Origin of the sequence: Mycobacterium sp. E2497, from assembly GCF_001668695.1 — a bacterium.
Classification (GTDB): domain Bacteria; phylum Actinomycetota; class Actinomycetes; order Mycobacteriales; family Mycobacteriaceae; genus Mycobacterium.
This window is the reverse complement of record NZ_LZKD01000232.1, coordinates 1-44,519: the sequence shown is the minus strand read 5'-3', so window position 1 is coordinate 44,519 and position 44,519 is coordinate 1. Positions and strand designations below refer to the sequence as shown.

Here is a 44,519-nt window from a genome sequence, read left to right as displayed (position 1 = left end):
TGACCAGCGTTTCGCGAGTGCTTGCCGAAAACCGCCGGGAAGTGCCGACCTTCAATTGTTTGATGTGTGATCCCCAGAACGGCTGGTCTCCCGCGGTCCACAGGATCAACGTCGGTATTCCGGCACGCAGACCCGCGGCCGTGGTGCCCGAGCCGCCGTGGTGAACCACCGCCCGGCAGGCGGGGAAGATCTTCGTGTAATTCACCACGCCCACCACCTTGACGTGGTCGGGCTGCGGCACCCCACTGAAGTCACTCCAGCCGGAGCACACCAGCGCCCGCTCGCCCAACTCCGCGCACGCCTCGCCGATCATGGTGATCGTCTCGGCCGGCGAATCGACCGTTGTGCTGCCAAAGCCGAAGCAGATCGGCGGTGTTCCCGCAGCAATCCACGATGCGACCTCGTCGTCGGCGTCCGTGGTCAGCTCCATGGTCAGCGTCCCGACGAAGGGGCGCTGGCCGTTCCAGATCGCCCATTCGTCGGCCAGCCCGGGAAAGCACACTTCGTCATAGGCCTGAATCTCCAACGCGCCGCGCGCGGCCATCCGCTGCGGCGCGGGACCCTTCGCCTTCGGCAGACCGAATGCCTGGCGCTGCGCGTCCTCGGCCTTCTTGGTCACCCGCCACTGGACCCAGTCGAGCGCGGCCATCCCCGAGCGGACCAGCGGCGCCGGCAGGTTCGGCGCGAGCTGGCCGTTGGGCCGCATCGGGAAGTAATGCATGGTGGCCAACGGAAGGCCGAGGTGCTCGGCCACGTCCGCCGCGATCCCCGGGAAGCCCGGGCCGGTGAACACCAGATCGGCGCCCTCGGACAGCGATGTCAGCGTCACGCTCATGTCCGCCCAGGACCGGATAAGCATGTCCTGGGCTTCCCGCCATCGCCGTCTAACCTCGGGGAAGTTCCAGAACTTGGCGAGGAAATCCGTGTCCCAGAACCCGTCCTGCTGATCCGGTCCGTAGGCGGCGGCCGTCAATCCGGCCGATTCGACGAGGGCGACCAGGTTGGGCGGGACGGCCATGCCGATTTCGTGCCCGCGGCGACGCAGTTCCCGGGCGACCGCGGTGCAGGGCTCGACATCGCCGCGAGTTCCGTAGCTTGCCAGGGCAAACTTCACGACGAGTCCTACCTCTCAAGTTGGCGTGTCGGAGGACGATGCCAGAGCTCATTATGGCTAGTTCTTAAGCTGGCGAGGAGGCATTCCTTCGTTTGGCGCCTGCCGGTTTGGGCGCCGAACTCTGACAATGTCGTGGCGATGACGTCGGTCAATCCTTGAGGAAGGGTGGACCGGGCAGGCATCGCGATCAAAGAATCTCGCGGTAGATTCGTGCGGTCTCGGCCGCACACTTGTCCCAGGAAAACTCGGCCAGACGCGCGCGGCCGCGCGCGCTCAGATCCGCCCGCAATTCTTTTGTCGTCGCGACGCGTTCCAGCGCGGTACGCATCTCCTCGGGGCTGTTGGGATCGAAGTAGACACCGGCGTCTCCGACTACTTCCGGAATAGAACCAGCATTGCTGCACACGACCGGGCAGCCATGGCTCATGGCTTCGAGCGGGGGTAGCCCGAAGCCCTCGTACTTGGAGGGGCAGACGAACGCAGTGGCCGCCCGGTATCGTGCCGCGAGCTCTTGATCCGAACCCGACTCGAAGTGCACCCGGTCAGTAATCCCCAACCGCTGGATCTGGTGCTGCTCGTCGGGCAGGAACGGCCCGCCGCCAAACGCTATGAGCTCGAACTCCCGCAATACAGGCGAGCTGCTGTAGGCCTCCAGCAGCGTTCCGAAGTTCTTGTAGCCGTTACGGTTTCCCACATACAGGAGCGATGGCTTGCATTCACCTGCGCCTTCGTCCATGGGGGCCATCTCTGTAGTCAGCGAATGCCCCAGGTGGACAACACTCGTTCGTGCCTGGTCGATGCCGTATATCCGTACGAGGTCTCGCTGTGTGTTTTCAGAAATGCAGATCACATGGTCGGCACGGGCGACAGCGGCGCGTTTGGCAGCGGTCATCCGCGCGGCGTCAGGAAACTCTTCGGAGAATAGTTCGTGGATCATGTCGTAGACCGTCAGAACGCGGCGCCGCCCCTTACCGACGGGCCTGACGGCAAAGTACGTCTCGTGCACGATGTCCGGATGCAACCCCCGCCATGCCAACGGCGCGGCAAGCCGATTCACGGTCGGGATAACCGAGATGCCCGCAACGGTGTAGGACGGCATATTCACATACCGGCCACGCGTGATGTGGCGGGCAGAATCGGCGGCTAGGTAGTTGTTGATGTACAGCGGAGCGACGACGAATGCCTCCGACACCCCATAGGCAGGCAGGCGGCTCACCAACTCGAAGAAATAGCGTGACACACCGCCGTATCGCTGAAAGGAGAAGATCTGGTGGTCGAAGGCAACTTTCACTGGCGGTCAGTCCGACTCAATTCGGCGTCCACCATCGCCATGACCACATCCCTCATCCGGTAGGTCGCTGACCAGCCGAGAACCTCGCGTGCCCGCGATGCATCACCCAGCCCTTCGGCGAGGTCCGAAGGTCGTCGTAGCGCCTCGGAGAGGTCCGTGTATTGGTGCCAATCCAGCCCCACGTGGCCGAACGCCGTCTCAGCGAACTCTTCGAGCGTGTGGCTCTCACCGGTGGCGATCACGAAGTCGGAGCCGTTGGGCTGCTGCAGCATCCGCCACATAGCCTCGACATACTCTGGCGCCCATCCCCAGTCCCGTTTGATCTGGATATTGCCCAATGTGAGGCGCGACCGGTCACCCCTCGAGATACGGACCGCCGCCGCGACGATCTTCTTGGTGACGAAACGCTCGGGGCGTAAGGGAGATTCATGGTTGAACAATATTCCGGTGCTGGCGTGCAGTCCGTACGCCGCGCGGTAGTTCGCAACGAGCCAGTGCGCAGTGCTTTTCGCCACGGCGTAAGGGCTTCGGGGACGGAAAGGCGTCTGTTCACTTGCCGCGTGGCCTTCGGTGTCTCCAAAGCATTCGCTGGATCCGGCGCTATAAAAACGAATCGGCTTGTCGAGAAAACGTATCGCCTCAAGCAGATTGATCGTACCGATAGCGATGCTCTCGAGTGTCTCCACCGGCTGCTCGAACGACAGACCGACCGAGCTTTGTCCGGCAAGGTTATAGATCTCCTGGGGTTCGGTCCTCCGTAGCACGTTAAGCACGCTGCGAAAGTCGTTGGATGCCATGGACTCCAGACGTACGCGGTCGCGGATTCCGAGCTGCGCCAGATTCGCGAAACCCCCCACCTGAGCGTCACGCGACGTGCCGAACACGTCATAACCCTTATCGAGCAGCAGGCGCGCCAGGTAGGCACCATCCTGGCCGGAAATGCCGCAGATGAGCGCTCTCAATCAAAAGCCTCCCGGGTATCTCCCGCGACATGACGAAGCGCGGAAGGAGGACTATCAAAACGTACGGCACCTTGAGCGTGATGAGCAAGCTAACCCAAACAGGTGCTGGGAAGATAGAATTCTTACCATCGCCTACCCTGCGCGTCACCCCATCGTCGAGGCCGATCTGGACCGGATCCTCGAAGCTCCGCTGCCATGGGAACGGTTTGCAGGCAAGACCGTACTGGTGGCAGGAGCCGCGGGGTTTCTGGGTGCCTACGTAGTGGAGACGCTGCTACGCCTAAATGAGTCGCGAAGCCAGCCTCCGGTGCGGGTGCTGGCACTGGCTCGAAGGGCAGAGGCGCTCCGGGAGCGGTTCCTGGCCCACGGCACACGGCACGACTTGCGCTTTGTCTTACAAGACGCATGTGCACCGGCGCCGCGAGACGAACCAGTGCATTTCGTCGTCCATGCTGCGAGCCCCGGCTCACCGCGGGCCTTCGGCCTGGATCCAGTAGGTACCTTTGCCGCGAACGTGTTTGCGACGCGGGAGTTGCTGGAGCTCAGGCCGACCGACGGCTTTCTGTTCTTCAGCTCCGGCGAGGTTTACGGCCTTGGCAACGATCAGGTCATTCCGACCCACGAGGACGCGTATGGGTTCCTGGACCCTACCAAGGTCCGGTCCTGCTACGGCGAGGGCAAGCGCGCGGGGGAGACGCTGTGCGCCTGTTATGCCGCCCAAGAGGGCATCCCCGCCACCATGGCTCGGATTTTCCATACCTACGGACCCGGCATGCCCCTCGGAGACGGCCGGGTCTTTTCCGACTTTGTGGGTGACGCCCTAGCCGGCCGCGATTTGGTAATGCGCAGTGACGGCCGCGTGAGCCGAGCGTTCTGTTATCTGGCTGATACCGTCGCGGGCTGCTTCACCATATTGCTCAAGGGCGCGATGGGCACGGCCTACAACGTGGGCAACGAAGAGGCGGAGCTGACCGTCCTGGAGCTCGCAAACCTGATCGCTGGCTTGGAGCCGCAGCGAGGGCTTCGCGTGCGTCGCGAGGCCGCTGCTGCAGCCGATCCCTACCTTCCGAGCCCGATCCAGCGTGGCTGTCCCGACGTATCACGACTGCGCGGCCTGGGCTGGACACCCTGGACTGCGCCAAGGGAGGGCTTTCTCCGCACGCTCGAAAGCTTCCGATGAACCTGACGGACACCACCGAGTCGCTGCCGTAAGCCTTAGCAACCTTGTGGCTCGAAAAGGAAATTCCCATTGGGAAGGTGCTGGGGATCAAGATCCAGAAGGTCTCCTCGGTCGCTGATATAGCGGCCCCTGTAGCCCCTTTCCGCGAGATATTGATAAACATCCTGCGGCGCGTGACCGAAGCGCCGACAATGGATATCTACGATCTCGATCAAGATGCTGGGGTGAAAGGTCGTCAGCAGGTTTTCGCCCCCTTGCAGCAAAGCCAGCTCACCGCCTTCGATATCGGCCTTGATGAAATCCACTCGAGTCAAGCCTTTGTCTCTCGCGAAATCGTCCAACGTGGTCATCGGGACTTCAATCTTCTGCCCGATATCCAGGAATTGCGATGCGGCCCCGGCGCCCAATTCGATCTGTGGCACGTAGATCTTGATAGGCTCGCTGCTGTTTCCGATCGCCGTAGGAAAAATGTCCAGGTTCTGGCAACCGTTGAGCGCTACGTTGGCATTTAGCTCGCGAAAGGTGTCTGGGACCGGTTCGAAAGCATGTACTCTTCCGCCGGGACCCACAAGACGGGAAAGATGGATGGCATACCAGCCATAGTTAGCTCCAGCATCAATTACAGTCCAATCAGGTTTGATCATCCGACGAAGTAGGTCTGTTTCGGCTTTTTCGTATTCTGCATTGACCCAGAGTGCATGGCTATGCGAAGCGTCAGAATTGGATACATGGAAAGCGCAGTTATCTTGGTAGAAGAAAGTCGCTTTCCCGGCAGTGATTTCGACCCTTTCAAGCGGCGTCTTTTCCAGTGAAGCAAGGACACGCCTCCAGGCAGCCATCTGCAATTTGGCCTTCAGATCTGCGATGCTGAGAAACCGTTGGAATGCAAACAACCGGATAGTGAAATGCGCACAAAAGGCGACAAACCACTTCCGTGTCAGGGAATTTCGGTTGATCGTGTTTCTGATAACACCTGCGATGCTCACCCTGGATCCTCCGCGTAATAACGATTGCTCTGTTGCTTTTTGGATACAAAACCGGCCTCATTTTCAGAGGCATCTATGAATAATCGCCCCAGTTGCGTGATCAGCCGTATTTGATCAGCCTGTGGCACGGCGGTGCCGTCACTCATACCGGGACCGCGAGAGCCCCGAGTAGTCCCAGGCGGATACCCCCGTAATGGGCTGTTGGGTCCGCTCCGGTATTGAGGACCCGAAATCCACCATCAGTAAGCAAAGTATGGAGAGATTGTGTCGAGAAATAGTTGATGTGCTCACTCTGCTTGATGGCCCCGAACAGTGGCACCGTTCGGCCAAAGTTGCGTGCGACGCCGGCGGCGAAATCAGCGGCGATCCAGGTAACACGAGAAGCTGAAATCCAGTCAAGGAACCGACGGTAACGCGGTCCTGAATGCCATTGGCGCACTTTGGGCCGGTCCAATGGTACCTCAGCGTAAAACATTCCATCCTCGGCGATGGAACCCCGAACATTTTTGACGAGCTCCAATGGGTCGACTAGGTGCTCCAGAACGCCCGCGGCGACCACCAGGTGGGGTTTGTCCGGGATCTCATCTAGTGATGTGGCAGCCTTAACCCCATCAACCAAATCCTTTCCCGAGACGTCAATCACGTACTTGGGCCCCGAGTAGCCTGGCGGAAAAAACTGGCCTTGGTCACCCCCATAGTCGACGATGTTTCGCAAGCTGTTGACCTGAACATAGGGTCCGATGATGCTATTCACGAAGTCGATGCGCTCGGCGACGGATTCGGATCCAGGCTCCATTGCGTTATTGACATTTCGCGAATACCAAGGTTCCCAGTGTCGTCGGATCGATAGGTATCGGTCGTTGTGATAGTCCGAATATATGGCAGCGAGCGTGTCGTCATCGAAGCGATGAGAAAAATAGACCAAATCGCATCTGTCGCAGCGGCACAGTGTGGTACCGCGCGGAGCGTCTTTCGGTTCGCTGTGAAGCTGAGAAATGAACGGTGCGATTCGGCCGTACGCCTGGACCGTCCCGGGACCCCCGCAAATCGGACAGAGCTGAGACATTATGTGCCGAACCTCCTGTTAATAGCGATGCTTCCGCCCAATATGCATGGCTTTCACGCTCCCGGTTTCGAGCCTATTCTTAGGCATGCACCGGATCTGCCCAGGTAAACATCTCCCCGAAGGAATCCGACGAGCACGCCCTATAGCCGATGCTAGAAAAGATGCTTTCCAGGCGCTTGTTTGTCAACTCGCCATTGACGCGATGGCTCTCAATGGAGAAGTGAATGGCATGAGTCTTCAGAAAATCCTTGGCGGATTCGACCAGGTCTAATTCAGCCCCTTCGATATCGATCTTTACGTAATTGGGAACTTCCCCGAGTTCAGCGCAGGCATCCGCGAAGCTAATAGTGGGGACCGTCTGGTACAGGTGCTCGTCGGAGTAGACGAGGTAATCGGTCAATCCCGCGCACATAGTGCCGTCCATGCAGAACCTAGCTGTGCCCGTAGTGCCGGCGAGCGCTTTCTTCACAGGGATGACGTTAGCCAGCCCGTGCATCGCAATGTTCCTGGTGAGGAACTCGTAGTTGTGTTCGTCGGGTTCGAAGGCATAGACCTTGCCGGAAGGACCCACCATTTGGGCTAGGAAATAGGCTGTCGCGCCGGCATGTGCACCGGCGTCCCAGACGATGTCTCCGGGCTGCGGCGTGTAACTGGCGGTATACACGTCCATCACGTCGTCCTCGGGAATCGACGGGAAGTAGAAGGCGACCTGGCTCTTAAGGTAGAGATGCAGTCCGGGCTTCGAGAAGTTCAGCACCGTGCGGCCGCCGATGGGTTTGCCTTCTATGGTGTTGAAGTACAAGTCGTAACAGCCGAGCATCCAGGGCACCTCTACGTACTGCGTCTTGGCGAGAATCATCTCACGATTCCCTTTGCGGAGAACGATGCAATCGTTAGGGAATGTGATTCCGAAGCCCCGCCGTCGAGCATTGAACCACAACGCAGCATGCACCAGAGGATGGTCGGGACCAAGCCGCACCAAGTAATTTTTGAGGAACTGCATGGCTCTCGATACTACGGGTTATAGCCGAGCCAGTCGTGCGTTCACGTATGACGATGACGGCAGGAAAAGCGCAGCTTGCACAGTAGCGTCCTCGCGCGCACAGCGTTTCCCGGCATAGGTCTATCTACCCAATCAGTAGAATTCAAGACGCCTTGTCAGGTTCGGCGACCCGCTTGGCGGTCCCGGGCAATAGCCCTCTTTCGCTTGGCGCCGATCGTTGCCCGCCGCACGATTCGCGCTTGCATCGCGCCCGAGAGCGGCAAAGCTCATCTGGATGGTTGCTCGACTACCGGATGTGTCCGAGAGCGGCGTGGTGGATCTGCCTGCGCGCCAAACGCGCATATGCCGCTATGTTGATCTGGCGCTCAGTCCTGGGCCATCCCGACGACTACTAGGGGTCGCCGACCAGTTCATCCGCACTTTCCTCGTACGGTGTGCGCCAGTCCGCAAACATCGCATCCACCAGGCTAGGCATCGTGTCGAAGCTGTCGAGCCGAGCGTCCGCCCGGATCAAGTGAATGTCGCCATGGGGATAGCCGAAGGTAACGAGCGCGAAGCGGAGTCCCGCTGCAACTGCGGTTTCGGCATCGATTTCGCTGTCGCCGACGAAGATTGCCTTGCGCGCGCTTGCGCCCAGCTGCTCCAGTGCAATGTCAGCGAGCTGCGGATCGGGCTTGAGACGCCGACCGGGGGCCCCACCGACGATGACGTCGAGATGGCTGGCGATGCCGAGTCCCGCGGCGTAGGGAATCGCAATATCCTCCCGCTTGTTCGTGCAGACGGCTATGAGGTAGCCCTGCTGCTTTAGCGCCGCGAGCATGGTGGGCACGCCGGGATAAAGGTCGCCGGGATCGGCAGTCTGGCCGCGCAGGATGTTGCGGAACTCATCGAGATCACGGAGCGGATCGGACGCGCCGCCGAGCGCGCCGCGTAACATTGCTTCGCCGCCGAGGCTTACCCAGCGCCGCACCGACGAAACCTCGACGGGCGGGACGCCGCGGCGGCGTGTCATCTCGTTGAGGCCGCGGGTCAGCGTCGGGGCGCTGTCCACGAGCGTGCCGTCGAGGTCGAACAGAATGGCGCCGGCCGAATTCCGGTTAGGGCTTGGCGGCACTTTTGGACTGCTCGATGACTTGTCCGGGCAAGTGCTCCGAAGCGGGATCCAGCGGCACAATCATGTTGGCGCGGAACTCCGCGCGCGGCAGTAGCGGGGACATGTCTTCTAGCGGCATGGAGCGAATCGTTCCGTCCGGTTGGGGCAGAGCCGCGGATTTCGGCCACAGCGCCTCGTCGGTCTGGACCCGCACGTCGACGATGACCGGTCCGCGCTGCGAAAGTGCCTTGCGGACGCCCGATTCGAGGTCTGCTGCATCGTCGATGCGCATTGAGTCGATGCCGTTTGCCTTTGCGAGCTGCACGAAATCGGGTAGCCCGAGACGTGCTTCTGGCCCAGTTCCGACGTAACGGCCCTCGAAATAGTTGCGTTGGGTGTTGCGGATCGAGGCATAGCCGCCGTTGTCGAAGAGGAACAGCTTTAGCGGCAGGTCGAGGACGCGGATAGTCTGTAGCTCCTGGATGTTCATCATGAGGCTGCCGTCGCCTTCGATTCCGACCAGGGACTTCGCGCCTGAGGCTAACGCCGCCCCAACCATCGCCGGTAAACCATAGCCCATGGCCCCAAGGCCGGAGGTCAGGAAAATGCGCTGTCCGGGCTTGTTGGCGAAGCCCGTGTGGAAGATCTCGACCGCCAGACCTGAGCTGCCGGTGACTATAAGTGTGTTCTCACCAATCTCGTCGGCGAGCACTTTCGTGAGGTGGTAGTGGCTGATGATGCCGGACTTTGGGAAGGGCATGCCGTCGTTGATGGGATAGCGTGCCTTCCAACCGTTGCAGCGGTCAAGCCACGACGAGCGGTCCTTCATGGCGAACTGCGACCTCTGTGCCAGCATCGCGCTTATGAAATCTTGCGCGTCAGCACAAATCGCGCGAGCGATCTTCATGTCAGCGGAAAATTTGTTGAGCTCGGCGGGATCGACGTCGACGATGATCTTAGAGGCATGACGGCCGAATTTTGCTGGGTTGTAGGCAGTCACCACGTTGTCCAGCCGCGCCCCGATCGCAAGAATCAAATCGCTGTTTTGGATTGCAAAATTTGGCGGACGCAAGGCGACCGTGCCAGGTTTTCCGACACAGAGGTGATGGTTCGAGGGAATGAGGTCCGCCGCGTTCCAAGTGGTGGCGACGGGAACGCCAAGCGCCTCATAAAGGTTACGGAAATCTCCTGCCGCCTCGGCAAGTCGAATGCCATGGCCCGCAAGGATGATCGGGCGTTCGGCGGCGTTGATGAGATCAATGACCTCGGCCGCGTCGGCGGCGAGGTTTCTGGTTTCGTTGGTCTCCCGCGTGAACCCTTGGAGCGTAGAAGCATCGATTTGCGCGGCTTGAACGTCTAGAGGGATATCGAGCCAGACAGGCCCTCGGCGGCCGGTGGTGGCCAAATGCACTGCCTTCTCAAAGTGATAGCGGATCTCGGAGGGATCGAGCACCGTCATGGCATATTTGGTGATTGGCTTCACGATCGAGACGATGTCAACTTCTTGCGGACCCTGTTGACGCACGCCGCTCTCGCCCATCAGATCCGCGCGCTTGACCTGACCGGAAATGATAAGCAGCGGTACTGATTCGATCCAGGCGCCGGTGACTCCGGTGATTGCGTTGGTGGCGCCCGGCCCGGTTGTGACAAGCGCACAACCGAGATGGCCATTGATGCGCGAATAGGCCTCAGCCGCAATAGCAGCCGCCTGCTCGTGGTGCGTGGGCACGTAGCGGAGTTCGCTGTTCTGCCCGAGTGCGTCTACAAGGTACATTGCCCCGCCGCCAGGAACGAGGAATACCGCATCCACGCCCTCTTCCCGCACGCGCGCAAACAGATAGTCCGCGAGCCGCACGGTCGTGGACATGGTGAGGTCGGTCTTCTCTGATGCCGCAGAGGCTGTTCTCATCACATCCAATGTGTCAGAAAGGTTTTGCGCTCTTTGTTCTCGCCGATTTTCGGGTCGGTGTAGAACGAGTCGTCTTTGTAATGAGTCGAGGAGATTTCCTCGAAGATCGCGCCGGTCTTGCTGGTGAAGGCGTGCCGCACGGTGCGCTCGACGGTGATGACGTCCCCGGGCCCGCATTGGCGCTCCTCGCCGTCGAGCGCGACGTCGAGATCGCCGTAGAGAACATGGAATGTCTCTTCTTTATAATTGTGGTACTGCTCTGGATGATGCTGCCCGGGCAGCACGGCGATGAGCTTCTTGCAATATTCGCGGTTCACCACGGTGATCATGGTGATCCCGAACTCGTCGAACTTGTCGATGCCGTAGTGGTGCGAGATTTCGAGTTCGGCTTGGCCGGGAATCACCACATTCGCGCGGGCGAGCAGCGACTTAACGCGTTGGACTATGTCGAATACCTTCTCGCGCACTTCCTCGCGGCGGCTGTTGGAGGCCAGGATCGGTTCATGTTTCCTGATGTCCGTCGTCGCATAGAAGTGGGTGTATTTTGACCAGTCGTTGGCGGTGATGTGGCCATCCTGTGTGGGGATCGCCATGAAGACGTCGCCACCGCCGATGTGTTCGCCGGCCTTGATGTCGCGGCTGGCGAACGCGCCGCGGCGCAGCGACAAAAGGCTTTCCAGCTCGTCCTGGGTCGCCTCGGAGCGCTCGCCTGAGATGCCGTTAATCGTACGGGCTGCGTGGGCCACCTCAAGCCATGCGTGCGCCTGATCGGGGCCCGCCGAGTAGCCGTTAATGCCATATTTGTCGGTCGCGAGACCGACATGCTTTTCGAACACGGTGCAGCCCTTGCCGATTGCGATCGCCACCGGGAGCGTCTCGGTCGGGAATTCGTGGGTCGAGTACCCGATGCGGATATCTTCATAGCGCTGGCTCAGGAAATCAATTTGGTTGAGCTGGAGCTTGTCGTTGCTGGTCGGGTACTCGGCCACGCAATGCATGAGCACAAACTCCCTATTGCGGTGCTTGAGAAAAGCAACGACATTGTCGATCTCTGTGACGGTCGCTCCCGCGGTCGAGACGATCATGGGCAGCGTACTGCCGACTGCCTTTTCGAGCAGTGGCCAGTCGGTGAGCGAGCAGCTCGCGATCTTGAGGATGTCGAACCCATCGGCCACGACCCGATCGACGGACTCCTCGTCGAAGGGAGTGCAGACGGGGATGAAGCCGTTTTCGCGGATAGCGTCGACGAGCTTGCGGCTCTGTTCGCGGCTCAAACGGGTTTCCTCAAACCGCTTGATATACTTGATGTCGTTGCGTCCCTGATAGTCGGGATGGATGAATGTATCGAGCGCGCGGTACTGCATCTTGAAGGCGAACTTGAAGTCGAAACCCTCAGCGACGGAACGGAATTCCCTGATGAGACGTACGCCGTGATTGACGTCGCCCATGTGATTGTTGGCCATTTCGAAGATGAAGAGCCAGTCGGGAATGCTTGATTGAACGACGGGCCTAATGGCTTTCTTATCCGGCAACACTACGAGCGACCTCCGTTGTTGTGATACGGGCGGCATCCTGCGGGGAACGAGTCACTTTGCGCGCCCCTCGCGAAGAACACTCCAACGTCCATTTCACGGGCCTACCTTCTATGCCTGAGTGGGTAAAGCGGACCGGAAGCGCTCTTGTCGGCAGCCTCTTCGGCTGCAACCCGGGCCGAATCCTGCGGGCGTCTCGGCCTGACAAACATCCTTCCCTCGGTGCCGCGCAACTCAGTCATAACCCGACCTTCCGCGTGACTACGAAGTTGGGACGCTGCTTGACCTCTTCGTAAATCAGCCCGAGGTATTCGCCGATGACGCCAACGAACAAAGTAATCACCCCGAAACCGATGAGCATGACGCAGATGAGCGATCCGTACCCTGGGAAGGGCAGCATCCCATAAAAGAGGATTCGCGCGGCGAGCACTAAAACCGCGATAGCAGCGATGGAACTGAAGAAGAATCCGGTGAGCGTGATAAGCCGCAACGGCAAGTAGGAATGAGCGAAGATCCCCTTGAATGCCAGGTTGATGACCCCGAAGCTGTACGCCTTGGACTCGCCAGCAAAGCGTGGCGGACGAACCATCGGTAGCCCGATCGATTTGAAACCTACCCAGGAGAAGAGACCGCGCACAAACCTGTTGCGCTCGTCCATCGAACGAACCGTCTCGTAGACTTTTCGATCAACCAAGCGGAAATCGCTGGCGTTTCTTGTGATTCGATCGTGAGTGAGCCGACCCGCCAACCAGTAGAACAATCGAGAGTTCATTGCACGAATTGGGCCGGTACCACGCCGCTCCGTCACCACTCCGTAGATGTTCTCGTAACCCTCTTCCCACTTGCGAATCATTTCCGGGATGAACTCTGGCGGGTCTTGCAGGTCGGCGGTCATGAGCACCACGGCGTCGGCGTCGACCACGTTGAGGCCGGCAGTCAGGCCACCATCCATTCCGAAGTTACGGGCCAACTGCAAGATTCGGAACCTTGGATCTGCTTCATTGATGGCGACCAGCTTGTCCATGGTGTCGTCGGTTGAGCCGTTTTCGACGATGATCGCCTCGAATTCGTACGCCGGCTCAGAGTCGAACATGACCGCCAACCGCTTCGCCAGTTCGTTCACGCATTCGCTCTCGTTGAAGGCGGGGATGATGCAAGCGATCTTTTTCTTCACTTCACTGCCAGACCTTCCAGGGTGGCTTTCCGCTGTTCCAAAGGTTGTTCAACACCTGAGATTCTCGATAGGTGTCCATCGGCTGCCAGAAGCCGTGGTGAGGGAATGCTGCGATCTGGTGGTCTTCGGCCAGCCGCAAGAGCGGCTTCTCCTCTAACACGGTTTCGTCCCCGTCGAGATAGTCGAAGACGCCCGGCTCAAAGATGAAGTAGCCGATGTTGATCCAGTCTTCGGTCTGCGGTTTCTCCCTGAACTTGGCGACAGCACCGTCCTGTTCTAAATCGATGACGCCGAACCGGCTCATCGGCTGGGTGGCGGTCATAGTGGCGAGCTTGCCGTGCGAGCGGTGGAATTCGATGAGGGCAGGGATGTCGACGTCGGCGATGCCGTCGCCATAGGTGCACAGGAACATCTCTTCGCCGATGTACTTCTGGATGCGCTTGATGCGACCACCGGTCATCGTGTCCAAACCGGTATCGGCGACGGTTACCCGCCAGTTAAATTCGTCGTGGGAGCCGTGGTAGCGGATGCTCGATTGGTCACCGAGTGTGATGGTGAAATCCAGATTGGAGACCCCGTAGTTGGAGAAATAACTCTTGATGTACTCACTTTTGTAACCAGCACACACCACGAATTCGGAAATGCCGTGGTGCCCAAGGATTTTCATGATATGCCACAGCACGGGCCGGCCGCCGACCTCGACCATCGGTTTGGGGCGGAACTCGGTTTCCTCGCGCATTCGCGTACCGAGACCCCCCGCCAGGAGTACGGCTTTCATGGCGACTTGTCCAATCTCAAGGCAATCGTCCCTCGGCGCGGCATTGAGTGTCGTACAGCATTGGACGGCGTGGGGTGACGTACGTCACCACAGGTGACACACTAGCAATAGCGCGACGCGCCCGGCGCGTTTTCGAAGCCCGCCTGATAAATCATATGTATTAACAAGAGAAGCCCGAGGAGACCTCATTTCACGACCCGCTACCGAGAGGTCAGGTGACGACGTATTCGAGCAGGACCGTGCGGACATCCTCGCGGCCGTTCGCGGCTACGCACAGCGCAAGCTCGCGAAATCCGAATTCGTCCCCGGTACGACACCGGTCCCCGTCTCGGGCAAGGTTCTCGACCCGGAGGACTTTGCCGCACTGGTCGATGCCTGCCTCGATGGCTGGCTGACGGCCGGCCGATTTCACCCGATTTTCGAACGGGAACTCGCCCGCTATGTGGGGGCCCGCGGCGCCGTCTTCGTCAACAGCGGGTCGAGCGCTAACCTTGTTGCGCTGAGCGCCCTGACGAGCGGGAAGCTAGGCAAGAAACGGTTTGGCAAGCGGCCGCTTGAGCCTGGCGACGAGGTGCTAACCGTCGCCACAGGGTTTCCCACCACCGTCAACCCGATAATCCAGAATCGGCTTCGCCCCGTCGTGGTCGACATCGAACTGGGCACCTACGACGCCATCCCGGAGCGCCTACGCGAGGCCGTGGGCCCCAAGACCAAGGCGATCATGATGGCGCACACCCTGGGTAACCCTTTCGACCTAGGCACCGTGCAGGAGTTGTGCGAAACGCACGGCCTGTGGCTGGTCGAGGACTCGTGTGACGCCCTTGGCTCGACCTACGACGGCAAACGCACCGGCAGTTTCGGCGACACCGCGACCGTGAGCTTCTATCCCGCGCATCACATCACGACGGGCGAGGGTGGCGCCGTCTTCGTGAAATCGGCGCTGGTCCGCAAACAGGTCGAGTCGTTCCGCGATTGGGGACGCGACTGTTACTGCCCGCCGGGCGAGGCCAACACGTGCCAGAAGCGCTTCGACTGGCAATTGGGCGATCTGCCGAAGGGTTACGACCACAAGTACATCTACAGCCACATCGGATACAACCTGAAGGCCACCGACATGCAGGCCGCCATCGGGCTGTCCCAGCTGGCCAAGCTCGACGGCTTCGTCCAGGCGCGCAAGAACAACTTCGACTACCTGATGTCGCGGCTGACGGGTGTCGAGGGGCTACTGCTACCGGTGGCCACGCCCAAATCCGACCCATCGTGGTTTGGGTTCCCGATCACGCTTGATCCCGCCCATCCCGTGGATCGCACCAAATTCATGCAGTTCCTCGACGACCGCAAGATCGGTTTCCGTCAGCTTTTCGCCGGCAACCTGGTCAAGCAGCCGGCCTACCGTAACGTCGATTTCCGGATTGTCGGGGACCTGACCAACACCGACATCGTGATGAATCGGACGTTCTGGGTGGGCACTTATCCGGGCCTCACCCCACCGATGCTTGATTTCCTGGCCGACTCCATCCGGGACTACATGGCCGAAGCTGCGCGGTAAGCGTGCACTACCTCGTCACCGGGCACACCGGCTTCAAAGGGGCTTGGCTGACGCTGCTGCTGCTCAGCCGTGGACACCAGGTGTCTGGCTTGGCGCTCGACCCCGTTGAGGGCAGCCTCTTCAAGCGGGCTCAGCTCGCGGACCGGCTTGTCTCGGATTTCCGCGTGGACATCCGCGACGCCGAGGCGACTATGGCTGCGGTGACGGCCGCGGCTCCGGATGTCGTCGTGCATATGGCCGCCCAGTCGTTGGTCCGCGAGTCATATCGCAACCCGCGCTACACCTATGAGACCAACGTTATGGGTACGCTTAGCGTGCTGGAAGCCGCCGCGGCAACGCCGTCGGTACGGGCGCATCTCGTTGTTACCACCGACAAGGTCTACCGCAACATCAACCAGGAGGCTGGTTACGCTGAGACCGACCCCCTCGGGGGCGACGATCCCTACAGCGCATCGAAGGCGATGGCCGATATGCTCGCCCAATCCTGGATTCGCAGTTTTCCGGGCCCCCCCACCGCCATCGCTCGTGCAGGTAACGTCATCGGTGGTGGCGACGTGAGTAGTGATCGGTTGCTACCTGACTTGATCGCCGCGTATTCGCTCGGCCAGGCGCCCCTACTGCGGTTCCCTCGAGCGGTGCGACCCTGGCAGCACGTTCTCGACTGCCTGAATGGCTACCTCACCTTGGTCGACGCACTGCTTGACGGCTCCGGGCTGGGCGAGTGGAATTTCGGGCCCGGCCGCGAAAGCTTCATCGAGGTGGGACAAGTGGCGACGTTGGCGGCCGAGCTATGGGGCGGCGGGGCGCATTGGGTAGTCGATGGCGGAGACCATCCACACGAGGCGCATCTGCTGGCGTTGGATCCTTCGAAAGCGCGCTGCGAGCTGGGCTGGCGCAACCGGCTCGGATTCCGCGATGCCGTGGCATGGACGATCGACTGGGAGCGGCGCGTGCACGCGGGCGCCGACGCACTCACGACGACCCGGCGGCAGATCGCCGCCTTCGAAGGCCTCGAATGAGTGAATTCGACTTTCCGCCCGAATCGGCTCTCCCCGGGCCGCTGATCCGGCTGGTCCGCGACCAGCGCGTGGCGTTCCTGGCGGTTGGAGCGATCAACACGGTGGTCGGCTTCGGAATCTTCGTCGCCTGTTCTGAGACCGTTGGCCACTTTGTCGACCACCGGTTCGGCGCGGTCGCCGCGGCGCTGGCGACCATCGTTATCACGCACCCGCTGACCGTCTTGTTCGCCTTCGCAATGTATCGGCGGTTCGTGTTCCGCGTCACAGGCCACGTGCTGACTGACCTGATGCGCTTCTGGACCATCTACCTCACCAGATTAGGTATCAACGCGGTCGCCTTGCCGGTGTTGGTCGAGCTAGGCCTGCACCGCATCCCGGCGCAGGCAATCATCTTGGTATGTGGCACGGTGCTGAGCTATTTCGGTCACCGGCACTTCACCTTCCGGCGCGGTGCGGCCGACACTAGGGACGAAACGTCACGCATGTAAGCATGGGGCGGTCAAAGCTGCCGGTGACCAGCGGTGCGGTGGTTGTTCGCCGTCTCATCATTGCTGCGAATCAACATCGTCGGCTTTGCGTCGTGAACTGTAATTCGCCATGGACCTTTGCCCGATCGAATGGAAGGCGTTGACAGATCCGCGTTGGAGCATCTCCCCTGAAGCTTCGCCTGGGGGCGTCGCGTGTCGTGGCGTGCTGCGGTTGCTTACCACCGACGAATCTCATGCGCCAGCTTCGAGACGGAAGGCCGGGCAAGTACGCCTTCCAAGTGAGTCTTCGCGACGACCTCGTTGACCAGCTTCCTGATGGACGGCCGGAAGAGCACACCGTTGTGGTGATCGCGGAAATCCTCGAACGCCACGCGGAAGGCATGTTCGCTCGTCCGATACGCGTCGAAAACGCGATCCAGTGCAGGCTCGTCCAAAGGCTCGTCCCGTGCAGCGGCGCGCAGCGCCTCGTATGTTGCGGGCATCCAGTCTGTGCCAAAGACGTCGGTCACGGGGCCACAGTGTCTCGTATGCCGAAGATCCGGTGCGAGAAAGGCGTCGATTGCGTCCTCGTCCCGCGTGGTCAGATCGATAGCGAGCGCTGCGGAGACCCGCTCTACTTCCCGGCGCCAGTCGTCGAGAAGGTTGGCGTAGTCGACGAACACGCGCGGCAGATCGCGCGTGCGTCTCTCGGCCATCAGAGTGTATTTCAGCCACAACGCACCAGAGAGTTCCGGCGAGGTTTTATTGAGCGCCGCAACCGATGACATGACCTCCTGCGGGTGGCGCACCGTGATCGCGACTGCGATGTTGAATCCGGCCAGACGCGCCGCCTCGAACCACTGGTCGGGCAGCACCGTTATCTTCGGATCCTTGATGACCACGAGCGGCGCGACCGGCAGTGTGGTCAGAAACCCCCGAATCTCGGCGATACAGGCGGCGTTCTCTTCGGCAGTGAATGCATCCTCTTCCTGCAGCCGCAGCGACGGATCGAACACGCTGCTGCCGTGGCGGTGCAGTATTGATTCGTTGAGGTAGTTGGCGGCGCGCGGCTCCCAGTGGCCGAGCGGATTGCCCACCCTGGCACCCACCAGACTGGCCGGGAGCGTACCGCCGCACAGCGAGAGAACACGGGTGAGCGCCGACGTTCCGGACCGGAACATGCCCAATACGAACAGAGCGACCGGCGGGGCCATGGCCCCGGTCTGCCCGGCATCGACGCTCACGACCGCAACTCCGCGCCCGACGCCCCCGTCAGTTCCGCGGTGCGTTCGACGATCAGCTGCAGCGGCCGCACGCCGGGGCACGACTCGGACAGCAGGGCGGTGCTGATCTCGCGGCTGGCGTCGGTCCACCGGGCGCCCGCGCGGACCCGGTCGAACAGGCGGGCGTTGTCGATGGCCACCGATGCCGCGGACGCGAGCGCGCGGACGGTGACCTCGTCGGCCTCGCAGAAGCAGCGCCCGAGCCGGTCGTCCGCGGCGGCCACGATGCGGTGCAGTATCGCGTCCAGCTCGAGATCGGCGCCGATCTCGATCGCCACTTGGAGCAGCTGCGCCATCTGCTGGCCTTCGGCGGCCAATTCGTCGAGCTGCTCATCCATCCGGCTCAGAAAGTCGGGCCAGCGGAGCCCAAAAGCCGATCCACACTCGTCTTCGCGCATCTCCCGACTTTCTTCAGACTGGTGCCCGGTGCCAAGCAGTTGAAGGTAGAGCCCGAGTGCGAAATAAATTTGCTGACGAGTAAATTTCCCGTTGGGGTTTTGCCTTAATCTGCTGGTGGATGCCACCGTACCAGCGAGCCGCGGACATCGCGCAAGTGTTGCTACATGTGACGGATAGCCGTAACGGGGATCGCGGCCGCCGCTCAATATGCAGTGTGGACGGCACGGCTCTACGGCGCCGACCGGTTGCCGCGCCCGTCGCAACCCCGACGCGCAGTCGTGAACCCACGGAGGATCAGGCAGCCCGCATTTTCCGAGCGGCCCAAGAACGCCGCCAACTCTAGCGAGGAACCGATATCACATTCGCATGCGCCCGGTGACGCGTCATGCATTCGTACAGACCGCTCAGCTTCTGCGTCAGGCAATGCCCGGATCGGTCCATTCGGGCGGTTACGTGATCAATTAGCTATTGAGAAGCGCGGAATCGTTGCCCCGTCCATCGCGGTTGGACGGGATACCGCTGCCAGCGCTGCATATCAGGCCGATTCGCGTGGTGACGATTCTGTCGTCACCACGGTTGGTCGTGACTTGGCGCGGGCAGCAGTATCCCGCGGAACGTCCCCGGCTTGATCACTGCCATCACCCCATTTTGCTGGTCTTCGCGCGTAGGAAACGATGATCACCACGCATGCGAGCAGCCAAAGGAGCGGCGCTAACCCCGCTGTAGTCAAGACGGTCTGGGCAGTACCGATGATTCCCTTGGCACCAAGTTGCCCGAAGACCGGTATTGGATTCGCCTGGCCGGGCACGGGAACCTGAGCGATGCTGAGCGCCGTCGCGAAAGACACACACATACCGACGCCACGACGGCGGCCGTCGCGGGACGCAAGGCGTTCGAATATCCCGGCACCCGGGGGCCCGGCGGGGTCTCGGACAACCACCGCCGCGATCGGTAGAGCGAATACCAGATAGTAGAAGATGACCAAACCCGGGGAGAGTGCGGCACCCGCCAGCAGCACAATGCCAACCATGACAGGTGGGATGCGCCGCCCGAGAGCCAGCACGGAGACCACGATAAGCGCCAAGACGCCATACCCGATTAGAGATCGTGGACCCGCCAGGAAGCCGTCCGGTATGCCGCCCGATCGGGCGGCTTTCGCCATGTCCGGCACCACCAGGAGCGCTCTGCCGAAGGAGATATTTCGCAAGCCGACAAGCCCTGGAAAATAATGGCTGTAGTACGACATGTTGTGCATCGACTGTGCGATTGTCGCCGGGAAATTACGCGGCCACAGTAGATACGCGACGAGATTGGACACCGCAACGCCAGCGAGCGCCATGCCGCCCAACCGCCATTGTCGAACAGCCAGCAAGGCCACCGCCAGCACGGCGAACTGTGGTTTTATCAGCGAAGCCAAGACCACCATGACCGCGACGAGGGTCCACCGCCGGCGGCACAACGCCACTAAGAAAATCAGTGCGACCGGTACGGCGAACCCCGCCGAGTTGCCGCGATCGATTACCGCCCAGGCTGGGATAGCGGCAGCGCCCAGCGCCACGAAGACAACCACCCGCTCGAGACCATGTGCCCCCCGGGCCGCCCACACCGCGGGAGAAAGGACCGCAATCGTCAGTGCCAGTAGATAACTGACAAGCCCTAGCTGCGGGACCCCTAGCCACTTGGCGGGAAGTCCGAACAATAAATGGGGCACCATTCCGGCCGCCGGGTACGCCGACCCCATCGGCTGGTAATTATTCCACGGGCCTACCAGCGGGGAAGGCGCCCAGGGATTGGACCGCATACCGGCCTGCACGACCCCGGAATAGTCGCTGAAGCAGTGCCGACCGATATTTATGCCACGATCCTGCCAGCAGTCTTGGGGGATCCACAGAAGCGAGGAGAGGACATCAACAGAGAAGCACTGGACGAGGACGTAGCCTGTGACCGCGGCAAGGGCCGTTGCGAGCAGGATCGTGCCGAGCAGGATCGTGCGTTCGGATTGGGATGCGACTTCATGGAATCGCCTCCCGAGCGCAGTCACCGCACCACGTCGCACATCGAGGGATCGATTCATCTGCGTCCGCCTCGATTCTGCGCGAAAGAGTGGGAGCGAAGGCCGGTCGGCAATCGGCAGTCTAGGGCAATCGCACTGAGTTGTTGCCAGATTGGGATTGTTTTGTCGCTCTCGATCTAGCGCGTCGTGTCAGCCCTCGGCCTCAGGCCTCGCGGGGGCAGTCTTCGACGAACGCATAGTTCCCTGTTGGATCACCCTCTTCCAGGGTGGATCCGATGAGATCCTTCTCGCATCCGATCGGCACTTGTAATCTTGTTGGTGTGCTGCATGTTTCGGTCGCGGCGTAGTGGTGTGTGGGCCATGTCAAGGGTGCGAACCTTGACATCTTTCCGCGCATAGGGTGACCTCGAGCCCAAAGCGGCCGATACCGCCAGCCTCACGGAAAGGTGGTGTGATTTCCGCATTGAAGAACCGCATCCGCGACTTGTCGATCCTCGTCAACCTCGTCCTATTGCCTCGACCGCCGTTCGTGATGCGGCGCTACCCCTACCGCGGCAGGCGCCGCATGCTCAAGGCTCTCGGTCCGGAGCTCAGCGGGCCAGTGAACTGGTCGGTCTCCGAGACGCCTGCCGCTGGTGGTGAGTTGGCGTCGATTTTTGCGACTAGCGAGAACATCTTGAAGTGGCGGCATTATCTGCCGATCTACGAGTCGGCGTTGGCTCCATTCAAGTCGCGGCCCATACGGATGATGGAAATCGGCGTTTTTCGCGGTGGCTCATTGCAGCTGTGGCGGCGTTATTTGCATCCAGAGTCGGTGATAGTCGGCGTCGATATAGATCCCGCCGCCCGGCAGTTCGACGATCCTCCACAACGGATCCATGTCCGGATCGGGGGTCAGCAGGACGAATCTTTTCTACGGAGCGTCGTGAGCGAGTTCGGCCCCTTCGACGTGATTCTGGACGACGGCAGCCATATGGCATCGCACATGGTACAGACGTTTCGCCACCTCTTCGCTGATGGACTCGCGTCGGGCGGCATCTACATAGTCGAGGACATCCATGCGAACTATTGGACGGAGTTCCGCGACGACCGGATGTCTTTCGTCGAGTTCACGAAATGGCTCATCGACGCCATGCACGCGCACTACCAGGTGGCGGACGGCTATCTCAACTTCCACGAGGGTGACCCACACCGGTTGACGGAGATCTCGGTACCGCTTGCGACGACGCTCATCGAGAAGGTTGAGTTCTATGACTCCATAGCCCTGATCCATCGTGCGAAGGGGCGCCGCGTGCTGCCAAGTTCCGTTGGTCGGTAGAGGGGTTGGAGCGGCCCCGTTCAACCGGCTCGGCCATCGCCGTGAGTGGCATCGGCAATCGAGCGCCTCCGATCAATCCTGGATCCGCGGCTCACCGCGACAGTGATGAAATCCGTTGCCGCCGTTAATGCTTCGGCGGCACATGCGGTCAAAGTCGCGATGGGCGGCCCAGCCAGATTTCAGATGCGGCTGACCAGTGACGAATGATGTCGCGCCAGCAAGGTAGGCAACACGCCGCCCCAAGCATATCGATGAGCACGAATCGGTGCCGGTTAGCGGTGAGTGAGCTACCATCTGCGCGGGGGAATCTGGCTAACGCGCGTCGCAGCCGAACGGCAAGGAGTGGGCAGCCATGAGACAAGGACGACAGCGATCATCAACATCGAACGATTGCGTGCTGGATGGATGTTTGAAGGTGTGCTCCATAAGCAAGGAACGGCAGATTGCCAAGCAATTCGATCATCTGGCCACTGAGGTGTCATGAAGGCCATCGCGTTCTACTTACCGCAATTTCACCCGATCCCGGAAAACGATCGATGGTGGGGCCGTGGCTTCACCGAATGGGTCAACGTTGCCAAAGCACGTCCCCTTTTTCGTGGCCATCATCAACCGCATATCCCTGCTGATCTGGGTTTCTACGATCTACGTCTGCGCGAGACGCGAATCGCGCAAGCGGAGCTAGCCCGGAAGTACGGCATCGGTGGTTTTTGTTACTACCACTACTGGTTCAACGGCAAACTCTTGCTGGAGAAACCGCTTGACGCCATTCTTACCGACCAGGAGCCGGACTTCCCCTTCTGCATCTGTTGGGCCAACGAGACCTGGAACCGGCGTTGGGACGGCCGTGAAGAGGAAATACTCATCAAGTCGGATCATGACACTTATGATCCGGAGGCGCACTTCGAATATCTCGGCAAGGCCTTCTTCGATCCACGCTATATACGGATTGATGACAAGCCAATTTTCCTCATCTATCGCATCGACCAATTCCCCGATATTCGGTCGACTATCGCCAGATGGCGCGCCAAAGCCGAATCGATGGGCCTACCGGGCATCTATCTCTGCGCCGTTCGTAGTTATATGCACAGCATGGGTGATGCGGAGACGATAGCCCAAGGTTTCGACGCCATCGTCGGATTCGAGCCACATTTCAGATCGCTGCAGCCGCAGCTTGTTGCCTCGTCGCGGCGCTATTTGGTTCCTCGCCTGCTAAACCGTCTGCGGGGAAAGGAATTCGTCGTCTACGATTACGCGGCAATGGTCAGCGCCGCCATGGCTCGGCCACAGATCGAAAGGTGTTTCCCGTGCGTTACCCCGAGTTGGGATAATTCTGCGCGGTCCGGCAGAGTAATCATTCAGAATGATGACGCCGACTTGTTCGAAGCATGGATGCGCGATGCGGCGAACCGAGTGGCTTCTTATCCTGAGGATGAGCAACTCGTTTTCATCAATGCCTGGAATGAGTGGGCCGAAGGCTGTCATCTCGAGCCGGACCTCCGCAACGGATATCGCTTTCTGGAGGCGGTGCGGAAAGTGTTTGGGGGTGCAGCGGCGGTATCCAGCACCGGGCAGGATTAAGCGGGAAGTGCCCGACGTGGGTAATCGGCCACGCCTGGATCCGTGGCGATTTGGCGGGGTTACATCGTGGTGCAGCCAACTCACAGCAACCAATTGCCTGGCACCGGACAAAGTTGCGGTCGGATTCGCGTTAGGCGAAACGCGTCGCGCGGGCGAAGCTTTCGAGGAGATCGGCCGCGCGGCGAGTGCTTTCCGCGGGTTTGCTCATCCGAGTGGCAATCTCGCGGGCCCGAGTGAGGTATTTCGGGGCGAGGACCTGACGCAGGTCGGCAATCAGCGATTCGAGAGTGGTGGTCGAAAAGCGCCGGGCGGTACCGACTTTGAGCTTATCGAGCTGGGCTCCCCAGATCGCCTGGTCGGGCCACGTCCAAAGGATCAGCGTGGGGACTCCGGCACGGAGGCTCGCGGCTGTAGTGCCCGACCCGCCGTGGTGAACTATTGCTCGGCACGCGGGAAACGTCGCCGCGTAGTTGGCCGCGCCTACCAGCATGACGTGGTCGTCGACACGGGGCACATCGCCAACGTCAGTCCCGCCGGCGCAAATCAAGGCCCGCTCTCCCAACTGCGAGCAGGCTTCGCTAATCATTTCGACTGTGTCGGCCGGAGATTCGACGGGTGTACTGCCGAGGCTGAAGCAAATCGGCGGTGTTCCCGCGGCTATCCAGGACGTCACCTCGTCGTCGGCATCGGTTGTCAGTTCCATAGCCACCGCGCCGACAAAGGGGCGTTGGCCACCCCATTTTGCCCATTCGGTTGCCAGCCCTGGGAAGCAAAACTCGTCGTATGCCTGGATTTCCAACGAGCCACGTTTCGCTATCCGTCGCTGCGTAGGGGTTCTTGCCCGCGGTAGGCCGAGCTCACGGCGCTGTGTGTCCTCGACCTTCTTCAAAACTTGCCAGTAAAGCAGCCACTCGTTCATCGTCATGGCCTGGCGGAGCAACGGCGGCGGCAGGATTGAAGGAAGCTGGCTGTTTGCCCGTATCGGATAGTGATGCAACGTAGCCAATGGAATGTCGTGATACTCGGCGACGTTGGCTGCGACCTCCTCGTAGGTGAGGCCGGTGAACAGCAGGTCGGCACCGTCCGAGAGCGGCATCAGTGTCGCGCTGATCTGTCTCCAACATTGGGTGTGGAGCTCCCGCGCTTCTCGCTTTAACCTGATCTGATCCCGTATCTTCCAGAAGTTCCGCAGCGAATCCGTTCCGTTCTGAAATTTGCGTTGTGCCTCAACGAACGACTGTAGATCCGGTCCGAAAGCGACGACCGCGATGCCGGCCGACTCGACAAAGCCGACCAAATCAGGAGCGACGGCCATGTGAACGCCGTGTCCTCTGTGCAAGAGCTCACGGCCGATAGCCGCGCTGGGCTCGACATCGCCCCGGCTGCCGTAGCATGCCAGCACAAATTTCATGAAGGGTATGGCCTTTCGTTTGTTCTGCCCGACGATGTCCGGGGAGTTCCGTCATTATCGCCCGGGTCAGCTGGTCATGGTGGCGTTCGCCCACTGATTCGTGCGTTTTGGCCGTTGGGCTGGGTCGAACAGTAGGCCCGATTGTGCAAGGTTCCAGCTCTGAGGGTGGAATTCTCTCTGTTTCAGAGGCCTTTTGGGCGACAGGGTTCTGTCACATGTACCCAACGCGATTGGATGTGCTCGATGACGAAAAGTCAGTCGTTTGGCCAACGTCGGCCCGCCCCCGACACCTATCATTGGCTCACGGGGTACGCCGCGCACGTTGCGTGGCAGGGATTGGTACGGCCACCATAGGATGCCGAACACATGGTGACGAGCATGGACCGACGGAGGCGGGAGCCCAGTGAAGCGAGCGCTCATAACCGGGATCACCGGACAGGACGGCTCGTATCTTGCCGAACTGCTGCTGGGCAAAGGATACGAGGTCCACGGGCTCATTCGTCGAGCTTCGACGTTCAATACGTCTCGGATCGATCACCTCTACGTCGATCCGCACGAAGCGGGTGCGAGATTGTTCTTGCACTACGGCGATCTCACCGACGGCACCCGTTTGGTGACCCTGCTTAGCTCAATCGACCCCGACGAGGTCTATAACCTTGCGGCGCAGTCGCATGTGCGTGTCAGCTTCGACGAACCGGTGCACACCGGCGACACCACAGGTATGGGATCGATTCGGCTGGTAGAAGCGGTTCGGCTTTCCAGAGTCGACTGCCGTTTTTATCAGGCGTCTTCGTCGGAGATGTTTGGCGCTTCGCCGCCGCCGCAGAGCGAGCAGACGCCGTTCTATCCGCGCTCACCCTATGGCGCGGCGAAGGTCTACGCGTACTGGGTGACGCGCAATTACCGGGAGGCGTACGGTTTGTACGCAGTGAACGGCATCTTGTTCAATCATGAATCGCCACGGCGCGGTGAGACGTTCGTGACGCGGAAGATCACTCGAGCCGCCGCACGCATTAAGGCCGGCCTCCAGTCGGAGGTCTACATGGGCAACCTCGATGCTGTCCGCGACTGGGGGTACGCACCCGAATATGTGGAAGGGATGTGGCGGATGCTGCAGGCTCCTGAGCCTGAGGATTTCGTCTTGGCGACTGGTCGCGGTTACACGGTGCGTGAGTTCGCCCAAGCCGCATTCGACCACGTCGGGCTCGATTGGCAAAAGCATGTGAAGTTTGACGAGCGCTACTTGCGACCCACTGAAGTGGATTCTCTGGTCGGCGATGCGACCAAGGCTGCGCAATCACTGGGATGGAAGGCGTCTGTACACACCGGCGAACTGGCCCGGATCATGGTGGACGCTGACATCGCTGCTTTGGAGAGCGAAGGCAAGCCGTGGATTGATCAGCCAACCCTCCCCGGTTGGAGTTGACCTGGACGGATGGGCATCTCGATCGGCGTTCTGGACCGCGCATCGCCGGTGTATATCGCCGGGCACCGAGGGCTGGTTGGGTCTGCTCTGTTACGCAGATTCCAGGCCGAGGGGTTCACCAATCTTCTAGTACGCTCGCACAGCGAACTGGACCTCACTGATCGGGCCGCCACGATTGGCTTCGTTTCCGAAGCAAGGCCTCAAGTCATCATCGACGCGGCAGCTCGGGTCGGCGGGATCATGGCAAACGACACCTATCCGGTTGACTTTCTGTCGCAAAACCTTCAAATTCAAGTCAACCTGCTAGATGCCGCTGTGTTGGCGCGAGTGCCGCGGCTGCTCTTTCTTGGATCTTCCTGCATTTACCCGAAACACGCTCCGCAGCCGATCAGCGAGAGTGCGCTGCTCACGGGCCCTCTGGAGCCAACGAACGACGCGTACGCAATCGCAAAAATTGCGGGAATACTTCACGTTCAGGCGGTCAGACGCCAATATGGCCTGGCCTGGATCTCTGCGATGCCGACCAATCTGTACGGGCCCGGTGACAACTTTTCCCCAGAAACGTCACATCTGCTGCCGGCGCTCATCCGAAGGTATGCGGAGGCTAGAGCTTGCGGCGCGGCGACGGTAACCAATTGGGGCACCGGAACTCCGAGGCGCGAGCTTCTGCACGTCGATGACCTTGCGAGCGCGTGTCTTTACCTTTTGGAAAACTACGACGGCCCAAGCCACGTTAACGTGGGGACCGGCATCGACCACACCATCAGTGAGATTGCCGATATGGTCGCCGGAGCCGTGGGCTTTACCGGCGAAACCCGTTGGGATGCAACCAAACCGGACGGAACGCCACGCAAACTGTTGGATGTTTCGGTGTTACGGGAAGCGGGATGGGCGCCCAGAATTCACCTGCAGGCCGGGATCGAGGCAACGGTAGCTTGGTATCGCGCGAACGCTCGCGCGACGAGGGAGTGAATGAGCATTGAGCCTTGTAGCTTAGGTGATCTGGTTGGTTCGGCAGGCGCGAAGGCGTCGGCGTCAAACTGGGGGAGGGGACGTTCACTGAGAGTCCAGTACGCTGGGGATTGCAGCAACCAAGGGGCTGCGCGGCAGGATCCCGTCAACCTCCTTGGGCAAGTCGTTGGGCGACGATTGACGCCGGCCAGCACTCGGTGTTCCGACTCTGCGAGTCTGACGGTTACTCCGAATTTTGAACTGTCAGAGTTCCCGCGAACCATTGGGCTCACGTATTCACGTGTTAGTGTGGCGTAATGGATTTGTTTCGCCGTGCCCGGTTGATCGCGCGTGGTGCTACCCTTCAGCTAGCGCGTTACTATTCTGACCGCGAGTGGAAACGCCATTTTGTAAGCCAACTTGAATCGCGCCAGGTGGATGCTGTTTTCGATATTGGTGCTAATTCTGGGCAATACGCCGCTGGACTCCGGAAATCGGGATTCAAAGGCCGTATCATTTCGTTCGAGCCGCTCTCGGAGCCATTTTCCCGCCTGGAAAAGAATACTTTGAAAGACCCACTTTGGGACTGTCAGCGGTGTGCCATAGGCGATATCGATGGGAGTATCTCGATAAATATTGCGGGCAACGATGGCGAGAGCAGCTCTGTATTGCCGATGTTGAAAAGCCATCAGGACGCCTATCCACCGGCTAATTATGTTGGAACCGAGGATGTGCCGATAAAACGGCTCGATACCGTGGCATCGCAGATCTTGATGCCGACTGACACTATTTTTCTCAAGATTGATGTCCAAGGATTTGAAAAGCATGTTCTCGCCGGCGGGACCTCGACCGTCAACGACCGTTGCGTTGGCATGCAACTCGAACTATCGTTTCTTCCCTTGTATGAAGGTGGCATGCTCATTCCGGAAGCATTAGATCTCATTTATTCCTTAGGCTTCAAGTTGACAGGCTTGTTGCCCTGCTTCATTGATCCACGCAACGGTGAGATGTTGCAGGCAGACGGTATCTTCTTTCGCAAGAACGATTGATTTCAAATGTGCACTGACCCTCCGCCGGACCACATGCAAAACGCAGCGCCCGAGGTCTGGCCAGAGCGCTCAAGTCGGGACCTGAGAGTAGGGCACTGATGGCGCCATTGTTTTCGGTCATCATCCCGACTTTCAACGTGGCGACGACCTTGCATGCCTGCCTTGACACCATCGTCCGACAAACTTGTACCGATTTCGAGGTGGTCCTCATCGACGGCGCCTCGACGGACCAAACCCTCGGCATAGCGAGCGGCTTCGCCTCAAAGCTCGGTAGGCGCCTCGTGATTCGTAGTGATCCGGATCAGGGGCCTTACGACGCCATGAACCGCGGTGTGGCTCTTGCTACGGGAGAATGGCTACTCTTTCTCGGCGCGGACGACACCCTTTACGAGACAGACACTCTGGCTCGTGTAGCCACTTTCATTCGCGAGCATGAACCTAGTGACCTGGTGTATGGCGATGTGGTCATGCGCTCAACGGGAACCCGCCACGCCGGCGCTTTCGACCTTGATCGTCTGCTTTTTGAGACGAATATGTGCCATCAGTCGATCTTCTACGGCCGCAAGCTTTTTGCAGGTATTGGCCCCTACAATCTGCGCTATCGGGTATGGGCAGACTGGGATTTCAATATCCGGTGCTTCTCCAACCCGGCGCTGGTAGCCCGCTACATGGATATCGTTGTAGCCCGATACAACGACGTCACAGGAATCAGCAGCACCGTCGACAAGGAGTTCAGAAAGCGGCTCCCGGTGTTTTTTTGGGCATCGGCCATGGAGGTGTTTGCGCGGACGTTTGCACTCTTAAAGCGAAAGGAAGTCCGCGGACCCGCGTTTCGTCAGTGGGTGGCAAGGGTTAAGCGGTCTGCTTGAACCGAGACCAAAGATGCTCAGGCGCAAGACTCAGCGGCGCGCCGATAGCCCCGCATGGCGATGGGAGTGAAGATCGCGAGCAGCCCGACCGTCCATAGCAGAGTCATCACCAGAGGCCAAACGAGCGAGCCGCCATGGGCGAGTGCCCACATCGCCTCGATGGGCGGCGACATCGGTTGCACTCTGACGAATGGTTGAAGCCAGACGGGAAAGAGCCTGATCGGGGTGGTGCCCGGGTTGAGAAACGCGAGCGAGACTGTCACCCCGACTAGCCAAACCATGACAGTACGCCCGTTGATGCGGATGGCCAGTGCCATCACCAAAGCCGTGTACCCGGCCACCGCGATCGATGGGATCAGGACATACGGCAGAGCGCTGAGCCAGCCGTGTGTAAAGCGTAGCCCCAATGCAACTCCGAGGATGGTGACCAGGACTGTCCCAAAGAGCGAGCGCACGGCGTCGGCGATTATCCGCCCGCCAAGTGCGCTCGTGTGATGGGTCGGCAGCACCCACATCTTGCTGAGCAAGCCCGAGTCGCGCTCCAACGAGATACTGACTGCGCCACCTAGAGCGCCGAACACGGCGGACAAAACTGCGCACAATGGGGCCAAGCCATAGACGCCGTCGACGCCAGTGACCTTACGGACCTGCTCACCCAGCACAATCTCGTAGATCAGCATGAGGCTGACGGGGAAAAGCAACGACCCGATCAACACCCCGCGGTCACGCCGCCATCGCGTCAGTAGCCGACCGGCGTGTACCCAGCTCTGCGTCAGTAGAGAACCGTGAAGCTCCGGCTGCAGCACCATTACGCTCGCCTCTGCATCCGCAACGTGATGGCGCCGAAGACCAGCACCATGCCAACACACCAGGCCAGGGCGGCGGCCAAGTTGGCAACCGCCACGTGCCCAGAGGCTAGGCCACGAAGTGTCTCAGTGATCTGTGATCCCGGTTGGTTGCGCACGTACGGACGCAACCAACCGGGAAAGGTTTTCTCGGGGGCGATTCCGGTGGAAAGCATGAACAACATCAACTGGGGGACAAACAATATGTGGCTGACACCTTCCAAGCTGCTACCGCCCGACCCCAGTGCATCGGCGCCCAGCGCCACGGCGAGGCACAGCAGCAACGCGAGTAGCGCAAAGGCCACCGCGTAGCCCACGCCGCCGACTATCCGGAACCCGATCGCATAGCTGGCGGCCATCGCCACCAAAATCGCAAGCGCTGCCCGCATCAAGGTCGCGACCATCCGAGCGGTCACGGGGACTGCCGCGGCGATCGGCAGCGTTCCGAACCGTTCGCCCAGCCCATGCAGATGATCACGTGCTGCCCGATCACCAGTGAACATCGCGACAAAGATCACGGATTGAACGACCACCGCAGGCACCAGGTACTGCGCATAACTCACGCGGTCTGTCTCAACGAGCCCATGCAGCGCCACGGCGAAACCTGCCAGATATCCGACGGGCGACAGCATCTCGTAGATCATCCCGCCGTCGCGGACCGCGGACTTAAGCGAACGTTCGGTGAGGGCGGCGAGGGCGCTCATGACCGCGTGACAGTCCGCTCGGTGAGGTGCATGAACGCCTCGTCGAGCGAGGGTTTGCGTAACGAGATGTCGGCGAATTCGATGCCGATCGCGTCGATCCGACGAAACACCTCACCCAACGTGGCCAGCCCGTCGGGGGCGAACACCGACACAGAGTTCGTGTCGGTGTCGATGTCGGTGCCGTCAAGCCCGGCCAACGCTGCGGCGACTCGAGGAAGGTCGGCCGGATTGGCCGGGGTCACTTGGCAGTAATTCGCACCCACCCTGCGCTTCAGCTCGTCGGCGGTGCCGCTGGCAATCACCTGCCCGTGGTCGACGACGACGATGGAGTCGCTCAGCACGTCAGCTTCTTCCAGATACTGTGTCGTCAGCAGTACGGTGATGCCCTGCTGGGCCAACGAGGTCACCAAGGCCCAGACATCTCGGCGGCTACGGGGATCCAGCCCAATGGTGGGCTCGTCGAGGAAAAGCACTTTTGGCAGGACGACCAGGGCGCTGGCGAGGTCAACGCGCCGTCGCATGCCTCCGGAATAGGTGGATATCCGCCGGTCGGCGGCCCCGCTGAGGTCGAACTGTTCAATCAGTTCGTCGGCGCGAGCCTTCGCCTGACCTCGACGTAGCCCCCGGAGCCTGCCGTACAACACCAGGTTCTCCCGGCCTGTGAGCAGGGGGTCTACCGCGGTGAACTGTCCGGTCATCCCGATGCTGGCGCGGACCTGCGCAGCCTGATGGATGATGTCGTAGCCGGCGACGAGTGCACGACCGGAACTGGGCCGGATCAGCGTGGACAAAATGTTTATCGTCGTCGTCTTACCGGCGCCGTTGTGGCCCAGGAGGCCGCACACCGTCCCAGCCGGAACGGAGAAGCTCACGCCGCAGAGCGCAGGGGTGCTTCGGCCGAATGTCTTTGTGAGGCCTTCAACCTCGATCGCCAGTGGTCTCACAGTAGTGAGTATTTCATGGTGGGCGTTTGCAGTTGGCCGTGTTGGAGCATCACCGGAATCAAGGGGTTGCTGCTGTTCTCTGCGGTGGCGACCGGCCATCTAGACGGATGGCCTCGGGATCTCCGTAGTGGGCGTATCGTCCGCGAACTCTCGGTGTAGAACCAGGGACCGCACCAACGGACGCGGGCCCTCCGGTCGAAGCATTTGGCTCGCGGGCCGCGGACGAACGATTTGTGGCCACCAGAACCATCGTCCGAGCAGCGCGGCGATGGTCGGCGTCATGAAGGAGCGCACGATCAAGGTGTCGAACAACAGGCCTAAACCGATCGTTGTTCCGACCTGACCAATGATCCGCAAGTCGCTGGCCACCATCGAGGCCATCGTGAATGCGAAGACCAGGCCCGCGTTGGTCACGACCTTGCCGGTACCGCCCATCGCGCGAATGATGCCGGTGTTGATACCGCCCGCTATTTCCTCTCGCATCCGGGATACCAGCAGCAGGTTGTAGTCGGATCCCACCGCCAACAGGACGATCACGGACATCGGCAGCACCATCCAGTACAAGTTGATGCCCATGATGTATTGCCAGATCAGTACCGACAGCCCGAACGACGAGCCGAGTGAAAGCGCCACCGTGCCGACAATGACCATTGAGGCTACGAAACCTCGAGTGATGATCAGCATGATGATGAATATGAGGCAGAGCGCACCGACTCCCGCGATAAACAGATCGTAGGTGGATCCGTCCCGGAAGTCCTTGAACGTCGACGCGGTGCCGGCGATATAGATCTTGGACGGCTCCAGTGGCGTCGTCTTGAGTGCCTCTTCGGCCGCCGTCCTGATCTTATCGATGCGCGCGAGCCCTTCAGGTGAGGCCGGATCGCCCTTGTGGGAGATGATGAATCGGGCCGCTTTCCCGTCGGGGGACAAGAATTGGCTCATCGCACGCTTGAAGTCTTCGTTCTGGAAGATGTCGGGCGGCAGATAAAAAGAATCGTCGTCCTTGGCGGCGTCGAAGGTCGCCCCCATGGCGGTGGCGTTCTCTTTCTGGTTGTCCATCTGGCCAAGCGTTCCGTTCATGGTGCTGTAGCTGGTCAGCAGCATGTTCCGAACATCCTCGGCGATTGCGATCGACGGCGGGAAAATCTCAAGCAGCTGGGGCAACAGCGCGTCCATCTTGTCTAGATCGACGATGAGTTCATCGAGCTTATCGGTCAGTGCATCGATCCCGTCGAATTCCTCAAATATATTCCTAAGTGCCCAGCATATGGGGATGTCATAGCAGTGTCTTTCCCAATAGAAATAACTACGGAGCGGTCTGAAGAAATCTTCAAAGTCGGAAAAATGGTTTCTGAGTTCCGCCACAACGTCGCGTATTGCTTTAGTTTTACCGATTGAGTCGTGCGTGATAGCGGTTATCTGCTTCTGTAATGCATACATGCGCTTCATCGTAGCGATTTGATAGCTCAAAATGTCTGCTTGCTTGAGCATGTCCTGTGTGCGGTCTCGCATGTACTTCTGATCTTGCTGCATGACCGCGTATTGCATTTGCAATAGAAAAGGTATTGACGTGTGCTGGATCGGCGTACCCTCGGGCCGGGTAATGCCCTGCACCCGAGAGATGCCGTAAACTTTGAATATCGCTTTGGCCAGTCTGTGCAAGACCAGGAAATCCGCAGGATTACGCATATCGTGATCCGATTCGATCATCACGATTTCGGGCATCATTCGCGCTTGAGAGAAATGGCGATCGGCGGCCGCGTACCCGACGTTGGCCGGAATGTCATTGGGCATGTAGAACCGGTTGTTGTAGCTCGTCTGGTAGCCGGGCAGTGTTACTAGACCGACCACGGCGACCGCTATGGTCGCAGCGAGGATGGGCACGGGCCAGCGGACAATCGCCGTGCCGATCCGGCGCCAGCGTCCGAAGGCGAGAACCCGCTTGGGGTCGAACAGCCCGAACCCGCTCCCGAGGGTGAGAACGGCAGGAACCAACGTAAGCGCGATCACAACGGCCACTAGCATGCCCACGGCGCAGGGCGCGCCCATGGTCTGGAAGATGGGCATCCGGGTGAAGCCCAGGCACAACATTGCGCCGGCGATCGTCAAACCGGAACCCAAGACGACGGGAGCGACGCCGCGGTAGGTGGTGTAGAAGGCCCTTTCCCGGTCCTCGCCGGCCTGACGCGCCTCCTGATACCGGCCGAAGAAGAAGATCGCGTAGTCGGTTCCGGCCGCCATGGCGAGCGCCACCAGCAAGTTCACGGCAAACGTGGAGAGCGCGACGAGGCTATGGTCGCCGAGGAACGCGACGATTCCCCTGGCGGCAAGAACCTCGATCCCGACGGTGACCAACAACAGAATTACGGTGAGGATCGACCGGTAGACGAACAGCAGCACCACGAAAATGATCAGCGCGCCCACCGCGGTCATCTTCAGAATGGACCTGTCACCAGCCTGCTGCATATCCGACAACAGGGCCGATGGACCGGTGACGTAGACCTTGAGTCCCGGGGGCGGCGTGCTACGCGCGATGATGCCGCGGACGGCGGCAATGGAGTCCTGCCCCAGCGTTGTGCCTTGGTTGCCTGCGAGATTTATCTGCACATAGACGGCCTTGCCGTCGTCGCTTTGCGCACCCGCAGCCGTGAGTCGATCTCCCCACAGATCCTGCACGTGCTCCACATGCTTCGGGTCGGCCTTTAGTGCACGAATTAACTGGTCATAGTACGTATGAGCGTCGTCCCCGAGGCGCTGCTGCCCCTCCAGCACGATCATCGCAATACTGTCCGAATCGGACTCTTTGAAATCCTTGCCCATGCGCTGCATGGCTTGGACCGCCGGTGCGTCCGGAGGAGCCAATGGCACGGAATGTTCGCGTCCGACCGTCTCCAGCCAGGGAACGCAGAAGGTCACGACCAGCGTCAGCGCTATCCACGCCAGCACGATGGGCACCGAAAGCCGGCGGATGCTCCGGGCGACGAAAGGGGGTCGGGCGTGTTCGGTGGTCATGTGGCCCTCAACCGATGCGCGTCGACCGCGCCGTCCACTGCGGCGCAGCGGCGAGTGCCGTCCCTATTGTCATCTGTCACGATGTTCCCCACGGTCGCGGTCCCTGTGCTGAAAGTGGAAGTCCGCCAGTTACAACGGCTGTTTGAGCAACAACGAGCGCACCAACGGCCGGGGTCCCAATGGCCGGAGCATCGAGCTGGCGGGCCGCTGACGCACGCGTTGCGGCCACCAGAACCAGCGTCCCAGCAAAGCGGCGACGGACGGCGTCATGAATGCGCGCACGACCAGGGTGTCGAACAGCAGGCCCAACCCGATCGTCGTGCCCGTCTGGGCGACGCTGCGCAGGTCACTGACTCCCATCGAAGCCATGGTGAAAGCGAACACCAGGCCCGCATTGGTGACGACCTTGCCGGTACCGGCCATCGCCCGGATGATGCCGGTGTTGATACCGGCGGCCAATTCCTCTTTCATCCGCGAGACCAGCAGCAGGTTGTAGTCCGATCCCACCGCTAGGAGGACGATGACCGACGTCGACAGCACCGTCCAGTGCAATTGCAGGCCGAGGAGATACTGCCAGACGAGGACGGACAACCCATAGGACGCGCCCATTGACAACAGCACTGTACCGACGATCACCAGCGCGGCAATGAAACTTCGCGTCATGATCAGCATGATGATGAAGATCAGGCAGATGGCGGCGACCCCCGCGATCAAGAGATCCCATTTGGAGCCATCCACGATGTCTTTGGTGATGGCCGCGGTGCCGGTGAGGTAGACCTTCGCATCCTCCAACGGAGTGCCCTTGAGCGCCTCCTCGGCGGCCGTCTTGATGGGTTCAACGCGGGAAAGGCCTTCGGGCGTGGCCGGATCGCCCTTTTGCGAAATCAGCATGCGGACATCTTTTCCGTCCGGCGACATAAAGATTTTCTCGACCCGTTTGAAGGCCTCCGAGTCGTTGATGATTCCCGGTGGCAGGTAGAAGGAATCTTCGTTCCTAGACGCGTCGAATGCCTGGCCCATCGCGGCCGAATTATTGCCCTGCGATTCCATCTGGCCCATGACACCGGCCATGGTGCTGTGCATCGTCAGCATCATGGTCCGCATACTCTGCATGCTCTCGATCATGGGCGGGAGCAGGATAACCATTTGCGGCAGCAGCACGTCGAGTTGGTCTAGGTCCGCCACCAGTTCGCGGAGCTTATCGGTGATCTCGTCGACGCCGTCGAGGGCATCGAATATGGATCGCAACGAAAAACAGATGGGGATGTCGTAGCAGTGCCGTTCCCAGTAAAAGTAACTGCGAACCGGCCTGAAGAAATCCTCGAAATCGGAAATCTTGCCGCGCAGTTCTTCCGTGATCGCCTGCATCTCATGCGTTTTGCCCACCATGTGGTGGGTTGTCGCGACGAGCTCTTTCATCAGACCGTACATGTGCTGCATGATCTGGATCATCTTCGCCAGCTCTTCGGCCTGCTTGAGCATGTCGTCCATGCGGTCCTTCTGGAACGCCATGTTCACTTGCTGACTCGCCTGGGACATGCTCACGATCCAGGGGATCGTGGTGTGCTCGAGCGGGATGCCCTCGGGCCGGGTCACGGACTGCACGGTGGAAACACCCGGAACCGCGAGTACGCCCTTGGCGACCTTATTCAAGACGATCATGTCGGCCGGATTGCGCAGATCATGATCGCTCTCGAGGAGGAGAATTTCGGGCATCATGGTTCGCGATTGGGGGAAATGTCGCTGCGCGGCAGCGTTTCCCACACTCGCAGGAATGTCATCGGGAATGAATTTCTGGTCGTCGTAGCTGGGGTTGTAATTCGGCAGGGTTATCAGGCCGATGAGCGCGACCGCCAAGGTGGTTACGAGAATGGGTGCGGGCCACCGTACGATCGCCGTGCCAATCCGCCGCCAGCGATGGGTCGTAATTACCCGTTTAGGGTCGAAGATGCCAAAACGGCCGGCAACGACAAGGAGCGCCGGAGCGAGCGTGAGGGCAACGAGAACCGCGACGGTGATGCCGATGGCGCAAGGGATTCCCAGTGGCTGGAAATAGGGCAACCGGGTGAAGTTGAGGCAGAAAACCGCGCCGGCGATCGTCAAACCGGAAGCCAACACGACCTTGGCCACACTGCCGAACGTGGTATAGAAGGCCGTTTCCCGGTCCTCGCCGGCCTGACGCGCCTCCTGATATCGCCCGACGAAGAATATCCCGTAGTCGGTTCCCGTCGCGATGACCGCGGCGACCAAGAGGTTGACGGCGAACGTTGTGAGGCCCAATAGCTGGAGATGACCGAGGAAAGCGACTATTCCACGTGACACCTGCAATTGGAGCCCGACCATCAGCAGCAACAGAATTACTGTCAGGATCGACCGGTAGACGAGGAGCAGGGTAATGAAGATCACCGCCATGCTCGTGACGGTTACCAGCATCACGGTCTTTTGGCCCGCGATGTTCATATCCGCAACTGTTGGCGCGGGGCCGGTTACGTAGGCCTTCAAGCCATTCGGCGTGGGTGTCCGCGCAACTATTTGTCGAATTGCCGCTACCGATTCATCGCCCGCGGCCCCACCCTGGGTGCCGGCGAGTTGGACCTGCACATATACGGCCTTCGAGTCGGAACTCTCCGCGGCTTTCGACGTGACCGGATCGCCCCAGAAGTCCTGGACGTTCTGCACGTGCTTATCGGCCCGCAACTCACGAATCAATTGGTTGTAGTACTTGTGGGCGTCGTCGCCGAGGGGTTGCTGACTCTCCAAGACGATCATCGCCAAAGCGCCGGAATTGGTTTCCTTGAAGTCTTGGCCTAGGTGCGCCATCGCCTTGAACGACGGTGCTGCAACGGGACTCAGCGGGACCGCATTCTCCGCCTCGACCTGCTCCAATGGGGGGACGCCGATCGCCACGATGACGGCGATCCCCAACCACCCCAAGATGATCGGTATCGAAAGCGCATGGATCATCCGCGCTATGAACGGCCTTGACTGGCGGCCATTTTCCATATCCACGTCGTCGCTGTGCACGTCGCTCATGTGGCCGTCAGCATGCAGTAGGTGAACGCGTTCAATTCGTGCGAAACCCTCTCGGCTTTGACAACGCCGTCAACCACGATCCGGCAGCCGAGCATATCGCTATTGCCTTGTGCCACAACGTTTCCCAAGATTGACGGCAGCGTCGTCGAAATATCGAATGACCACGGCACGGACTGTCCGTTGACATGCACCGGGTTGCCGTCAACGTCGAAGTAGCTGATGTCGGCAGTCGTTCCCGGCGGACCGAAGATCTCGTACCTGATGTGCTTGGGGTTGAACGGCTTGGTGTCCTTGATCCGGGTGTCGGCATACGACTCGCGCTTCTCGGAGCCGAAGATGCCGTGCAGTCGTGCAACGGTCATTCCTCCGGCAACGACCACGGCCACGATGAGCAACGGGATCCAGAGCCGCTTCAGCGCGGCAAGGACTCCCGCTCCGCGGGGATGCGTTTGTTGCCGCCCAATTGGCCGCTGAGGGCCCGTCAGAGATTGGCGACGACCAATGCCCAGGAAGCCACGTCGGCGACCCGTCGGCTGGCCACCGTTGCGGTCTTCCATCGCGTTATCGGGCCGGGCCCGCACGTCGGGTTCGGTCACCGCACCCCCTTCTGCCCAATTTCACGTCTCTTGTTATTCCGCCGGCCCTAACAAGCTGTTACATGCTGGAAGCGATACGCCAGGTGAGGGCACTCCGAATGCGGTGTACGTCGCAGACTAGTCGTGCTTCGGCACCTCATACGAGCCCCGCCCCCGGGGAGCGCGACCGAGTCTTCATGAGTAAACCACGCCAATCGTCTCCGTATCAGCCCTTCGGCAGCGAGATACGGGATCGTAATGCATACCGCATGCGTAACGGCACTTTTTCGATCTTTCCGGCCGGATGATTCACCCGGTTGTCACCGAGCACTCCATACGGTCCGGAACGGCACCCGCCCACCCACGGTGCGTCCGGCGACCGAAGCTCGCTGAGTGATCAGCAGCCCTAGTCAGCTAACGACGATCGCCGCCCGGAGTCAATGGGTCCGCGGGCCACGTTCGCGTGGCGAACGGACGCGCGCGCTGACGCCACGCCGCACCCGTTTCCGCGATGTTCTCGCCGCCGCCGCCGGTTCGCCTCGTGGTGATTTTCGCGGTTGCTCCAGGGCCGGTATCCTGGCCGGTGACAACCACCCAAAATTGCATCGTCCTTGAAGGTCGACCACGCCCAATCGCCAACCGCACCGGTGGGCCTTTGTTGCAGGTCACAGCTGCCAACGGCGGCAGCTGCGCAGCCCACCAGCCCAATTCTTAAGCTGTGTTAAGAGCCTGACAGGTCACACCGGGAACTTTGTCCAAATCACGGCGGCACGCTGGTGCCTCCAGTAGGGTTTGGACCGTTCCACTCATGTCAACTAGGCATCCTGGAGAACCGTGAGCATCAATCCGTTCGACGACGACAACGGCAGCTTTTTCGTCTTGGTGAACGACGAGGAGCAGCACAGCCTGTGGCCGGCCTTCGCTGATGTTCCAGCCGGCTGGCGAGTGGTGTACGGGGAGACGGATCGCGCTGCGTGCTTGGAGTACATCGAACAGAACTGGCCCGACATCCGGCCAAAGAGTCTGCGCGACAAGCTCGCATCGGGTCGGGGTTTTGAGCAGTAACGAGTCGGGGTATGGGGCGGATGGAGCTTTGGGGGAGTCGATGGGAGATGGTGATCGCGCACTTCCGCTGACGCGCGGGCAGCTTGACATCTGGCTCTCGCAGGAAACGGGCTACGTCGGTACGGAGTGGCAGCTCGGGCTGCTGATAAAGATCGAGGGTTCGCTCGATCGCGATGCCCTCCAGCGCGCGCTCACGCAGACCGTCGCCGAGGCCGAGGCCGGCCGGGTGTCGTTCTTCGAGGTCGACGGCCATGTCGTGCAGAAGCCGATCGACTACCCGAACGTCGACCTCACTTTCCACGACCTGACTTCGTTGCCGGATCCCGTGCAGGAAGCCCGCGCCATAGCGTCGTCGATCCAGCGCACGCCGATGGCATTGAACGGTCAGCTGTTCCAATTCGTGTTGTTCCAGACACAGGCTGACGAGTTTTATTTGTTCGGTTGCTGCCACCACATCGCAATCGACGGATTGGGAATGGCGCTGGTATGCCGTCGGGTCGCAACAATTTATTCGGCCATGGTCGCCGGAAAGCCCATTCCTGACGCCTACTTCGGCTCGGCCCAGGATTTGGTGGACCTGGAGTCGGAGTACGAAGCGTCCTCCGACTATCAGGAGGACAAGGAGTACTGGAGCCATAACCTGCCGCCGGAGACCTCGTGGGTCGACCGGCCCACGGACGCCCCGAGCGGCCGGGACCACTATTCGCCGTCCGCCTCCGTGCAGTTGGACCCGTCCGTGACCACCCGGATCAAGGAGCTGTCCAAGAAGCTGGGCATCCGCCGGTTCTCCGTCACCACCGCGGCCTGCGCGCTGCTGGTGCGGGCGTGGTCGGGGAGCGGTTCGCAGGTGGCGCTGGACTTCCCGGTGAGCCGGCGGGTTCGCCCGGAGTCGAAAACCCTTCCCGGGATGTTCGCCGGGGTGGTGCCGCTGGTGCTGGACACCCCACCCACGGGCACGGTCGCCGACTTCTGCAAACACGTCGACATTCGAATCCGAGAGCTGCTGCACCACCAGCGGTTCCCCGTGCACACCCTCGAGAGCGACGGCCTCCGGCAGGCGGCGAGCCGGGTCGGCATCAACTTCCTCCCGATGCGGCTCACCCTCGACCTCGCCGGATCACCGGCGACCGCCACCTACACCAACCACGGCCCGGTGGGGCACTTCAGCCTGTTCTTCCTCGGTTCCGGCGATCAGATGTTCCTGAGCACCGCGGGACCGGGCCAACCGTTCGCCGACTTCGGTGTCGCCGACCTGGCGGCCCGGATGCAGCAGGTACTGGAGGAGATGACCGCCGACCCGGAGCGGTGGCTGTCCTCGATCGACCTGTTGGCAGCCGACGAACCGGCCAAGCTCGACGAGTGGAGCAATCGGGCGGCGCTGACCGCACCGGTACCCGCCCCGGTGTCCATCCCGGTCGCGTTCGCCGAACACGTGCAGCGGACGCCCGACGCCCCGGCCGTGACCTGCTCGGCCAAGTCGTTGACGTTCGCCGAACTCGACGAGGCCTCCAACCGGCTGGCGCACCTGCTGGCCGGCCACGGGGTGGGCCCGGGCGGCTGCGTCGCGGTGATGTTCCCCCGGTGCACCGACGCGATCGTGGCGATGCTCGCGGTGCTCAAGACCGGCGCGGCCTACGTGCCGATCGACCCCGCGCACTCCGCCGCGCGCATGGAGTTCGTGCTCTCCGACGCCGCGCCGAGCGCGGTCATCACCACCGCCGACCTGCGCCCGCGGCTGGACGGCCACGACGTGTTGGTCGTCGACGTCCACGACCCGGCGGTCGAGGCCCAGCCCACCACGCCGCTCCCGGCACCGGCCCCGCAGAACATCGCCTACATCATCTACACCTCCGGAACCACCGGAACCCCCAAAGGCGTTGCGATTCCTCATCTCAACGTCACCTGGCTGATCGAGTCGCTCGACGCCGGCCTGCCCAAGGGGCAGGTGTGGACGCAATGCCACTCGTCGGCCTTCGACTTCTCGGTCTGGGAGATCTTCGGCGCCCTGCTGCGCGGCCGGCGGCTGCTGGTGGTGCCCGAGTCGGTGGCGAGCTCCCCGGAAGAGCTGCACGACCTGCTGGTCGCCGAGCAGGTCAGCGTGCTCACCCAGACCCCGTCGTCGGTCGCGATGCTGCCGGCGGAGGGCCTGGAGTCCACCGCGTTGGTGGTGGCCGGCGAAGCCTGCCCGACGGACGTCGTGGACCGGTGGGCGGCGCCCGGGCGGGTGATGCTCGACGCCTACGGCCCCACCGAGACCACGGTGTGCGCGTCGATCAGCAAGCCGCTGACCCCCGGGTCGGCCGTGGTGCCGATCGGTTCGCCGATCGCCGGGGCGGCGATGTTCGTCCTCGACAAGTGGTTGCAGCCGGTGCCGGCCGGCGTGGTCGGCGAGCTGTACCTGGCCGGCCGCGGCGTCGGCATCGGCTACGTCCGCCGCGCGGGCCTGACGGCCTCCCGGTTCGTCGCCAACCCGTTCGGGGGTCCCGGCGCGCGCATGTACCGCACCGGCGACCTGGTCTGCTGGGGCGAAGACGGGCAGCTGCAATACTTCGGCCGCTCCGACGAGCAGGTCAAGATCCGCGGCTACCGCATCGAGCTCGGCGAAATCCAATCGGTGCTCAAGGGCCTCGACGGGGTGGACCAGGCCGCGGTGATCGCCCGCGAGGACCGGCCCGGCGACAAGCGCCTGGTCGGCTACATCACCGGCACGGCCGATCCGGCCGCGATCCGCGCCGCGCTGGCCGACCGCCTGCCGCCGTACATGGTGCCGGCCGCGGTGGTGGTGCTGGAGGCCCTGCCGCTGACCGGCAACGGCAAGCTCGACAAGCGCGCCCTGCCCGCCCCCGAATACGCCGTCGCCGAATACCGCGCCCCGGAGGATCCGGTCGAGGAGATCCTCGCCGACATCTACGCACAGGTGCTCGGCCTGGAGCGGGTCGGGGTGGACGCCTCGTTCTTCGACCTCGGCGGCGACAGCATTCTGTCCATGCAGGTGGTGGCCCGAGCGCGCGCGGCCGGGATCCTGTTCCGGCCCCGCGACGTGTTCGTCGAGCAGTCGGTGTCCCGCCTGGCCCGGGTGGCCGAGGTGGCGGTCGACGGCGCGGGCGGCGCGGCCGACGACGGCGTCGGGCCGGTGGTGGCCACCCCGATCATGCGGTGGCTGCACGGCATCGAGGGCCCCATCGAGCAGTTCAACCAGACCATGGTGGTGCAGGCCCCGGCCGGGGCGACCGAGGCCGACGTGGTGGCGGTGCTGCAGGCGCTGCTGGATCGCCATGCCGCGCTGCGGCTGCGCGCCGACGACGACGGCGCGGGCGGCTGGTCGCTGCAGGTGCCCGAGGTCGGCGCGGTGGACGCGCGCGGCTGCGTGCACGCCGTCGAGACGCTGTCCGACGAATCGTTGGCGGAGGCGCGGTCGCGGTTGAACCCGGCCGCCGGCGTGATGGTCAGCGCGGCCTGGGCGGAGTCCACCGGTCAGCTGGCGCTGATCATCCACCACCTGGCCGTCGACGGGGTGTCGTGGCGAATCCTGGTGGAAGACTTCAACATTGCCTGGGCCCAGCATCACAACGGGCAGCCCATCTCCCTGCTGGCGCCCGGGACGTCGTTCGCCCGCTGGTCGTCGCTGCTCGCCGAGCACGCCCAGCGGGCCGACGTGGTGGCGAGGGCGGACGAGTGGCGGCAGGTGGCGGCCACCCCGGCCGCGCTGCCGGCGGTGCAACCCGACGCCGACACCTATGTCACCGCGGGTCAGCTGTCGGTATCGCTGGACGTCGAGACGACCCGGTTGCTGCTCGGTGAGGTGCCCGCAGCGTTCCACGCCGGCGTGGGCGACATCTTGCTGATCGCCTTCGGGCTGGCGTTCGCCGAATTCCTGGGCACCGGCGCGGCGCCGATCGGCATCGACGTGGAGGGCCACGGCCGCCAGGAAGAGCTGTTCCCGCGGGTCGACCTGTCGCGCACCGTGGGCTGGTTCACCACCAAATATCCGGTGGCGTTGAAGGGCGGCCGGCTGAACTGGTCGCAGGTGGCGGCCGGCGAGGCCGCGCTGGGCCCGGTGATCAAGGCCGCCAAGGAACAGCTGCGGGCCCTGCCCGACGGCCTGACCTACGGGCTGCTGCGCTACCTCAACGCCGATGTCGACCTCGACGGGCCCGACCCGGTCATCGGGTTCAACTACCTCGGGCGGCTCGGCGCGGGCGCCGACCTCTCCGACGAGCTGTGGCGGGTCAGCCACGACAGCCTGGCGGTCGCGGCCGTGGCCACCGCGGTGCCGATGCCGCTGGCGCACACGGTCGAGCTCAACGCCGGCACCATGGACACCGACGCCGGACCGCACCTGCAGGCCAACTGGACGTGGGCACCGTCGGCGCTGGACGAGGAGCGCGTCAGCCGATTGAGCCGGTTGTGGTTCGAGGCGCTGGCCGGGATCTGCGCGCACGTCCGGGCCGGCGGCGGCGGGTTGACCCCGTCGGACATCGCGCCCGCCCACCTCACCCAACAACAACTCGACGCCCTCTGCCGCCAGGGTGGCGTCGCCGACGTGCTGCCGCTGACCCCGGTGCAGCAGGGACTGCTGTTCCACACCGCGTTCGGACAGGTCACCGATGACCTGTACGCGGTTCAGCTGGGCATCACCGTCAGCGGCGCCCTCGACGCGGCGCGGCTGCGCGAGGCCGTCCACACCGCCGTCAAGCGCCACCCCAACCTGGTCGCCCGGTTCACCGAGGACTTCGGCGAGCCGGTGCAGGTCATCCCGGCCGATCCGCAGATGGCGTGGCGGTACGTCGAGCTGGACGCCGGCAACGTCGACGACCAGGTCGAGCGGTTGTGCGCGGACGAACGCGCCGCGGTGTGCGACCTGGCCGACCAGCCCACGTTCCGGGGCTTGCTGATCCGCACGGCGCCCGACCGGCACCG

Annotated in this window: 34 protein-coding genes; 12 read left to right on the top strand and 22 right to left on the bottom strand. The window is 61.5% G+C overall.

What is annotated here, in order from left to right:
• The 3 genes from A5713_RS21805 to A5713_RS21795 form a co-directional block, all read right to left on the bottom strand.
• Positions 1–1,114, bottom strand: a 1,114-nt coding sequence (locus tag A5713_RS21805; RefSeq protein WP_082973094.1) for a glycosyltransferase, incomplete at its 3' end; no start/stop codon positions are given.
• A gap of 187 nt (positions 1,115–1,301) precedes the next feature.
• Positions 1,302–2,405 (bottom strand): glycosyltransferase family 1 protein, encoded by a 1,104-nt coding sequence (locus A5713_RS21800; RefSeq protein WP_068098340.1) that lies wholly within the window; start codon positions 2,403–2,405, stop codon positions 1,302–1,304.
• Positions 2,402–3,367: a GDP-mannose 4,6-dehydratase gene (locus tag A5713_RS21795; protein WP_068098339.1), complete on the bottom strand. Its 966-nt coding sequence runs from the start codon at positions 3,365–3,367 to the stop codon at positions 2,402–2,404. Before A5713_RS21795 ends, A5713_RS21800 begins: the two co-directional genes overlap by 4 nt.
• Here A5713_RS21795 and A5713_RS21790 point away from each other — a divergent pair.
• Complete coding sequence (locus A5713_RS21790) at positions 3,345–4,547, top strand: NAD-dependent epimerase/dehydratase family protein (protein ID WP_197516440.1); 1,203 nt, start codon at positions 3,345–3,347, stop codon at positions 4,545–4,547. The two genes, A5713_RS21795 and A5713_RS21790, sit on opposite strands and share 23 nt — an antisense overlap.
• 35 nt (positions 4,548–4,582) lie before the next feature.
• Here the strand turns inward: A5713_RS21790 and A5713_RS27870 are convergent, their stop codons facing one another.
• The 9 genes from A5713_RS27870 to rfbF form a co-directional block, all read right to left on the bottom strand.
• Positions 4,583–5,533, bottom strand: a complete 951-nt coding sequence (locus tag A5713_RS27870) for an FkbM family methyltransferase (protein WP_156751979.1) — start codon at positions 5,531–5,533, stop codon at positions 4,583–4,585.
• Positions 5,530–5,679, bottom strand: a complete 150-nt coding sequence (locus A5713_RS28480) for a hypothetical protein (protein ID WP_156751978.1) — start codon at positions 5,677–5,679, stop codon at positions 5,530–5,532. The genes A5713_RS27870 and A5713_RS28480 overlap by 4 nt, the downstream gene beginning before the upstream one ends.
• A complete protein-coding gene (locus tag A5713_RS27865) occupies positions 5,676–6,329 on the bottom strand; it encodes a methyltransferase domain-containing protein (protein ID WP_197516439.1) in 654 nt (217 codons plus the stop codon). Before A5713_RS27865 ends, A5713_RS28480 begins: the two co-directional genes overlap by 4 nt.
• Before the next feature lie 349 nt (positions 6,330–6,678).
• The gene (locus tag A5713_RS21780) at positions 6,679–7,602 is read right to left on the bottom strand and encodes an FkbM family methyltransferase (protein WP_082973090.1); all 924 of its coding nucleotides are present in this window, start codon (positions 7,600–7,602) and stop codon (positions 6,679–6,681) included.
• A gap of 391 nt (positions 7,603–7,993) precedes the next feature.
• On the bottom strand, positions 7,994–8,716 hold the full coding sequence (locus A5713_RS21775) for an HAD family hydrolase (protein ID WP_068098336.1): 723 nt from the start codon (positions 8,714–8,716) through the stop codon (positions 7,994–7,996).
• Positions 8,700–10,604: a thiamine pyrophosphate-binding protein gene (locus A5713_RS21770; protein WP_197516438.1), complete on the bottom strand. Its 1,905-nt coding sequence runs from the start codon at positions 10,602–10,604 to the stop codon at positions 8,700–8,702. The genes A5713_RS21775 and A5713_RS21770 overlap by 17 nt, the downstream gene beginning before the upstream one ends.
• Positions 10,604–12,139 (bottom strand): N-acetylneuraminate synthase family protein, encoded by a 1,536-nt coding sequence (locus tag A5713_RS21765; RefSeq protein WP_197516437.1) that lies wholly within the window; start codon positions 12,137–12,139, stop codon positions 10,604–10,606. The genes A5713_RS21770 and A5713_RS21765 overlap by 1 nt, the downstream gene beginning before the upstream one ends.
• 235 nt (positions 12,140–12,374) lie before the next feature.
• Positions 12,375–13,310 (bottom strand): glycosyltransferase family 2 protein, encoded by a 936-nt coding sequence (locus A5713_RS21760; RefSeq protein ID WP_068098334.1) that lies wholly within the window; start codon positions 13,308–13,310, stop codon positions 12,375–12,377.
• A 1-nt stretch (position 13,311) separates the two neighbouring features.
• The gene (rfbF, locus tag A5713_RS21755; protein ID WP_068098333.1) at positions 13,312–14,088 is read right to left on the bottom strand and encodes a glucose-1-phosphate cytidylyltransferase; all 777 of its coding nucleotides are present in this window, start codon (positions 14,086–14,088) and stop codon (positions 13,312–13,314) included.
• 187 nt (positions 14,089–14,275) lie between these two features.
• Here rfbF and rfbH point away from each other — a divergent pair, with 187 nt between their 5' ends.
• The 3 genes from rfbH (at position 14,276) to A5713_RS21740 (ending at position 17,144) form a co-directional block, all read left to right on the top strand.
• On the top strand, positions 14,276–15,637 hold the full coding sequence (gene rfbH / locus A5713_RS21750) for a lipopolysaccharide biosynthesis protein RfbH (protein WP_068098332.1): 1,362 nt from the start codon (positions 14,276–14,278) through the stop codon (positions 15,635–15,637).
• A gap of 2 nt (positions 15,638–15,639) precedes the next feature.
• Positions 15,640–16,656, top strand: a complete 1,017-nt coding sequence (rfbG, locus tag A5713_RS21745; protein WP_068098331.1) for a CDP-glucose 4,6-dehydratase — start codon at positions 15,640–15,642, stop codon at positions 16,654–16,656.
• Between the two features lie 68 nt (positions 16,657–16,724).
• Entirely contained in the window at positions 16,725–17,144 is a 420-nt protein-coding gene (locus A5713_RS21740; RefSeq protein ID WP_231980585.1) for a GtrA family protein, read from the top strand.
• A gap of 215 nt (positions 17,145–17,359) precedes the next feature.
• Here A5713_RS21740 and A5713_RS21735 read toward each other — a convergent pair whose 3' ends face one another.
• The 3 genes from A5713_RS21735 to A5713_RS21725 form a co-directional block, all read right to left on the bottom strand.
• On the bottom strand, positions 17,360–18,337 hold the full coding sequence (locus A5713_RS21735; RefSeq protein WP_156751981.1) for a sulfotransferase family protein: 978 nt from the start codon (positions 18,335–18,337) through the stop codon (positions 17,360–17,362).
• A gap of 26 nt (positions 18,338–18,363) precedes the next feature.
• Entirely contained in the window at positions 18,364–18,744 is a 381-nt protein-coding gene (locus A5713_RS21730) for a hypothetical protein (RefSeq protein ID WP_068098328.1), read from the bottom strand.
• Positions 18,745–19,340: 596 nt separating this feature from the next.
• Positions 19,341–20,879 carry a hypothetical protein gene (locus A5713_RS21725; protein WP_156751977.1) on the bottom strand — a complete coding sequence of 513 codons (1,539 nt, stop codon included), beginning with the start codon at positions 20,877–20,879 and terminating at the stop codon, positions 19,341–19,343.
• A 391-nt stretch (positions 20,880–21,270) separates the two neighbouring features.
• Here A5713_RS21725 and A5713_RS21720 point away from each other — a divergent pair, with 391 nt between their 5' ends.
• Positions 21,271–22,137, top strand: a complete 867-nt coding sequence (locus A5713_RS21720) for a class I SAM-dependent methyltransferase (protein WP_231980583.1) — start codon at positions 21,271–21,273, stop codon at positions 22,135–22,137.
• Positions 22,138–22,617: 480 nt separating this feature from the next.
• Positions 22,618–23,715 carry a glycoside hydrolase family 99-like domain-containing protein gene (locus A5713_RS21715; protein WP_068098326.1) on the top strand — a complete coding sequence of 366 codons (1,098 nt, stop codon included), beginning with the start codon at positions 22,618–22,620 and terminating at the stop codon, positions 23,713–23,715.
• A 130-nt stretch (positions 23,716–23,845) separates the two neighbouring features.
• Here the strand turns inward: A5713_RS21715 and A5713_RS21710 are convergent, their stop codons facing one another.
• On the bottom strand, positions 23,846–25,126 hold the full coding sequence (locus A5713_RS21710; RefSeq protein WP_068098325.1) for a glycosyltransferase: 1,281 nt from the start codon (positions 25,124–25,126) through the stop codon (positions 23,846–23,848).
• A 403-nt stretch (positions 25,127–25,529) separates the two neighbouring features.
• On the opposite strand from A5713_RS21710, the gene gmd reads away from it, so the two are divergent.
• The 4 genes from gmd to A5713_RS21690 all read left to right on the top strand — a co-directional run bounded on the left by gmd (position 25,530) and on the right by A5713_RS21690 (position 29,421).
• Entirely contained in the window at positions 25,530–26,552 is a 1,023-nt protein-coding gene (gene gmd, locus A5713_RS21705; RefSeq protein ID WP_068098324.1) for a GDP-mannose 4,6-dehydratase, read from the top strand.
• A 9-nt stretch (positions 26,553–26,561) separates the two neighbouring features.
• A complete protein-coding gene (locus A5713_RS21700; protein WP_068098323.1) occupies positions 26,562–27,524 on the top strand; it encodes a GDP-L-fucose synthase in 963 nt (320 codons plus the stop codon).
• 296 nt (positions 27,525–27,820) lie between these two features.
• On the top strand, positions 27,821–28,552 hold the full coding sequence (locus A5713_RS21695; RefSeq protein WP_068098322.1) for an FkbM family methyltransferase: 732 nt from the start codon (positions 27,821–27,823) through the stop codon (positions 28,550–28,552).
• A 98-nt stretch (positions 28,553–28,650) separates the two neighbouring features.
• Positions 28,651–29,421, top strand: coding sequence for a glycosyltransferase family 2 protein (locus A5713_RS21690; protein WP_068098321.1), 771 nt, complete (start codon positions 28,651–28,653; stop codon positions 29,419–29,421).
• A gap of 17 nt (positions 29,422–29,438) precedes the next feature.
• On the opposite strand, the gene A5713_RS21685 is transcribed toward A5713_RS21690, so the two are convergent.
• The 6 genes from A5713_RS21685 to A5713_RS21660 form a co-directional block, all read right to left on the bottom strand.
• Entirely contained in the window at positions 29,439–30,230 is a 792-nt protein-coding gene (locus A5713_RS21685; RefSeq protein ID WP_082973087.1) for an ABC transporter permease, read from the bottom strand.
• Positions 30,230–30,970: an ABC transporter permease gene (locus A5713_RS21680; protein WP_068098320.1), complete on the bottom strand. Its 741-nt coding sequence runs from the start codon at positions 30,968–30,970 to the stop codon at positions 30,230–30,232. Before A5713_RS21680 ends, A5713_RS21685 begins: the two co-directional genes overlap by 1 nt.
• Entirely contained in the window at positions 30,967–31,914 is a 948-nt protein-coding gene (locus tag A5713_RS21675; protein WP_156751980.1) for an ATP-binding cassette domain-containing protein, read from the bottom strand. Before A5713_RS21675 ends, A5713_RS21680 begins: the two co-directional genes overlap by 4 nt.
• A gap of 99 nt (positions 31,915–32,013) precedes the next feature.
• Positions 32,014–34,926 (bottom strand): RND family transporter, encoded by a 2,913-nt coding sequence (locus A5713_RS21670; RefSeq protein WP_068098319.1) that lies wholly within the window; start codon positions 34,924–34,926, stop codon positions 32,014–32,016.
• Positions 34,927–35,055: 129 nt separating this feature from the next.
• A complete protein-coding gene (locus A5713_RS21665; protein ID WP_082973085.1) occupies positions 35,056–37,959 on the bottom strand; it encodes an RND family transporter in 2,904 nt (967 codons plus the stop codon).
• The gene (locus A5713_RS21660) at positions 37,956–38,375 is read right to left on the bottom strand and encodes an MmpS family protein (RefSeq protein WP_068098341.1); all 420 of its coding nucleotides are present in this window, start codon (positions 38,373–38,375) and stop codon (positions 37,956–37,958) included. Before A5713_RS21660 ends, A5713_RS21665 begins: the two co-directional genes overlap by 4 nt.
• Positions 38,376–39,368: 993 nt before the next feature.
• On the opposite strand from A5713_RS21660, the gene A5713_RS21655 reads away from it, so the two are divergent.
• Positions 39,369–39,599, top strand: a complete 231-nt coding sequence (locus A5713_RS21655) for an MbtH family protein (protein ID WP_067919218.1) — start codon at positions 39,369–39,371, stop codon at positions 39,597–39,599.
• 40 nt (positions 39,600–39,639) lie between these two features.
• A partial coding sequence (locus A5713_RS21650) for a non-ribosomal peptide synthetase (protein WP_156751975.1) occupies positions 39,640–44,519 on the top strand: 4,880 nt, incomplete at its 3' end.

Excerpts from the sequence above, each read along its gene's own strand:
- rfbF (WP_068098333.1), bottom strand. The coding sequence starts at position 14,088 with ATGAAAGCCGTACTCCTGGCGGGGGGTCTCGGTACGCGAATGCGCGAG.
- A5713_RS21670 (WP_068098319.1), bottom strand. The coding sequence starts at position 34,926 with ATGACCACCGAACACGCCCGACCCCCTTTCGTCGCCCGGAGCATCCGC.
- A5713_RS21665 (WP_082973085.1), bottom strand. The coding sequence starts at position 37,959 with ATGAGCGACGTGCACAGCGACGACGTGGATATGGAAAATGGCCGCCAG.
- A5713_RS21790 (WP_197516440.1), top strand. The coding sequence starts at position 3,345 with ATGCCGCAGATGAGCGCTCTCAATCAAAAGCCTCCCGGGTATCTCCCG.
- A5713_RS21690 (WP_068098321.1), top strand. The coding sequence starts at position 28,651 with ATGGCGCCATTGTTTTCGGTCATCATCCCGACTTTCAACGTGGCGACG.
- A5713_RS27865 (WP_197516439.1), bottom strand. The coding sequence starts at position 6,329 with ATGGAGCCTGGATCCGAATCCGTCGCCGAGCGCATCGACTTCGTGAAT.
- A5713_RS21780 (WP_082973090.1), bottom strand. The coding sequence starts at position 7,602 with ATGCAGTTCCTCAAAAATTACTTGGTGCGGCTTGGTCCCGACCATCCT.
- A5713_RS21730 (WP_068098328.1), bottom strand. The coding sequence starts at position 18,744 with ATGGATGAGCAGCTCGACGAATTGGCCGCCGAAGGCCAGCAGATGGCG.
- A5713_RS28480 (WP_156751978.1), bottom strand. The coding sequence starts at position 5,679 with ATGAGTGACGGCACCGCCGTGCCACAGGCTGATCAAATACGGCTGATC.
- A5713_RS21680 (WP_068098320.1), bottom strand. The coding sequence starts at position 30,970 with ATGAGCGCCCTCGCCGCCCTCACCGAACGTTCGCTTAAGTCCGCGGTC.
- A5713_RS21685 (WP_082973087.1), bottom strand. The coding sequence starts at position 30,230 with ATGGTGCTGCAGCCGGAGCTTCACGGTTCTCTACTGACGCAGAGCTGG.
- A5713_RS21715 (WP_068098326.1), top strand. The coding sequence starts at position 22,618 with ATGAAGGCCATCGCGTTCTACTTACCGCAATTTCACCCGATCCCGGAA.
- A5713_RS21710 (WP_068098325.1), bottom strand. The coding sequence starts at position 25,126 with ATGAAATTTGTGCTGGCATGCTACGGCAGCCGGGGCGATGTCGAGCCC.
- A5713_RS21735 (WP_156751981.1), bottom strand. The coding sequence starts at position 18,337 with ATGGCCCCGCCGGTCGCTCTGTTCGTATTGGGCATGTTCCGGTCCGGA.
- A5713_RS21695 (WP_068098322.1), top strand. The coding sequence starts at position 27,821 with ATGGATTTGTTTCGCCGTGCCCGGTTGATCGCGCGTGGTGCTACCCTT.
- A5713_RS21725 (WP_156751977.1), bottom strand. The coding sequence starts at position 20,879 with ATGAATCGATCCCTCGATGTGCGACGTGGTGCGGTGACTGCGCTCGGG.
- A5713_RS21700 (WP_068098323.1), top strand. The coding sequence starts at position 26,562 with ATGGGCATCTCGATCGGCGTTCTGGACCGCGCATCGCCGGTGTATATC.
- A5713_RS21770 (WP_197516438.1), bottom strand. The coding sequence starts at position 10,604 with ATGAGAACAGCCTCTGCGGCATCAGAGAAGACCGACCTCACCATGTCC.